Here is a 56,541-nt window from a genome sequence, read left to right as displayed (position 1 = left end):
TAAGCCAGAGCGGCTGCGGTTGGTTCGTTGATGATACGTTTTACGTCCAGACCGGCAATACGACCGGCGTCTTTGGTGGCCTGACGCTGGCTATCGTTGAAGTAAGCCGGAACGGTGATCACCGCTTCGGTTACTGCTTCGCCCAGGTAGTCTTCAGCGGTTTTCTTCATCTTCTTCAGAATTTCCGCAGAAATCTGAGGAGGCGACATTTTCTTGCCGTTAACTTCAACCCATGCGTCGCCATTGTCAGCTTTGGCGATTTTGTACGGGACCATCTGAATGTCTTTCTGAACGACTTCTTCTTCGAACTTACGACCGATCAGACGCTTTACCGCGTACAGGGTGTTGTGCGGGTTGGTGACCGCCTGACGCTTGGCCGACTGGCCTACAAGGATCTCGCCATCGTTGGCATAAGCGATGATCGAAGGTGTGGTACGAGCGCCTTCGGCGTTCTCGATAACCTTGACGGTGCCGTTTTCCAGAATGGAGACGCAGGAGTTGGTGGTCCCCAGGTCAATACCGATAATTCTGCCCATCTTTGAATCTCCCGAAATTTTGAATTTGGTTGCCGCAACTGCGTTTACAAATTGCGGTAGCTCTTAAACGCTTGGCCTATAAATGGGGGCCAGACAGCTGATTTCAAGCCTGCTCATCAATTGATGGTTGAACAGGCGATGGAGCCTTGCTGACCACGACCATGGCCGGGCGCAGCAGGCGACCATTAAGCTGGTAGCCCTTCTGAAACACTTTCAAAACGCTGTTTGGTTCAACATCTGCGCTTTCCTGCATGGCCATTGCCTGATGGTGCTCGGCATTGAATGGCTGACCATGCGGATCAATCGCTTCAAGGTTGTAACGCTTGAGCGTGTCGCCAAACATTTTCAGCGTCAGCTCGATACCTTCACGCATTGGACGAATGCTTTCGTCGTCCGGGCTGGACAGGTCCAGACCACGCTCGAGGCTGTCCACGATCGGCAGCAAGTCACTCGCAAACTTCTCAAGTGCAAACTTGTGAGCCTTTTCTACATCCTGTTCTGCACGGCGGCGGACGTTCTGCAAATCCGCAGCCACACGCAGGGACTGGTCCTGTGCCGCAGCCAGTTGCTCTTCGAGCACTTGCACGCGGGTGACCAACTCTTCACCGGTAACCGCTTCGGCAGCCTGGTCCTGGGTCTGCGCATCCAGATTCTGTTCGTCAGCCATAGATTTCTCCTTTCAATACGTCCGCGACCTCAAATCGCGCTTCTGCCCCCCTATATGGGAGCGGAATTTTCAGCTTCAAGAGCAAATTTCAACAGATCGACAAAAGTCCTCACAAAACCTCCGGCCAAAGCCAAGTCTTTATCGCACTTGAACAAATCGCCAAATGGACTAAAAAAAGCCTGCACCCGAACGAATCGAGCTAAATCAGGGCATTGTCACCAACAAATAAAACACTGTATAAATAACCAGACTTATCGCTTGGGAGCCACTCCATGCTGGTGCACCTTTCCGTACACAACTACGCCATCGTTGAACATCTCGATCTTGAGCTGGACCGCGGCATGAGCGTGATAACCGGTGAAACCGGGGCTGGTAAATCGATCATGCTCGACGCCCTCGGCCTGACCCTGGGCGACAGAGCCGACAGCGGCGTCGTTCGACCCGGCGCGGATAAGGCAGACATCCTGGCGACCTTCGATCTGGTCGACATTCCCGAAGCGCAAACCTGGCTGCAAGAGCGTGACCTGGACAACGACGGCCCATGCATCCTGCGCAGGGTCATCACTGCCGAAGGTCGCTCGCGCTCCTATATCAATGGCACGCCCTGCCCTCAAGGTGACTTGAAAGCACTGGGTGAGCTGTTGATCGACATTCACAGCCAGCACGAACATCAATCGCTACTCAAGACTGACACTCACCGTCGTCTGCTGGATGAGTACGCAGGCGCCACTGATCTTGCCCGCCAGGTACAGCTTGCCGCCCAGCGCTGGCGGCAGACCCGCCAGGAGCTGGACAAACTCTCCAACTCCGGCGACGAGCAACGCGCGCGCCATCAGCTTCTGAGCTATCAGCTTGAAGAACTGGAAAGCCTCAGCCTTGGCGAGAATGAGCTGGAGCAGCTTGAGCAAGAACAGAAAACCCTGACCAACGCCGAAAGCCTGCTGAGCATTTGCCGTCAGGTGGTCGAGCAGTGCAGCGAGAACGATTCCGGCAATGTGTTGAACGCGCTGACCGCCAGCCTGCATCGTCTGGGCAGCGTCAATGACTCGCCGACCGCTCTGAGCGAAGCCACCAATCTGCTGTCCAGCGCACAGATTCAGGTAGAAGAAGCGGTCGGCGAACTCAACCGCTTCCTTGATCACTTCGACGCTGATCCGGCTCGCCTGCAACAGCTTGAAGAACGCCTCGACGCCATTTATACCCTGGCGCGTAAACATCGCATCCAGCCGACGGAGGTCGCAACGCTTCAACAGAAGCTGCTGGACGAGATCGAAACACTGAATGCCAACGACGAAGCGATCGAGCGACTGGAAAATGAACTGTCGTCGTTCGCACGCCATTATAAAGAGAAGGCCCGGGAACTGAGCGACCTGCGCCATCGCGCAGCGCCGGAACTGGCAGCTGCCGTGGAACATGAAATCCAGCGCCTTGGCATGCCCGGCGGGCGGTTCAGCATAGATCTCAAGGCCAACCCCGAGAAAGAATTGCTGCCCAACGGCCTTGAACAGGTTGAACTGCTGGTTAGCGCCAACCCTGGCCAGCCGCTCAAAGCGCTGGCAAAAGTGGCGTCGGGCGGTGAGCTCTCAAGGATCAGCCTTGCGATTCAGGTGATTACTGCACAGACATCTCGAGTACCGACGTTGGTCTTCGACGAAGTGGATGTCGGGATCGGCGGCCCCACGGCTGAAATCGTCGGCCAATTGCTGCGACGTCTGGGTGATCGCGGGCAAGTCATGACGGTGACGCACTTGCCGCAGGTAGCAGCGCAGGGACACCAGCATCTGTTTGTGCACAAAGTCCGCGACAGCGAAGCCACCCGCACTGCTGTATCAAAACTGAGCAAGAATGAGCGTATAGAAGAAGTCGCGAGGATGCTGGGCGGGATCGACCTGACTAAAGAATCGCTGGCCCATGCGAAGAAAATGGTCGTAACAGCCAAGAGCTGATGGCTGTCGCTTTCCGTGTAGGAGCTGCCGAAGGCTGCGAAGCAATGGCCGCCATTCGCAGCCTTCGGCAGCTCCTACACAATTTCGCCCGGCCTCAAGATCCAGAGGCGATCTCAAACGCGCGGGAAAGAACTCGCGCCCTCAAGCCCTATATTTTTCACATCCCAAAACGCACAAAGGCGACCCTAAGGTCGCCTTTGCTGATTGCATCAAAAAAGACTTAAGCCTTTTTCATGCGCACATAGAGCACCAAGTTGTGATCCACCAACTCGAAGCCGTGCCGCTCGACAATCGCTTTCTGAAGCTTTTCGATTTCTTCGTCGAAGAACTCGATCACTTCTCCGGATTCCACGTTGACCATATGGTCGTGGTGGCCGCCGTCAGCCAGTTCGAATACCGCATGTCCACCGTCGAAATTGTGGCGAACCACTAATCCGGCCGCTTCGAATTGGGTCAGTACACGGTAAACCGTGGCCAGTCCGACGTCCTCGCTAGCTTCCATCAGTGCCTTGTAAACATCCTCGGCACTCATGTGGCGCTGCTCGGCGGAATCGAGCATCTGTAGTATTTTGACCCGTGGCAGGGTCACTTTAAGTCCGGCTTTTCGTAGTTCGCTATTTTCAACCATGGTCAGCTTTCTCGCAGACGCTGCTTCGCAGCTTCTCTTAATGCAGGTATGATCGGGGTTTACGTTGTCCCAGCCAAGATAGTGGAAGTCGCCCACCGATGCAAAACACCAAGCTCCTGCTAACCAGTTTCACCCTTGTGGGACTGCTCGCACTCGCCGGTTGTTCATTCCCCGGGGTTTACAAAATCGACATCCAGCAAGGCAATGTCGTCACGCAGGACATGATAGACCAGTTAAGGCCGGGAATGACCCGACGGCAAGTACGGTTTATCATGGGCAACCCCCTGCTGACCGATACTTTCCATGCTGATCGCTGGGATTACCTGTACAGCCTGCAGCCTGGTGGCGGTGAACGTCAGCAAGAGCGCGTATCGCTGATCTTCAATGGCAATGACCAATTGGTCAGCCTGTCCGGCGACTTCATGCCGGGCGTGAGCCGCGATGAAGCCATTCTTGGCAACGACGGCAGCTCAACTGCTACGCCAGAGCAGCCTAAAGAAGAACCTGCCAAGCCAGGCTCGCTGCTGGATCAGATCCAGAAAGACGTCGACAAAGTCGAGACCGTCCCTGTTCCGACCCAGGAACCACTGGAAGTCTCGCCGCAGTAAAAGCATTACTGCAGCAACAAAAAAGCCCGGCATGCCGGGCTTTTTGCTGTCTGCGTATCGCCAAAGAGGCTAAAGCCCGCTGTCTTTTCTGGCCTTCGCGGCTTTGGCAGCGCGCAACCGACGAATCTCCTTGGGGTCAGCCAAAAGCGGGCGATATATCTCAATCCGGTCGCCCTGCTCGACTATGCGCTCCTGACTTACAGCCTTGCCGAAAATCCCTACAGGGCACTGCGTCAGGTCCAGCTCGGGAAACTCGTTGCCAAACCCTGAAATCAGCAGTGCCTGCTGAACAGTCGAGCCTGCTGGAACCTCAACGGCACGCAACAGCTGTCGATCTACTCCAGCGTGCACCACCTCGATCGTTAGCATCGCTTCAGCCATGCAACTCTTTCGCTCGCTGACAGAACGCGTCCACTAGCGTATTAGCCGCCTGATTGAACAACGGCCCAAGCGTGGCGCGAACGATGGGGCCAGCGTAATCAAACGACAGGTCTAGGCTGATCTTGCAGGCTTTCTCGCCCAGCGCCTTGAACGTCCAGACGCCATGCAGCTGCTCAAACGGCCCTTCGACCAGATCCATTACGATGGACTGCCCAGGCACCAGCGTGTTTTTCGTAACAAAATGCTGGCTCAAACCGCCCTTGGCGATTTCCAGGCTGGCGCGCATGTGCTCCTCACTCACCTCCAGCACTTTAGCGTCAGAGCACCAAGGCAAGAATTCGGAGTAGCGCTCTACATCATTGACCAGGTCATAGAGAGCCTTGGCCGGATAGGGCAAAAGAGCGGAACGTTGAATATGCGTAGTCATGTCAGCGTCAATTCCAAAGCTGTGCGGCAAGTACATCAAGGATGCCGAACGGCGCCACATAGCGCATCAAAAAAACGTCAAAGCAAGGAGCGCCAAGGCCCGTCACCCAACCTGCGGATACTGCAAACACACGTCACCTTGGTGAACAGCGTGATGAACAAATCGACCTGGAGAGCCAGCATCGGTTCGAATGAAATATTAGTCACCTGTGCTTCAGGACCAGAAATACTCGCCTGAAGCAGCGCGCATTGTCCGGGATTCAATCAACGCGCTCAAGCATGCAGCTTCCCGTAGCCGACATTGAAGCGAGTCCCTATAATGCGTCGCCTATGGCTAAGCTCAAGAAACACCCTACAGGGACCATCGCGCAAAATAAAAAAGCGCGTCACGATTACTTCATCGAACACAAGTTCGAGGCCGGTCTGGTCCTGGCTGGCTGGGAAGTAAAAAGTCTGCGTGCCAACAAGGTACAGCTGGTCGACAGTTATGTGCTGCTCAAAGATGGTGAGGCCTGGCTGATGGGTAGCCACATCTCGCCGTTGACGACTGCCAGCACGCACGTCATCGCTGACCCGACACGTACCCGCAAACTGCTGCTCAACCAGCGTGAGCTTGAAAAGCTGACGTCATCGGTTCAGCAGAAAGGCTATGCCTGCGTGGCTCTTTCCCTTTACTGGAAGCAGCACTTGATCAAGTGCGAAATTGCTCTGGGTAAAGGCAAGAAGGAATACGACAAGCGCCACACCGAGCGTGAGCGCGATTCCGATCGCGAGCTGCAACGTGCCGTGCGGACTAAGGGCAAGGATGATTAGGCTTAGCGCCTGACTTCTCCTGTCCCAAGGCTAGAACTGTAGGAGCGAATTTATTCGCGAGGACGTCGGTACAGTCGCTGCACATGCATCGACTGAACATCGCTCTCCCGGCTAAAGCCGTCCTACATGTTCAGCATATGCATACCCAATCCGCTCACATCCCGTTACGCCGCTCCGCCCGAGCCGTGCGTTGCGCCTGCTGCCGCACTTCTTCCAGCACTTCCTGCACGTACAGCAAATGGCGACTGGATATATCACGCGCATCGTCCGCGCGCCCTTCGATAATGGCTGTGTATAACTCCCGGTGCTGACTGATCAGCATGTCGCGGGTTTCGCTGCGCTGTTTGTACATCCCGCCAATGTTGATCACCACGTTGCGTTTGAGCAGATCAAACAACCCGCGAATGGTGTGCAGCAAAATGGCGTTATGACTCGCTTCGGCGATAGCCATATGAAAGCTCGCATCTGCTGCGCCCTCCTCCGCCCGGCTAACTTCGCCTACCCGCGTGTAGCAATCCTGCAAAGTGTCGAACGCTAACCGCAGACGCTCGCGATCCACATCCGTGGCGCGCATCGCCGCGTAGTAGGCGCAAGACGCTTCAAGCGTGTGACGAAACTCCAGCAAGTCGCGCTGCGCATCCGGGCTGCTTTCCAGCAGATGCAGCAGCGGATCGCTGAACGTCGAGCCAATGTTCTCCACTACATAATTGCCGCCGCCCTGACGGCTGATCAACAGGCCTTTCGCGGTCAGCTTCTGGATCGCTTCGCGCAAGGAAGGCCGGGAAACACCAAATTGCTCAGCAAGGGCCCGCTCGGCAGGCAAGCGCCCGCCCGACTTGAGCGTGCCCTCAAGAATCATTCGTTCAAGCTGCTCGACAATATCGTCGGACAAACGGCGCTGACGCACCTGATCAAAGCCCATCACTCTCACTCCACTTCCCCGATCGTGTTACCGGGCGCGCGTATTCTGGCTGATTGCCGCTTTTCAAGCACCCGCCAGATAGCGCCCAAAAAGCCATATCAGCGGCTCATTTCACAGGGCCTCCTACGAAAGTCGCAACACGGCAAATTGACACATCAATAGCAAGGCTTCTACGCTAGCGACTAGACATTGTAAATTGGTATTACCAATTACCCAATGCCAGTATCAGTAGCTACTCTCTACTGCGCTGCAAGAACCTTTCAAGATGATGAAAGGCTTGAACTGGTGAGCTGTGCGATTCGTTCGTCAGCGTCGGCAGGACGTCCACTACCCTGGGCGTCAGACCGAAGCCTCGCACGTAAGACACGGAATACCGGGCCTATCCAAAAACAATTAGGGGCCTCCCATATGCAAACCTGGCAACAGCTCTATACACCCTTGGGCAGTCTTGGCCTTTCGGCCGCCGCTGCACTCATACCCATCGTGTTTTTCTTTCTGGCATTGGCCGTCTTCAGGCTCAAAGGGCACATCGCTGGCAGCATTACGCTGGCGTTATCGGTGCTGGTCGCGATCTTCGTGTTCCAGATGCCGGCTGACATGGCACTCGCGGCCGCCGGATACGGGTTTGCCTATGGGCTGTGGCCCATCGCATGGATCATCGTGGCTGCGGTGTTCCTCTACAAACTGACCGTCAAAAGCGGGCAGTTCGAGATCATCCGCAGCTCCGTCATGTCCATCACCGATGACCAGCGCATCCAGGTGCTGTTGATCGCGTTTTGTTTTGGAGCGTTTCTAGAGGGTGCAGCAGGATTCGGCGCACCAGTGGCAATTACCGCTGCGTTGCTAGTCGGCCTTGGCCTTAACCCGCTTTATGCGGCGGGCCTCTGCCTGATTGCCAACACCGCGCCGGTGGCTTTCGGCGCACTGGGCATTCCGGTGATTGTGGCGGGGCAAGTATCGGGCATCGACCCGTTCAAGATTGGCGCGATGGCGGGGCGGCAATTGCCGTTCCTGTCAGTGTTCGTGCCGTTCTGGCTGATGTTCATGATGGATGGCGTCAAGGGCGTTAAAGAAACCTGGCCCGCCGCGCTGGTCGCAGGCGTGAGCTTTGGGGTTACCCAGTACCTGACCTCCAACTACATTGGCCCGGAACTGCCGGACATCACCTCGGCACTGGTGAGCATGGTCGCCCTGACCTTCTTCCTGAAAGTCTGGCAGCCCAAAAAAGCGGGCGAAACCGTCGTCAGCAGTTCGGGCGGCGCAGCCGTGATGGGCAGCCCCGGCGGTTTTGGTCAGCCACGCACCTCAGTCAAATCGCCCTACACCATGGGCCAAATCATCAAGGCCTGGTCGCCGTTCCTGATTCTCACCGTGATGGTCACCATCTGGACACTGAAGCCCTTCAAGGCAATGTTCCTCGCCGGTGGTGCCTTGCAGGCGTGGACGATGAACATCCCGATTCCGTACCTCGACCAACTGGTGATGAAGACCGCACCAATCGTCGCCAAGGCGACAGCTATGCCTGCGGTGTACAAGTTCGATCTGATCGCGGCATCGGGCACGGCGATTCTGTTCTCCGCCATCCTGGCGATGATCGTGTTGCGGATCACCCCAAGCACCGGTCTGACCACTTTCAAGGAAACCCTGAAAGAACTGCGCTGGGCCATCGTGTCCATCGGCATGGTGCTGGCTTTTGCCTTCGTCATGAACTACTCGGGCATGTCCTCGACTCTTGCCCTGGTATTGGCCGGGACCGGCGCGGCCTTCCCGTTCTTCTCGCCATTCCTGGGTTGGCTGGGCGTGTTCCTGACCGGTTCGGACACCTCGTCCAACGCGCTCTTCGGCTCGTTGCAAGCGACCACCGCGCATCAGGTGGGCGTCAGTGATGTGCTGATGGTCGCCGCCAACTCCACGGGCGGCGTTACGGGCAAGATGATTTCCCCGCAGTCCATCGCCGTTGCCTGCGCAGCGACCGGATTGGTCGGCAAGGAGTCCGACCTGTTCCGTTTCACCCTCAAGCACAGCATTTTCTTTGCCACGATTATTGGCTGCATGACCTACGCGCAGGCGTACTGGTTCACCGGCATGCTGGTGCACTGATGAAACAAGCGCCGGGCGCATTGAGCGCGCCCGGCTGCCCACCCACTCAAGTTGTGAGAGCCCATGATTATTTCCGCTTCCACTGACTACCGCGCCGCAGCGCAACGTAAGCTGCCGCCATTCCTATTTCACTACGCCGACGGTGGCGCTTACGCCGAGCACACCTTGCGCCACAACGTCTCGGACCTCGCCGGCATTGCTCTGCGCCAACGCGTGCTGAAGAACATGTCCGAACTGAGCCTGGAAACCTCGCTGTTCGGCGAAACCATGAGCATGCCCATGGCGCTCGCGCCCATCGGCCTGTGTGGCATGTATGCCCGGCGCGGCGAAGTACAAGCAGCGCGCGCGGCGGCCGCCAAAGGCATTCCGTTCACCTTGTCCACGGTGTCCGTCTGCCCGATAGAAGAAGTCGCCCCGGCCATCGACCGCCCCATCTGGTTTCAGCTCTACGTGCTCAAGGACCGCGGTTTCATGCGCAACGCCCTTGAGCGTGCTAAAGCCGCCGGAGTCAAAACGCTGGTGTTCACCGTCGACATGCCGGTGCCCGGTGCACGCTACCGTGACGCACACCACGGCATGAGCGGAGCCAACGGCCCGATGCGCCGGGTCTTGCAAGCCATGACCCATCCGCAATGGGCATGGGACGTCGGCATCAACGGCCGCCCGCACGACTTGGGCAACATCTCGACCTACCGTGGTAACCCCACCGGCCTTGCCGACTACATTGGCTGGCTAGGCAACAACTTCGATCCGTCTATTTCCTGGAAGGACCTGGAATGGATCCGCGACACTTGGGACGGCCCGATGCTCATCAAAGGCATTCTGGACCCGGAAGACGCTCGCGACGCGGTGAAATTCGGTGCCGACGGCATCATTGTGTCCAACCATGGCGGCCGTCAGCTCGACGGTGTGTTGTCCAGCGCTCGCGCCCTGCCCGCCATCGCTGACGCCGTGAAAGGTGATTTGAAGATCCTCGCCGATTCCGGCATTCGCAGCGGACTGGATGTGGTGCGAATGATTGCCCTGGGTGCCGATGCCGTACTGATCGGCCGCGCGTTCATTTACGCCTTGGCCACCCACGGCGAGGCAGGCGTGAAAAACCTGCTCGACCTGTTCGAAAAGGAAATGCGCGTGGCCATGGTGCTGACCGGGGCCAAATCCATCAGCGAGATTTCCCGCGACTCGCTGGTTCGTGAACTGGGCGTCTGAGCTCATGTATCAAAACGCACGCGGCACGCCAGATGCCGCGGCGTCGCTAATCCTGAAAACCTGAGCCCCTGACTGCCTGAGGAAGACCGCATGAGCCTGCCCGCCTCCTTCCTGACCGAAGCCCACCGCCTGATCCCTGCCGATCGCCGCTTCGACGATCCACTTTCAACGCTGGCCTATGGCACCGACGCGAGTTTTTACCGGCTGATCCCCAAGCTGGTGATCCGCGTTGAATCCGAAGATGAAGTGGTCGCCTTGCTCAAACTGGCCCAGCGCGAAAACGTCCCGGTGACCTTTCGCGCCGCAGGCACCAGCCTCTCCGGCCAGGCCATCAGCGATTCAGTGTTGTTGATACTGGGCGACAACTGGAACGGCCGCGAAGTGCGCGAGCACGGCACGCAAATCCGCCTGCAACCGGGCGTGATCGGCGCACAGGCCAACGTCTGGCTAGCGCCATTTGGTCGCAAGATCGGCCCAGATCCGGCGTCCATCAACGCCTGCAAGATCGGCGGCATCGTTGCCAACAACGCCAGTGGCATGTGCTGCGGCACCGCGCAAAATACTTACCACACGCTGGCGGGTATTCGCGTGGTAATGGCCGACGGCACCCGCATCGATACTGAAGACCCAAACAGCGTTGCAGCCTTTCGCGTCAGCCATGCCGACCTGCTGGAACAGCTCGCCAGACTGAGCCGCGAAACCCGCGCCAACACCGAACTGGCCGCGAAGATCCGCCATAAATACCGCCTGAAAAACACCACCGGCCTGTCGCTCAACGCACTCGTGGACTTCGATGAACCGCTGGATATCCTCAGCCACTTATTGGTTGGTTCCGAGGGCACGTTAGGCTTTATCAGTGCAGTGACCTACGACACCGTCGTCGACCATCCCAACAAGGCGTCGGCACTGATTGTCTTCCCGGATGTGGAAACCTGCTGCAACGCCGTCACCGTCCTGAAAAGCCAGCCCGTGGCCGCCGTCGAACTGCTTGACCGACGCAGCATGCGCTCGGTACAGGACAAACCCGGCATGCCCGCTTTCGTCCGTGAACTGTCGGCAAACGCCTGCGCGTTGCTGATAGAAGCACGCGCTGCGTCCAGGCCGTTGCTGCACGAACAACTGGCGCAGATCATGGCCTCGCTGGCGTCTTTTCCCGTGGAGAAACAGGTCGACTTCACCGAAGATCCGCTGGAAAACGCGCGCCTGTGGGCCATCCGCAAAGACACCTTCCCCGCCGTCGGCGCAGTCCGACAGACCGGCACCACGGTGATCATCGAAGACGTGACCTTCCCCGTCGAACAACTGGCCATCGGCGTGCGCCGCCTGATCGCGCTGTTCGACAAACACCATTACGACGAAGCGATTCTGTTCGGCCACGCCCTGGAAGGTAATCTGCACTTCGTGTTCACCCAGGGCTTCAACAACCCAGAGGAAGTCGCCCGCTATCAGGCGTTCATGGAAGACGTCGCGCAACTGGTGGCTGTGGAATTCGGCGGTTCGCTCAAGGCCGAACACGGCACCGGCCGCAACATGGCGCCCTTCGTGGAACTGGAGTGGGGCCACGACGCCTATCAATTGATGTGGCAACTCAAACGGCTGCTCGACCCCAACGGCATTCTCAATCCCGACGTGGTGCTGAGCACCGATCCGCAGATCCACCTCAAGCACCTGAAACCGCTGCCCGCTGCTGATGAGATCGTCGACAAATGCATCGAATGCGGTTTCTGCGAACCGGTCTGCCCTTCGAAAGGCCTGACCCTCAGCCCACGCCAACGCATCGTGATCTGGCGCGATATTCAGGCGCGCAAACGTGCGGGTATCAACACCGACGAACTGGAAAAGGCTTACCACTATCAAGGCATCGAAACCTGCGCCGCCACCGGCCTGTGCGCACAACGCTGCCCGGTCGGCATCAATACCGGCGAGCTGATCAAAAAACTGCGCAGCCAGGAGGCCAGTCACGCGCAGGCTGCAGGCTGGATGGCCAATCATTTCAACACCATGCTGCAAGGCGCGCGTTTCACCCTGCACGCCGCCAATGGCGCACGCATGCTGCTCGGTGCGCCGCGTCTCGCCAAAATTTCCGCCGCGCTGAGCAAAGCCTCCGCAGGGCGCGTGCCGCAATGGTTCCCGGCCATGCCGCAACCCGAACAAGCGATACGTTTCACAACGCCCGTTGAAGATCAGCGCCCGCGAGTGGTTTACCTCGCAGCGTGCGTATCCCGGGTCATGGGCCCGGCTGCGGGTGACAAAGAACAGATGTCGCTATTGGATAAAACCCGTGGCCTTCTCGAAAAAGCAGGCTACCAAGTGGTGTTCCCCGAAGATCAGGACAACCTGTGCTGTGGCCAGCCTTTTGCGTCAAAAGGTTACAACGAGCAGGCCGATAGCAAACGTGAGCAGCTACTGGCGGCGCTCGGCAAAGCCAGCCGCGGCGGGCTCGATCCGATCTATTGTGACACCAGCCCCTGCACCTTGCGTCTTGTGGAAAACCTCAAAGACACCCGCCTGGCCCTCTACGATCCCGTGCGCTTCATCCGCACGCACCTGCTCGACAAACTGACCTTCACGCCTCAGCAAGAACCGATCGCCGTACACGTCACCTGCAGCACGCAGCATCTGGGCGAAAGCCAGGCGCTGATCGAGCTGGCGCGCCTGTGCAGCATCAACGTGGTCATCCCGGAAGGCATCCATTGTTGCGGCTTCGCGGGGGATAAAGGCTTCACCACCCCGGAGCTGAACGCACACTCACTGCGCACGCTTAAAGACGCGGTCCAGCACTGCAACGAAGGCATCTCCACCAGTCGAACCTGCGAGATTGGACTGTCACAACATGGCGGTATCGATTACCACGGACTGGTCTATCTGGTAGATCGCGTCACACAGGCCAAAATTGCCTGATCGCGACCTGGCAGCGGCAATCGCCCCATTTTGGTGCCCTTATCGCGAAATATGGCTTTTTCACATGAGTATGAAAAAAAATAGAACCCCTGCGTTTGTGAACAGTCAGTTCTGTAAGCCCGCCAATTCTGTAGTCGGGCTTACTCACAGACCTCGGCTACAGGCCTCATCGACCGGCCACACCGAGTCCACAGGCTTAAAAGGAGATACACAATGAAGCGCACAGCACTCACTGGATTGTTCCTCACCGCCGCCCTGTTGGGTTCCCCGGCATTTGCCGCCGATGACCTTTGCGGTGCCAACCTGCAGACTCTAAAGGATGCGAACACTTCGTCCGCTACCAACCTGTCGGCTGACACCAAAGCTGAAATCGAAAAAACTCACGAAGCCGCCCTGAAAGCAAAAGACGCTGGCGACGATAAAACCTGCATCGAGCTGACTACTCAGACCCTTACAAAGCTGAAAAATACCGGCTCGGGCAGCGAAGGCGCCAAGTAATCCGCGCTACGGCCAGCCCCGATGCTGGCCGAAACCCGGATGCGTCAGAAGGTCGACGCGAGAGACTCATTGGAGTACACTCCGCGACCTGACTGCGAAAGCAGTCACCTGGGGCCGATTAGGATTCGACGCCGGTGATGAAACTTTAGGTGCATGCCGACTTGGTAACAGAAGTCGTAAATCCACTGTTGCAACTTTCTATAGTTGCCAATGACGATAACTACGGTGCTCAACTAGCTGCGTAAGCAGCCTAGCCCGCACTTCTGGTAGCTTCGGCTCCAGCAATCATTAGGGGATGTCTGTAAACCCGAAGTGATTGTCATATAGAACAGAATCGCCGTGCAGTACGCTGTGGACGAATCGGCTAAAACTTACACAGCTCGCCCAAAGCACCCTGCCCGTCGGGTCGCTGAGGGTTAACTTAATAGACACGGCTAAGCATGTAGGACCGACAGCGGAGTACTGGCGGACGGGGGTTCAAATCCCCCCGGCTCCACCAAATCAAGAAGAAGACGCCTTAGGGCGTCTTTTTTGTCGGTGGGATTCTGTGAATGCTAGTGTTTCAGGGCGAACACATCATTCCTATCGAATATGCATAACCTGCGGCGGGCCGAGCTTCTGTTAGAGCCACCCTTCACACAGCATTGCTGCTTGGTCGAGAATCGTCTGCGCTGCATCCTCTGCCTTATCCGGTGGATATTTGTATTTACGCAAAATCCGTCGCACCAGAATCCGCAGCTTAGCCCTCACGCTTTCACGGCTACTCCAGTCGACACTGACATTGGCCCGCAGACTAGCAGTGAGCTCATGGGCAATTTTCGCCAGGATTTCATCACCCAACTCCCGCACAGAGGCTTCGTTAGTCGCCAAAGCGTCGTAAAACGCTAATTCGTCATCGTTCAGCCCAAGCACGTCACCACGCTTGCTGGCCTGGGCGAACTTTTTGGCCATTTCAATCAGCTCTTCAATGACCTGCGCCGTTTCGATGGAGCGGTTCTGGTAGCGCTTGATGACGTTGCCCAGCAGCTCAGAAAACTTCTTCTCTTGAGTCAGATTAGAGCTGTAACGGCTTTTTATTTCGCCTTCAAGCAGTCGCTCCAGAAGCTCCACTGCCAGGTTTCTTTCTGGAAGGTTGCGCACCTCTGCGAGAAACGCGTCATCGAGCAAGCCGATGTTAGGTTTTTCAAGGCCCACCGCCTCGAAAATATCCACAACATCACCAGAGACCACTGCATTACCGATGATCTGTCGAATAGCTAGCTCGCGCTCTTCGTCGGTTTTTTTCTGCTGACTGACTTCGCGCTTGATCAGAATGACCTTAATAGCCTGAAAGAACGCCACCTCTTCGCGAACAGCTTTGGCCTCATCCAGCGTGCAGCACAAAGTAAATGCCTTACCCATGGCCAACGCGTTATCAGCAAACCGCTTTTTGCCATCTTCCATTCCCAGGATATGGTTAGCTGCGCCGGCCAGTAGTTTGTGTCCTCCCGTGAGGAAGTCACCGTAATCGAAGCCATGTAGCAGGCTGCGTAAAACGTCGAGTTTCTCCTCTAATACCGAATAAGCCTCGTAGGCATCCACCGTCGGCCGGCCTTTACCTTTGCTGCCGGTGTACTCCTTCAGCGCGGCCTTAAGTTCATTGGCAATGCCGATGTAGTCCACCACCAGGCCACCCTGTTTGTCCTTGAAGACACGGTTAACCCGGGCAATGGCTTGCATCAGGTTGTGGCCCTTCATGGGTTTGTCCACGTACAAGGTATGGACGCACGGTGCGTCAAAACCGGTCAGCCACATATCGCGGACAATCACGAGCTTGAGGGGATCCAGTGGATCTTTGAAACGCTTCTCCAAGCGTTTTTTGACCTGTCCAGAATAGATATGCGGTCGCAGCAAAGCCTTATCCGATGCGCTGCCCGTCATCACGATCTTGATCGCACCTTTCTCGGGATCCTCGTCATGCCACTCAGGACGCCGAGCGATGATTTCGTCGTACAGGTGCACACAGATCTCGCGACTCATGGCGACCACCATGGCTTTGCCGGGCATCTGCTCCACACTGACCAACCCCAGGTTACGCGCCTCAAAGTGCGTAATTAGATCCGACGCAATACTCTGAATCCGTGGTTCTGCCCCGACGACCTTTTCCAATGCGGCCCAACGGCTTTTCAGTCGCGACTGCTGGTCGTCTTCTTCGTCTTCTGCCAACTCGTCGACCTGATCGTCGATCGTAGGTAGCTCGCTTTCTTTCAGCGAGAGTTTAGCTAGGCGCGATTCATAATAGATGGCGACGGTCGCACCATCTTCAGTGGCCTGCTGCATGTCATAGACGTGAATGTACTCACCAAAAACCGAACGAGTGTCGCGATCCTCACCGGATACTGGGGTACCAGTAAAAGCTACGAAGGTGGCGTTCGGCAGCGCGTTACGCAGGTGATGAGCAAAGCCAACCTGATAACGTGCTTTGCTCTCAGCAGCCTGAAGCCCCATGGGTACTTTCAGCTCAGCATTAAAACCATATTGAGTGCGATGAGCCTCATCGGCGATAACAACAATGTTGGGCCGCAACGACAGTACCGGGAAGCGGTCCTCATCAACTCCAGGCATAAACTTCTGGATGGTCGCGAACACAATACCGCCACTAGGACGGTTAGCCAGCTTGGCACGCAAGTCCCCACGCGATTCCACCTGTACGGGTTGCTCACGCAGCAAATCCTGGGACAGCGAGAACACCCCGAATAACTGCCCATCCAAATCGTTGCGGTCAGTGATCACCACAATGGTCGGGTTTTCCATCGCAGCTTCCTGCATCACCCGAGCAGCAAAACACGTCATGGTGATGCTTTTACCCGAACCTTGCGTATGCCAGACCACCCCGCCCTTATGACTACCGCCGGGACGCGATGCTTTCACTACCTGCTGGATGGCCGCGCGAACGGCGTGGAACTGGTGATAGCCGGCAATTTTCTTTACCAGACGGCCGTCATCTTCGAACAAAACGAAGTAACGCAAGTAGTCGAGCAACATCTTTGGAGCCAGAGCACCGCGTACTAATGTCTCCAGCTCATTGAAATGCCCCAATGGGTCGAGATCCTGGCCGTCGATAGTCCGCCAGTTCATGAAGCGCTCGAGATCAGCCGACAATGAACCCATTCGGGCTTCACTACCGTCGGAAATAACCAGGACTTCGTTATATTGGAACAGGTCCGGAATCTGCTCTTTATAGGTCTGGATTTGGTCGAAAGCTTTACCCAAGTCGGCCTTCATATCTGCCGGGTTTTTCAATTCGAGCAATGCCAACGGCAACCCGTTAACAAACAAGATGATGTCCGGGCGCCGAGTGTGCTTCGGCCCCAGGATACTGAACTGATTGACCGCCACCCAGTCATTGGCTTTCACATCAGCCCAATCAATCACGCGAACGAAGTCGCCTCGGGTTTCTCCGTCTTTTTGATATTGCACGGGTACGCCGCTGACCAGCAGGCGATGGAACAAGCGGTTAGCCGACAACTGCACCGGCAGTCCCAACTCTAGCATCTGCTTTAACGCATCTTCACGCGCAGCTACTGGGACCTTTGGATTGAGCCTCGCCATGACATTGCGCAGGCGCTCGGCAAGCACCACCTGGCGATAGTTTTCACGCTCAGGTTGCTCGCCATCATGAGCGATATTCGGCCCATACAAATGGGTGTAACCCACTTCTGCCAGCCAACCGAGGGTTTCCTGCTCCAACTGGTCTTCGGTCATCCCAATTCACTTCCTGTGTCCAGATCACCGGCCAACTCGGCCTCAATCTCGGCAATACTCGGCAGATTTCGGCCCAAGGTTTCGGGCAAGTCGCGCAGCAATTGGTATTCCGCAACACCGATGGGCTTATCGATGCCAGACAACGCATACTCGGCGACCAAGCGATTTTGCTGCTTGCACAGCAGCAGCCCAATAGTGGGTTTGTCATCCTCGGCTTTGATCTGCGCATCCACTGCTGCCAGATAAAAATTCAACTGGCCAGCGTGTTCGGGTTTGAACGCAGTAGCTTTGAGCTCTACCACTACATAACACTTCAGACGGGTGTGGTAGAACAGCAAATCAATAAAGAACTCATCACCGCCCACATCCAGACGAAACTGGCGGCCGACAAAAGCAAAGCCTGCGCCTAGTTCCAGCAAGAAACGAGTGATATGCCGGATCAGTCCATCTTCAATATCACGTTCGTGGGCGTCGTCGCCCAAGCCGAGAAAGTCGAACAGGTAGGGATCTTTCAGGGTTTCGTGAGCCAAGGCTGACTCTGCAGCCGGTAAACGTGCAACAAAGTTGGTGACTGCCGCGCCCTGACGTTGCTGCAAGCGGTTCTTGATATTCTGCTCCAGCGTGCTGCGTGACCAACCGAGCAAGACGGTTTGCTGAGCATACCACTCACGCTCGGCAGGGCTGGCCAGCTTGGTCAGCAGGGTTACCACATGGAACCAAGGCAATTGGGCAGCAGGCTGCTGCCCAAATAGACCATTGGGGCAATGCTGAGCAAAAAACGCCATGTACTTAAGGTTACGGCTGGAAAAACCACGGATATCGGGAAAGGCATCGGAAAGGTCGCGCGCCAATCGCTTAATGACTTTCGCGCCCCAAGCGTTAACCTGCTGACGTTGCCTGATTTCCGCTCCGATTCGATGATACAGCTGCACCAACTCTGCGTTGACAGCCAGTGCAGCACGTTGCCGAGATTGAGCAATATCGACTTTAAGTTGAGTCAGCCAGTCGGCGTAGCCTTCGGGCAGTGCGGAAATCGTTTCTTTGCTCATGCACAACTATCCTTAACCAGCAACTCAGCGTCCGGTAGACGTAGTTGGCCGGAGATCAGGCGCGGAAGCAGGGTGTCGCGGAGTTGGGTGAGGGTTTGAGCTGTGGCGTTACTCTCGGAGATGCGTTCATCCAAGACACTAACCACTCGCTCGAATGAGGCAAGGACTTCATCCGCTGGCAATAGAATAGGCACCGCCGAAAGAATTCCAGTATTCAAATTTGGCATCGTCGCACCAACCGCATGCTGTGTTAACCACTGCTTTGTCTGCCGCAAATCTAGCGAACGAGAGAGATAGCCCGACACGTTCCGTAGCGCGCCTGGACGCACAAGGAGACAACCTGTCCCGCAGAGCCAGCCGAGTTCTACGTAACCAATAAGTGCGTGCTTTTCTACATCGCCTCGCCGACTGAATACGATATCGCCACCACGAAGCTTATGCCTTGACAGGCGATCAGCATCTTTAGGAAGAATCCTTGCTGCAGTAGTGGCGTCGACTCGCCGACCAGATATGTCTTTCGGCATAACGACAGGTACACCTTCAGCTACGTAGTCCGAGGCATGAAGCTGGCTGCCGAACGGTCCAGTCTGAATCACTCCGCCATTGAGTTCGCAGATAGCCCCCAGCGTGCTCATTTTCCACCCCCTCGGTACCTCCGCCTGCCCGGACTCTTCAAAGCTGTCTGGAAACAATGCAGCCGTAGCCGCACCCATACCCTCTGGTTCAAGTCCTTCAGCCTTGGCGCGCACCGGGTCAAAATTGACGAACCAGGATTGAAACAGCGCCTGGGCGATGTCTTCTAAGGTGGCATTGGTTTCGCGCAGCAAAGTAATTCTATTGTCGAGGGCCGAAAGAGCCTCAGCTATAGCCCTCTGAGTGTTCAACGGGGGTAGCGGAAACTGGTAGGTACAAATTCGATCAGGTGATGTATGTTTAACCGTGGATCCTGTGGCACCCGATACAACCCATTGACGATAGTCATTAGTCCGCATGAGGTAATGCAGAAAATCTTTGTGTACCTGTGCCACTGACTTTATCAATACACGACCAACTCGTTGATTATGTAGCCAAGTCGTGCCTCGGGTCTCAGGAACTATAGCGGAAAATCCCAGCGTATCGGCCGCCTTGCTCAAATCAGTCATCGTGACGATTAAATCGCCTTGACTAAGGACGTAATCAGAGAAAATAGGGCCACTGTAGTACTTCCCTTTCCCAAGTTGGAAGCCACCACCAACTGCAAAGTTTCCTGGAGTTGTTAGCTGAAAAGGTGATGGCTCATCAGAAAAAAATTCACCTTTGAAGGCAAAGCCATGCTTCACAGTGATTAAATCACTGAGCGGAGTGATAGGCCACTCAGAACTCATATCCCAGCCCCCCCAACTTCTGCCGGATCAACTGGTCAAGTTCCGCGCCCTTGGCTATCTGCTCACCCAACAGAGCAGTGAGGTTGATCATCTTGTCGGTAAAAGCCTCATCATCATTTTCGACGGCCTCAGCACCGACATAGCGACCCGGAGTCAGTACATGGCCATGTTCAGCAATCTCGGCAAGCCTCACGCTGCGGCAGAAGCCAGGAATATCGATATATTCCGAAACATCACCATCAACATCTAGCGGAACCCCACGCCAGTTAGCAACTGTCTGAGCAATACGTTCAATATCACTGTCTAGGAGTTCAATCTGAACCCGACTAATATTGGTACCTAACTTGCGTGCATCAATAAACAGGACTTCACCGGGGCGAGCGACTTTCTGTTTGGTCAAGAACCACAAACAAGCGGGAATTTGGGTGTTAAAAAACAACTGGCTAGGTAGCGCGACCATCACTTCCACTACGTCAGCCTCTACCATGGCACGGCGAATATTGCCTTCTGTGTTTTGGCTAGAGCTCATCGAACCATTAGCCAGGACGATGCCGGCACGACCACTCGACTTGAGGTGGAACAGCATATGCTGCAGCCATGCATAGTTAGCGTTGCCTTGGGGTGGCGTACCGTATACCCAGCGAGGGTCTCCTTCGAGACTACCGTGCCACCAATCGCTGATATTGAACGGCGGGTTCGCCAGAACGAAGTCGGCGCGCAGGTCTGAATGTTGGTTACGGATAAACGTATCGGCAGGTTCGCGGCCGAGGTTGAAGTCGATGCCACGGATGGCCAGGTTCATCGCCGCCAGACGCCAGGTGGTCGGGTTAGACTCTTGGCCGTAGATAGAGACGTCGCCGAGTTTACCGCCGTGAGCTTCGATGAACTTTTCCGACTGGACGAACATGCCGCCCGAACCGCAGCAGGGGTCGTAGACCTTGCCATGGTGCGGATTGAGCACCGCAACCAGGGTTTTAACAATGCTCGCTGGGGTATAGAACTGCCCGCCCTTCTTGCCTTCGGCGCTTGCGAATTGGCCAAGAAAGTATTCATAGACCTGGCCGAGCAGATCGCGAGCCTGATTGGCATCACCACCGAAACCAATGATAGAGATCAAGTCGACCAGCTCACCGAGCTTACCGTCAGGCAGTTGGGCACGAGCGTAGCGCTTATCAAGGATGTTTTTCAGGCTTGAGTTTTCTGCCTCGATGGCAGACAGGGCCTCGTCGATGCGCTTGCCAATATCTACCTGTTTCGCAGCAGCACGTATTGACTCCCAGCGCGCTACTTCCGGCACCCAGAACACATTCACTTCTTTGTAGTAGTCGCGTTCTTCCAGCTCTTTAGCCAGCAGATCAGCGTCTTCGCTGCCGAGATAATAGTCGTCGCCGGGATCCGCAAAACGACGTTCCAGCTCGACGCGGCGCCCAGCAAAGCTGTCAGATATGTACTTCAGGAAGATCAGACCAAGGACGATGTGCTTGTACTCAGCAGCATCCATGTTGGCGCGCATCTTGTCAGCAGTCGCCCATAGCGTTTTTTGCAGGTCCTGCAGGTTGTTACTGGTGGAGACGGCAGCGGTCTTACGACCGGGCTTTTTCTTTACCGACTCAGGCTCAGGGGTGACAGGGCTTTCGCTCGACGAAAAACGAGCACGTGCCTGATTGAGCGCCTCTTCAGCAAGACTGCTGGCGGTCTGCTCGGCACCGTTTTGATCCGTCATGGACTACTTCCTACATTTGACGCAGATGAGTTGCGTGTAAAAATTGAAAACCTAACCACAGAGGTTTGGGCGAAGATTGCCCGCATGATAACGGGTCGCCAACTGTTTCGTCTGAGTTGATACGACCAATAAAACGCTCGCTACCTAGCAAGGCAGGCAGTGCCCCGAATCTGGGGGCACAATGAGCGTTCAGGCTCACGTAAAACCTGTCGGTCGCCTGCTAAAAAAGGCCGGTCAATGCCGTGCGAAATCGCAAGCCTGTGAGGGGCAGTGGTTTTTGGCCAAAAGTGGGCGCTAGAAAATGGGCCTAAACGCTAGTCACAAAAAAAAACCGCTCAAGGCGGCCGAATAGCTCAGTGTTTGCAGTCAACACGCTCTCAAGCGAAAAGCCCGCATTCGGCGGGCTCTCTGCAAGTTTGAATTTCAGTTGGCTTGGACGCCTTTGATGAGTTCCAAACGCATTGGATAGCCCTGAGCGCCTTGAACGACTGTTTCGCTTTCAACGGTTTGAATCACTTTACCCTGCGCGTCCTTGGTGACTGCGATAGTTTTGCTGTAGGAACTCTGAACAACACAACCGCTCATAAACGCGGCCACTGCCGCTAACGCCAAAAATTGCAAACCTTTCATTGGTATCTCCTTCCTAGAGTAAACAAAGCGCGCACTGTAGCAACGTGCCACTACACAGGAAAGGTATTGCTTTGTGATTTCCGATTTGGAGGCTAGTAGAACTCAGCAGGCGACACGACCAAGGCTCGGTGGCTGCAGTGCTGTTCACGCCCTTCCCCTTGAATCGAGTGAGACATGGTGAATATCATTCCGCCTCATATCAATTCGCTCCCAACAGCGGGACCATCAATCCATTCCCGGTGCTCATCTGATTGGGATTGTGCAAAATCCGGGACGGCGAGCAACTGCGCAAGCGTGTATCTCGGTTTGAGTTTAGGGTTAACCACGAGACTGCCCTCATCAATAGCCAGACTATCATTTGCATCGGCCTTTAGATGATCCAGAAATGCAGGAGGCATAGCCAACATGACTGAACCTCTTGCTTTGCGAAGTTTGGTTGCATGCACATCGCCCACCCGCGAGCCTGTAAGGGCTTTTTAAAAATGATGCCTAAGCATCCGAACGCAAGCTTCGAACTTCTCGACGACCGCCGAGTCAGGCGGTATCGCACGCAAGCCAAAAAATGAAAATCTCACCCTAAAATTTCTAGCTGATAGCCCCGCCAAATGTTTCCGGATCAAGCCGCGCCAGTTCTTCCAGCGCGCCATTAGTGTCAAAGCCTCCACGGATGAGCACAGCGAACTGCTCCATCGCCCAAAGTGAAACATTTCTGCTCAGCGCGCCCTGCATGAAGTTGTTGGCTACTACCTGGGACTCGTTGGCACTTGCTTGTGGGTTCAACTGAGCAAATTTGGCCAGTACCTCCTTCCCTTCTGTGAGCTCGTCGATTTCAAACAGCGCCAGAAACGCCATCCCCAGCGAGCCGGAAATGTGATGCTCTGGGCGGGCCCAATATTTGTCTATGCCCCCATGCTTATCAGCCCATTCGATTTGCTTACGAATCTTGTTGGGAATCGTAGCTGCTGCCTTTTGTCGGTTGTAATACTCGCGGTTAGCGAGACTCGCAGCATCTTTGACAACTTTCCACATCACGAACCAGAGCTGAGAAACGCTGTATGTGTGCAGTCCGAACCGGACACTGGCCTTGATTTTTTCAATATCCTCATAATCGAGATCATGGTTATAAACCCTGCACTGATCCATCAGATACCGAATCACATCACCCACCGCGTAGTCGAGCCAGAGATTGGTCATTGCTTCAGGGTCAGTGAACGCTCGCTCGGTAACGGTCTCCAGACACTCGACGCCTCTCCCTAGTAACTCATCAGGAGGCAGGAAGAACTGGACCGAGTACGTTTTAGCCTGCAACTTTCCATCATCGAGATAATAAGTCCCGGCCCTTGCCGCTTGCGGATCGTCCCAAATGACACCCGCCCTGAAAAGACGCATCAGATATGACGTGCCCTCCCAAGGAGCCAGAGCCTCGCAGTCCCCTTCATTAAACGTCCCGCGGGCGAGACGAGGAGCGACTAAAGCGTCAATGGCGAAGAGAATGAGGCGTTGATCATCAGTCAAATCCGCATAGGAAATCGTCAAGTTGCGTATGTAGTCGATCCGGCTATTCAACTGCGTCTGCAGCTCAATTTCCGCTAACCGCCGACGCTCAAGCTCCTCTTTCCGTTGCTCCTCTGAACACACCGCGCAGGGCGTCGTTGAAAGCTGAAACTGCTTTTTGGGGTCGGTCCGACTGGTAACAAGAACCGGGCCATCGCATTTTCTGCAGGCCTGATTTTCATCGAACGCCTGGCACAACGTGCGGACATACTTGGCAATCAGCCCGGACTGCGTAATTTCACGAAATGGCACAAGCTCGCTTACTTTCTCCAAATAAACGCCATCTTCATCCATAGCCCAGTAGCGCGTAGCCAGCGCCATTTCTTCTAAGTCTTGAGTGAGAAATTCCAGCTTAACTGCCATTTACGATATCTCTGAACATGAGGTTGTTTAGCCCTGAAAAAAGCATGCATGCATCGCAATAACAGGATTGCCCACGGGGGAGCGTGGTGGAATTAGCAAAAAGCGCGTTGCCAAACCGCTGGCGTTGGACGTGACGTATTCAGCTACAGCGCTTCTGCTCAGCCAGATATTCTTCACTCGCATCACCCCATCTACGGTAATCATGGGGTCGCGAAAATAGAAGAATCAGGACCCGCACATAAGAGGGAACGGACGATTCAGCATGAACGGATAATCCGAAAATCTGGTAGGAGAAATCGGAACTTTCACAGCTCCGATTAAAGGCCTTGGAAGGTAGTAATGAACGGCGTACGGCTTTGCCAGACTATGGGCGGAGGTAGATTAACTCCCAGTAATACATCCACGCTTCAACCTCACGAATAAATATATATAAATACCGCCTTCGCCTTTTGCTGGAACTCTAATCTGCGCGCCGTCGTTGCCAAATCAACGACTGGATTTGACGATCCGTTCAACATAGGTGAAGCAGCTGCCACTGTTATGGTGGCTGTGCGTGGAAGGCCTCACGGCCTGCCGGGTTGTTCCTATGTTCCGGTTCGTCAATCCACGCACAGCTACCGCCCTGATCGTTTGACGACGGTTGCGGCGGCCGAACACAACATAGGAGCTTCACAATGAGCCACAGCCCCCCACTCCCCCGCTACATCCCTCTCACCCAACCAGGCCAGAACAAATCCGTTTTCCTGCTGGACTCGGAAGCGCCATTGAAAGACCTGCAAGCCTGCGCGGAGCTGCGGGTAAACCTTGTTACGCGCTTTCTCGATACGCTGATCAACATGAAGCCCACCGACGCGGACGAGAACGATCTGGTGACCATCGCCAGCACCGCTCACCTGTTGATGCTGGAAGCGTGCGATGTGCATCGGGTGATTGAGAAACGTCTTTGGGGATCAGGCGAGGCGGCATTCAGCGGTTGTGAGCCTGAACGGCAGTCAGCGTGATCATGCGTTTTCAGTAATGCATCTGATTGAGATGGCGCGAGGCAAGATTGACGAGGCTTCGAAGCTCAGCGCGCCCTGCCAGAGCGCTGCGTAAATTCCGGCTAAACAGTTTCCGCTAGAGAGGGCTGTCCAGGTCTGCGGACGCTATGGGCAGCTCTCAGCTATTTCAGCGTTTTGAGGTCGCCGAAATATCCAGCAGCTTCGCCCAGACATCAAATCACCAAGGCGGATGGCAAACAGTATTCCTCTTCAACCTAGAGTGTTTTTGCACGCCGCAAAATAGTACACGTGTACTATTTTTTTGGGCTGTGGACGGGGCGTATAACGCCTTTACCAAATGACTGATCCAACAACCTGAATGCGATGACACATTCTAAAAATCGCAAAACAAACAGGGATTTTTCATTCAGGTTAAAACTTGAAAAATCAGAATAACGAGGCGCTAACGACAAGCCTGCCGTTTTAATAAATATGGTTAATGGAGTCAGGGCATGAAGCTATTAGGTGTCGTGTTGTTGGGGGTCATGCTCTCCGGGTGTACAAACTCTCCGCTGGGGAATCTGTTATACAACCAGCGTTTTCAGACGACCGAAGACGTACAGGCCTCATGGGTAGGATCCTCGGCAGATGATTTGGTCATGTCGTGGGGGACGCCAAAAAACAGCTATAAGATGGCCGATGGTTCCAGCATGCTGTCTTATGAATACCTCTGGCTTGCAGGCGCCGGTGGATATAACCCAAGGTATGTCTGGTGCGTCCAAAGGTTTCTTGTAGAGGGTGGCGTCATCACTCGATGGGGCTTGTCCGACGGCTGTCCGGTAAGGCCTAAAGATGCCAAGTCGATTCCTGACACCCCAGTGCCCAAGCCGACACTTTAATTGCGCTCGCTCCGCGCCAACTCAATACGCTGCCGAGAAAAACCAATCGCTAATCTGTTTTCAAAGCAGGTCATGCTGTTGATAGCCAACCTCCCTTTTACGCCCTCGTCGGAGTGCCGATCGCCTGTCGTATCTCCCGCACATCTCGCGCAGGCGACGCGTCGAATTGCCGTGAATACTCCCGACTAAACTGCGATGCGCTTTCATAGCCGACACCAATGCCACGTCAGACGCGCGATGCTCACCGGCCAGCAGAAGCTGGCGGGCTTCCTGCAATCTGAGTTGTTTCTGGTATCGCAGGGACTGAGGCCGGTCATGGACAGGAAGCGGCGATGCAGGCTGGCGCAGCTCATGCCGCTGGCATCGCACAACGCGTCGATGCGAAGTCGGGCGTTGTAGTTGGCGGATCCCGCCGGGCATTCCGTTAACCCCAGAAGCCTGCGGGCTTAAAGGCATTGACGGTCCTTGGAAACCAAAAAACCCGCATGAACGGGTTTTATTAGCCGAGCAGAGTCACTTATCCAGTTGCGCTTGAGCCTCCAGCTCTTGATCAATGCATCCGCCCAATATCTGGTAGCTGCCGCCCACCGATTTCGCTACCTGGTCACAGTACTTGAGTATCTTTGGCGAAGCGTTCTTCGCCGGGATCTCCGCCTTGGCATCTGCTTCCAGATCACGACAGCCGAGTTCAATCTGGGCACTGCCGCCGACTGACTCCGCCACCTTTGCACAGTATTTTTTAATGTCGTAATCGGCCGCTTGAGAGAGAAAAGGCAAGCAGCTAAGGCACAAGATCAGGGACGCTTTGCGATACACGATGGGAATCCTTTCGTTAGTGAAACCAGACAGTGCCATCATTCGGCATGGCTTATCAATCAACTGCTCACAACCTCACAGAAAAATGCGGTATGCGAGCAGTCCTTATTGACCGACAGACCCAATCGCGGGCAAGCGCGCTCCTACAGATTCCCGTTTGCTGCACGTGCAGTAACTATCGATGAACTGCGGTGTCGCCGAACAGTGTTCCCTATACGTCAGGCGGGAAACACCGCCCTCCTTACGCAGGCTAACTGCCGTGGGTGGCCAACCCTTGAGGAACCTCTGTTAGGCTTAGCCCGACTTCACAAGGAATGGCGAATGAAATCCCGCTTTAAAACTTTGGCCGTCTTGCTGTCGGTCGTGCTTGCCGGATGCGATGAGCGACCTGAAATGTCTTGCCCCGATAACGGTGAGCAGTTCTGGCTGCAATCACTTGATGCTTACTTTATGCGGCATCCTGAGATGGTGAAGACAACACCGTATGAGCTACAGCCAGGGGCGTCGTACGACTCCAGAACGAACTGGTGGATCGTCCCGTTCGACATCGGGCCAAAGAGGCTTCAGGCGTTAATGAGCTGTGATGGTCACCTGGAGATCAGCGGGCGCTAGGTCACGAGAACAGGTTATTGGTTGCCCTTTGGGATTACCTGCGCCTCACGCACCTGACTCCCAGGCCGCTCATAAAACCGCAGCAAATACCCATCCGGATCACAAACTGCCGATTGCCGCTCTCCTCTGTGCCCACCCGATACGAGCGTTCCTCCAACGGCAGGAACAATCCGATTTCGTGCCCGGTGCTATGACGGTCCACCCTCGTTGCTTGCCCCCTCTTCATGCAACTGAATCCGCCTGACAACCGGTGCACCCGCGGCGACGATCAGGGCGATGAACCAGAACACGGCGCTTACACCGATGAGCGCGCCGAATGATCCCGCGACCATCGGTATCAGGAAGCCCGAGGCATTGATGGCGGTCATTCGGATACCCAAGGCTTCTCCATGTCGGGCTGGGGGTGTCACTTGCATCAGCAGGCTGATGATCATCGGTTGAACGCCGCCCAGTGCTGCGCCGAGCACGACGGAGCAGGCGATCATTTGAGACGGTAGCTCGGCAAATGGGTAGGCGATAAAAACGCTGACGGTGATGACGAACGACGTGGTGATGATTTGCTTTTCGCTAAAGCGGCTCGCGATCAGGGGCAGCACCAAACGTATAAGCCCGGTCGCGAGGGCGAACGCGCCGAGGACGACGCCGATGGTTGAAGCGTCAATCCCCCGCTCAAAGCCAAGCACAGGGACGAGAAACGAGTGAATGTCCCAGATACACGACAGCAGCCAGTTAACGAACAGGATGTAGCGAAAGTTGGTCGAGCGCAGCAGCGCCCATGCTCGTGTAGGGATGGCGCTGGAGTCGCGGGGCTCAACGGGGAGCTCACGTACAAAAAAGAGCAGCACCCACGTCACCAGAGGCAGGCAGCCCAGCACGGCAAAACAGATGCGAAAGGACAACAGATCGCCAGACGCCTGGGTGGCATGATCAATGATCAAGCCCGCCGAGTACGGGCCGATGAAGCTTGAAATCGAGGGTGATATGGCTAACCAGCTGAAGAATTGTCGCCGTTGAATGATCGAGTTCGCTGCACGGCCTATGTGGCGTTGCAGCACGATCTGCGTCACGCCGGAGGCTGCACCGACCACCATGGCAGCCACACACAGCAATGCAATACTCGGGAACAGTGTTAAAGCTGCCAACGCTAGCACCGCTGCAAATATCGCGTAGGTCATTGGCCGCTTGAAGCCTTGCCGGTCTGAGTATTTGCCGACCGGAATGGCCATGAACACTTGGCTCAGCGCAAACAGCGCGACGAGAGCACCCACCGCACCTGCGCTGTAACCCAGCGAAAGGGTAAACAGGGGAGCCGCCAGCCGCAGCGCACTCATGGCCGTCAGTAGAAATACCTGAGCAAATATCAGCTGCAATAATTCTTTTCGCGACATGAACGACTTCTTTTCACTGGCTCACGTTCCAAGCAAACCAATGCTTGAGAGCGAAGAAGAATATGGCTTTTGAGGTGCAACAGACGCCACATGGCAGAAGTCGCATCGCAAGAATAAGAGAGGAGCAATAAACCGTTACAGCGGCTACCGATGTTATCCATCCTGCTGCGATCTTGCCAGCGGCCGAGTCGGCGGCCTGGATTTTTGGTCGATCAAGCGTCGAGAGAGATCTTCGCGCCGCACCATCAACAGGCTCCTTGTGAGTTCGATATCGTGCTCCCTGATGCACCGCCATCGCGGACTCGCGATGCTCGCGCTTCTACAGAATTGTTTCGGTTCAAGCTACGGTGATACGTCCTGCAGTGCGACTTAATAAAATACAGTGATTTTATCAACCATAAAAGATAACAATAATTCATAATTAGCTTATTCCAAAAAAGCCTTTCACTCCCCTTCCCCATCTCGCTACCGTCACCCACAAACCGCCCCCCATTTCTGTGGAGGACATCCCGCAGGCAGCCAACAGCTGGGGTCAAGTCGCTCAACTGTCGGTAATCCCTAGCCCTTGAGGTCACTATGAGTCGTCAAATGCATCTGGCGTTGTTCGTCAGTCATGCCGGATCACACCTGGCCGGGTGGCGTCTGCCTCAGGCGGCAACAGGCAATGCGCTGGACATCCGCTACTACCAGCGTCTGGCTGAACAGGCCGAAGGCGCCAAATTGGACCTGTTGTTTGTGGCCGACAAGCTGGCGCTGGATGACATTCATGGCGGGTCTTTCGAGGCTGCGGTCACGTGGCGGGCTAACGGCTCGCCGGAGCCACTGGCGCTGTTATCGGCGCTCAGTGTGCTGACTCAGCGCATCGGTCTCGGTGCCACGGTTTCGACGACCTATCACCAACCGTTCCACGTCGCCCGACAGTTCGCCACGCTCGACCACTTCAGCGGCGGTCGGGCGGCGTGGAATGCGGTGACGTCGGTTAACGACGGCGAGGCGCGTAATTTTGGTCTGGACCAGCATCTGGGCCATGCCGAGCGCTACACCAAGGCGAGTGAGTTTCTGGATGTGGTGCGCGGCCTTTGGGACACCTGGGAAGACGACGCGATACTGGCCGACAAGGCCAGCGGGCAATATGCCGACGCCACCCGCCTGCATTACGCGGATCATCAGGGCGACTGGTTCAAGGTGCGCGGCCCGTTGAACCTGCCGCGTCCGCCGCAAGGCCATCCGGTGTTGATTCAGGCCGGGGTCTCGTCAGCGTTTCAATCGTTGGCGGCGCGCAATGCCGAGGTGATCTTCCCGGTCCAGTCGACGCAGGAAAAAGCCAAAGCCTTTTACGCGACGTTTAAACAGCAAGTGGTCGAACTGGGCAGACAGCCGGGCGACGTCAAGATTCTTCCGGGCTTGTACCCGGTGATTGCTGACAGCGATGAGCAAGCCAGGGACCTGGCGGCCGAGCTGGATGAGTTGATTCTGCCCATCGCCGGGCTGGCCTTTATGTCTGCAAGCATGAATTACGATCTGGCGCAGCATGATCCAAAGGCGCCCGTGCCGGACATTCGCGAGCACATTCGTGGCAGCAAGGGCCGTTTTGATACGGTGATTGGCAACGCCATCGAAGCGGGTTGGAGCCTGGAACAACTCGGCCGCTGGTACGCCTCCAGTCTGGGCTTCGCCAAGATGGTGGGTTCGCCGAAAACCGTGGCCGATCAAATGGAGCAATGGCTGCTCGAAGACGCTGCCGACGGCTTCGTGGTGATGCCGCCATATATGCCGGGCGGTGCTGAAGACTTCCTCAACAAAGTGGTGCCCGAGTTGCAACGCCGCGGGCTGTTTCGCCGTGAGTACGAAGGCACGACCTTGCGTGATCATCTTGGGTTGCGTACACCGCAGTCGAAACACACGGGCAAACGCTCAGCCTGATCCGGTTTCATGAGTCCCGGCAGCATCAGGCAATGTCTGGACAGTATCGGGCTACGTCGCCCGCTCACCCGCGGGTTAGGTTCTTCTCAACAAGAATGCTGATAACCGCAACGGGGTGAATGATCATGATTGCATGGGTGAAAACGGTTTTTCGAGTTCAGATTGCTGCGCTGCTTACTGTGCTTTTGGCGAGCGCAGCATGGGCGACGGACAAAGCCGCTGCGCATTCAAACGCCGAGTTGGTGCGCCAATCGTTTGTTAACTGGCAGCAGGGTAAGGGCACGACCTTCGACCTCTTGGCGCCAGACGCTGAATGGACGGTCGCGGGCTCCAGCCCGGTCTCTGGCATTTATAAAGGCAAACAGGACTTGCTGGAACGGGCCGTCAAACCCATCAGCGCCCGGTTGGCCACGCCTATCAAACCGACCGTGCTGAGTATTGTTGCTGAAGGCGATGTGGTGGTTGTGCTGTGGAACGGTGAAGCGACGGCACTGGATCAGCAGCCGTACCGCAATAGTTACCTGTGGCACCTGACGTTCAAAGATGGGCAGATCACAGAGGCGAAGGCTTTTCTGGATACGTATGTGTTGAATGATTTGATAGAGCGGGTGAAGCCGAAGGCTTGAAGGCCAACTGATCGAACGCTATCGCGAGCAAGCTCACTCCTACAGATCTTGCTCTTCATGCGTCCCAAACATTACGTCGCTTTTTCTATCCCCTTCCCGCCTGTTTTGGCCCACTATGGTCGGCTTACTAACCACCCTCGACCCGGTCGATGGTTCGGAGAGCGTAATGCCACAAGAAAGGCTGGACCTGTTAAGGCTGCCAAAGCCTATCCGTGGGCCAATTGACAAGCTGCTTCGCTCTCTGGAGGCCGCCAGTACTCGTGAGGATATTGAAAGCGAGGGCGAGCTGCAGATTGCTTTTATCCTTGGGCTGGAAACGGCCAAGCGGCTGAGGCCGAGTGATGTTGAAGCGTTGTACATGATCTTTGATGATGCGGTGCAGGCACGGCTGGAAAACTTGCCTGCCGAGGGCTAGCCAAACTTGCAGGCTTTTAAAACCTCTCAAACTACCGTCGAAGCTTTTTTCTGAACATTAAAAAACCCGCCTTGGCGGGTTTTTTACTTTCAACCTTTATATTTTCTCTTCAGCTGTTCCAGACGTTGACGGTCACTCTCAGTGAACAGTCTGGAGTCTAGAATCACTTTGTTATCAGGACCATCCAGTCGAACAACTTCAACAGTTAATACAGCGTTCTCTGCTGGCTCGACTTTACCCCAATCACCATACCTGTTGGGAGCCAGAACCCAAGACTGACTCTCTCCAGCCTCTAAGCCACCACTGACCTCGTAATTAAAAGTCGACACCAGCCAAGGCACGGATCTCTCAGGAGAGGCAAGCGTCCCTTTGAAGTAGGCCCTTGAGATGGAAACGCCTGTGCCATTGGCAACCGACAGTTCAATTTTCGGCTGTGTTAAATATTTCGTTTTTTCTTTATAAAAACGTACGTTGGACACGCTGAATTTCGACAACTCAGCCCTGGCATGCTCAGAAAAAAGACGTTTTTTATCTAGCTCATCAATTTCCAAAAGCGCGTTGTCGCGCTCTTTCCTTTCAGCTGCCACCCTCAAGGCCGAGGCTTCTGCTGACACCTGATCAGCAGTTTTTCCATTCAGCCCTGCGTACATTGCTGCCGCTGCGCCATCTTTTGTCTGGTCGCCTCGCATTACAGCGGCCAAGTCGAGATTGCTAAAGAGAAGTAGCTTAACGTCTGAAGAAAACTGCTCTTGTTTTTCGGGGGGTAAGCTATCCACAATTTTTTGAATTGACGTCTTCATCGTCGCTTCTGAACTACCGTCCAGCTTAGGCTCACCACACCCAGACAATAAAAGCAACGATAACGCCACCCAATATAGCTTCCACATATGTAATCCCTCACTTGATAAGGTGGCGGAGCATACATGAGCGGCCAAGTGCCATCAATCCGGAATAATAGGAGCGGGAAACAGCTTAGAAGAGTGAGATATGCGAAAACACTATTTCGAAGTTGAAAGCCTTCGAGCCCTCTAGCGCAATCGTTTCTGCCCCATCTTCGAACAATAGGCCTTGCTGGAGCTTGAAGCCCGCACGCGAAACAAAGCAGGGCCATCCGGTACTGGAGATGTCCGTCGGATCGGATTCATACCGGAAAGGATCATTACATCCGCTATAGTTTCGTCACGAGAAATATCGCCTTTCCAGATAAATCCGGTTCCACAGGGTGAGTAGTTGCTGACAAAATTACTTCACCAACTCAATCTTCTTCACAAACACCAACTTCTCATCTTCCGCTGGCCCGGCGATGCGGTCTTTGTTGGGTTCGCTCGCCACGGTGACTTTGACGTTTCTGCCCACGATATTGGGCAGCAAGGTCGCCTCCCCTTCGTCTTCCGCGATAAACCACGAACCGCATTTGCCATCGCAATAAGCTGTGAATCGGCGGCCGTCGTTGAGCAGCACGGTGACGGTGTGGTCCTCGATCCCGCTGCCGGAAATCAAAGCGCCCTGGAAGGTTTCAGGTTTTGTGAGGGTGAATGTGCAGAAGTCCGGCGCGCTGGCGTCGTCGCTCAACATGCCGCAGCCGCGCTCGACTTCGCTGTTGATCATTTCGCAGCTATTAGCGGCGTTGCAAGGCGGCCGGGTGGCGGGCGATACGCTGATGCATTGCTTCACGAGTAAGGCCGAGCGTTTGTCGCCGATGGCTTCAGCGCAGGATTTATCAGCGGCGTTCGCCTGAAAGGCTCCGAGCACACTGAACAGACACAAGAACATCAGGCTTTTTGTTTTCATGATTTTTCCTGGCGACGAGTCGGGTGTAGATTTTACGAAGTATTGCAGAGGCAGCAGCTTTCACACAGCCTGACTGCGGGCGCTTAGCCTTTCTTCTTGCTCAGGCTTTTCAAGCGTTGACTGGCACGCTGCACGGCGGCCATTTTTTCGGGTCGGTTCATGCGACGCCACTTGCGGATGTCCTCTTTGTTGCGGCCGCAACTGACGCATAAGTCGCCGCTCAATTGGCAAACAGAGGTGCAGGGATTTTCGATGTCCTTGGCCATGTCTCAGCCCCGGGCCAGGCGTTGTTGCCAGTTACCGCCGTTGGCGCGCTGACATTGCTCTTCGCTGTCGAATTGCACCCGTTTGCTCACATCGGCAACCACGATATCTGCGTCTTCCAATGCGTGGGCAGTCAGCTCAACCATGCGTTCACGCTGGCCGCTGGCGAGGGCCTGATCCTTTTGCGCTTGCGTATCGAAGATCCACACCACGCGCAGGCTGGCAGGGAATTGCGTGTAATCCACTTCATGGGTCAGCCACGCAAACCCGACGATTTCTGCTTTTACGGTTTCGCACGCCTCGGTCAGGGTAGACGCCAGACGACGTTCGATGCGGGCCTGATCGCGTTTGCTTAACGGCGGCATGGCGGTCTCCTTGGGTGATTGGCGATAAGACGGCAATCATACGTTACCTAGACGCGTCATCCATAAACCCTAGCCCTTGTAGGATCGGTCTCAATTTCCGCTAACGCCGTCCGCCGGGTTGTTTGCGGGAAAACGCTTCTCTAACCTCCCGCCCGTCGCTGCACATCAGTGACCGGGTTTAGTCGCCTGATTCACAGAAAATCTCAAGCATCCCGCTACAGGCATCTACTAGCCTTTGTAATGGCGGCTGTATGCGGGGCACTTTCGAGTGCGCCGATTTTCTGTGATCGGTCGACTAACCCTCATACAGCTGCCACCCCTTCATGAACCGTGAAGGTCGCAGCTACCGGATACGCATAAGGAGAGCAACACGGTGAATAACAACAAACCCGAATTTTGCACCCTCAACCGCTTCTTCTCCGTCCGCACGGACATCAGCCCGGAAGACGTCCTAGTCCAAACCTCCGAACTGCTGCGCTGCGCCACCAGTACCGCCTACGAAGCCGCCGACAACCTGCGCGGTTCGCAACGCGATCACGCCATGTCGGTGATGCATCTGGTGGAAATGGCACAGGCCATGGTGGATGGGTTGCTGGATCGCAAGCAGGCTGAATGCTTGAACTGAATCAACAAACGCCCACGAATGATGTGGGGGCGGCGGCATTTTCAAACGGCAGGGGTTCGCTGCCATTCACGGCCGGTGTGTATTACAACCGCGCGCAATACAAGCTCGATGAAAGCGCGATGAATTTGGCTTGAAGGCAGGTCTGGCGTTTTGATCTAAACACCAGAGCCCTGAAGGCACTCTATTCGCGGTCAAGCTCTTGGCTGGCGCTATTTCTGTAGGGTTGTCGGAGGTCACGACGGCGTCGATAGCGGTCCTTCTGGCATACCGCGATCGCAGCCTTCGTCAGTTCCTACAGACCTTACGTTCCAGATACGTGTTGTTTCTATAGGAGTGAGCTTGCTCGCGACTTGACTTTTTCGTCGACAAATCATCGCCCGAGCTGACGCTATCGCGAGCAAGCTCACGCCTGCAAACTCCCGACGACCAGCATTTACCTGCACCTTCTCCCCTGTTTTTTAGCTATCGTGTGCCCATCGTGACGAACGGGTGCAACCCTCCATGACCACACAAAACAAACGCGACTGGCTGGTACGTGCGCCGCAGTCGCGCAAGATGGAACGGATCGAGGCTTACTTCGGCGGGCACGGTTACACGCCGCACCGTCACGACACCTACGCCATCGGGCGCACGCTGGCAGGGGTGCAGAGTTTTCATTACCGCAACGACTACTGTCACAGCCTGGCGGGCGGCACCATGGTCTTGCATCCGGATGAAGTGCATGACGGACAAGCCGGTACAGATGCAGGCTTTCATTACCGAATGTTCTACATCGAGCCATCGCTGATTCAAGAGGTGCTGGGCGGTAAATCTTTGCCTTTCATTGTGGGCGGTTTGTCCAGCGATCCGCGTTTGTTTGCGGCAACCAGTGCTTTGCTGCAAAGCATGGATAACGCGCTCGACCCGTTTGAGGAAGAGGACGCCATTTATGACCTGGCCCAAGCGCTGGATGTCGCCGCGGGTAATAAGCGCGGACGGCGGGCGCTGGATTATGCGGCGGCAGAACGGGCGCGAATTTACATCCATGACACGCTGAATGAGGTCATCACCCTGGACGATCTGGTGCTGGCCAGCGGGCGTGATCGCTGGAGTTTGTCCCGGGATTTTCGTGCGCTGTATGGCACCAGCCCTTACCGTTACATCACTCAACGTCGGCTGGCCGAAGTGCGTCGTTTGTTGGTGGCGGGCCAGCCGCTCAGTGATGCGGCACTTGCTTGCGGTTTCTTCGATCAGAGCCACATGACGCGCCAACACAGTCAGGCATTCGGCATCTCGCCCGCACGCTGGCTGAAGATGCAAGGCCGAATCTGACACCGCGCCCCGAAGCTGCACGATCATGCAATACCGGTTAATTATTGCTCGCTAAGGTTGACCCATCTTGATCAACCGTGAGCACTGACCATGACCAGTACCTGTTCTGCCCCGCCCTACTCCTCGGTTAATTTCGCCGCCAAATACGCGCTGTTCAATGAGCAGTGGACACCGAAAGTCGTGGCCGAAATGAACGACTATCAGTTCAAAGTGGTGAAGATCCAGGGCGACTTCATCTGGCACTCCCATATCGATACTGACGAGACTTTCATCATTCTCGAAGGCGAACTGCGCATCGATTTTCGCGATGGTTTCGTTACCGTCGCAGCCGGTGAAATGTATGTCGTCGGCAAGGGCGTCGAACACAAACCCTACGCAGAACATGAGGTGAAGCTGCTGCTGATCGAGCCGCGCGGGGTGTTGAATACCGGGCACGAGGAGAGTGAGCGGACGGCGGTTAATGATGTGTGGATTTGATTTAGATCGCTGACAAAGCGCGTAATCGTCCATCATCCGGATGCGGCCCAGCCCCCGCCTCTCTCCAACAGGTAAGGTGATCATCTGTAGGAGTGAGCTTGCTCGCGATAGCGTCCTGCCTGGGAGTAGTTTTCTGAATGGAAAAACGCATCGCGAGCAAGCTCACTCCTACAGACGCGGGCGTCAATCATCAGCACGTCCCGAATTATTGGAATGACGCCGCGAGTTTATTTCGCTTGTGGGCGGTTGGCCTTACTCGCTTATATAGGGGCCATCTCTCTCGACAGAAAAAACGGATCATGAGTCGCGAAAACATCAGTCAATCCATCTCTCATGTTCATCCGCTGACGTTGTCCCACGGCAGAAACGCCGAAGTGTGGGACACCGACAACAAGCGCTATATCGATTTTGTCGGTGGTATTGGTGTGCTCAATCTGGGGCATACCAACCCCCAGGTGGTGGCAGCGATTCAGGACCAGGCCGCCAAACTCACGCATTACTGCTTTAACGCGGTGCCTCACGAACCTTACGTCAAGTTCATGGACAAGCTAGAGCAGTTTGTCCCGGTGTCCTATCCACTCAGCGGCATGCTCACTAATAGCGGTGCAGAAGCTGCGGAAAACGCGCTGAAGATCGTGCGCGGTGCCACGGGTAAAACAGCGGTGATCGCCTTTGATGGCGGATTTCATGGCCGCACGCTAGCCACCTTGAACCTCAATGGCAAAGTCGCGCCGTACAAGCAGAAAGTCGGGGTGTTGCCGGGGCCGGTGTTTCATATTCCGTACCCGAGCAAAGACAATGGCGTGACCACCGAGCAAGCGCTCAAGGCCATGGACCGGCTGTTCAGCGTCGAAATCGATGTGAACGACGTTGCCTGTTTTATCTTTGAAGCGGTTCAGGGTGAAGGCGGTTTTCTGGCCATGGAGCCTGACTTCGCGCAGGCGCTGCGCAGGTTCTGCGATGACAAAGGCATTGTGTTGATTGCCGATGAAATCCAGTCAGGCTTTGGCCGCACCGGGCAGCGCTTCGCGTTCAGCCGACTGGGCATCGAGCCGGATCTGATCCTCCTGGGCAAGAGTATCGCGGGCGGTATCCCGATGGGTGCCGTGGTGGGTCGCAGAGCATTGATGGACACGCTGCCCAAAGGCGGCCTTGGCGGCACGTATTCCGGCAACCCGATTGCCTGCGCGGCGGGCATCGCCAGCCTCGACCAGTTGAATGATGCGAACCTGTCGGCTTGGGGTGAGATGCAGGAAAGCATGATCGTCAGCCGTTACGAAGCGTGGCAGGCCAACAAACTGTCGCCTTATCTGGGCCGGCTGACAGGTGTCGGCGCCATGCGCGGTATCGAGCTGGTCACCGCTGACGGCGCGCCCGGTACACAGCAATTAGCGCAGTTGCTGGAGGCCGCTCGCAATGCAGGACTGTTGCTGATGCCGAGTGGCAAGTCGCGGCACATCATCCGCCTGCTGGCGCCGCTGACGATTGAGCCAGAAGTGTTGCGCGAGGGGCTGGATATTTTTGAGCGGTGTCTGGCGCAGTTGGAGTAATCATCAATTTCTACAGACTGCATGAGCAGCTGTGGGAGCGAGGCTTGCCCGCGATTCAGGCAACCCGGTGCGTCAGGTAAACCGAGGAGCCTGAATCGCGAGCAAGCTCAGCTCCCACATCGAAGGCATTACAGCTCCGGCAGCCGTGGATTACGTCGTCGATGAAGGCGAACGACGCCTAATGCGAATAACAGGAGAATCACCGCAATGACAGCTTCAAGCTTCGCAAACCGTGACGAGATCCGCGCGCGTTTTTCTCGAGCCATGTCGGACATGTACAAGACCGAGGTGCCGCTGTACGGCACGCTGATGGAGCTGGTCGCGGAAACCAACGACGGCGTGCTGGCGAACAATTCGCAGGTCGCGCAAAGCTTGAAACAGACCGGTGAGATCCAGCGCCTGGACATGGAGCGCCATGGCGCAATCCGGGTCGGTACTGCCGCTGAGCTGGCAACCTTGAGTCGGTTATTTGCCGTCATGGGCATGGAGCCGGTGGGTTATTACGACCTGACGCCTGCGGGTGTACCGGTGCATTCCACGGCTTTTCGCGCCGTGCATGAACACGCCCTGCAAGTCAGCCCGTTTCGGGTGTTCACATCATTGCTGCGTCTGGAGCTCATCGACAATCCCGAGCTGCGCGACTTCGCCAGCCAGGTGCTGAGCCAGCGCCAGATCTTCACCCCGCGTGCCCTTGAGCTGATTGAAAAATCCGAACTGGACGGCGGCCTGACCGAAGCCGACGCGCAGGACTTCGTCGCGCAAGCGCTGGAAACCTTTCGCTGGCACAGCACCGCCACGGTGAGCCTGGACCAATACAAACAACTCAACGCTCAGCATCGCCTGATCGCTGACGTGGTGGCGTTTCATGGCCCGCACATCAATCACCTGACCCCGCGCACGCTGGACATCGACACCGTGCAGGAAGGCATGCCGAAAAAAGGCATCACGCCCAAAGCTGTGGTCGAGGGGCCGCCGCGCCGCAACTGCCCTATTCTGTTGCGCCAGACCAGTTTCAAAGCGCTGGAAGAACCCATCACTTTCATCGGCCAGTCAGCCAACGAAGCAGGCAGCCACTCGGCGCGCTTCGGTGAAATCGAACAGCGTGGCGCGGCACTGACGCCCAAAGGCCGCGAGCTGTACGACCAGTTGCTGAACGAGGCACGCGACGCGTTGGGTGAATTCCCCAACGAGGGCAATGCCGTGCGTTACGCCGAATTGCTCGGGCAAACCTTCAAAGCATTCCCGGACAGCTACGAGCAGATGCGCAATCAGGATCTGGCTTACTTCCGTTACTTTGCCACTGAGCAAGGTATTGCGGCAGGCGCGGGCATTCAGCAGAGCGCGGACCTTGAGCAGTTGATCAAGGCGGGCTATGTGCACTTCGAACCGCTGGTCTATGAAGACTTTTTGCCCGTGAGTGCGGCGGGGATTTTTCAGTCCAACCTGGGCGATGACGCGCAGTCCCATTACGGCACCAACTCCAATCAACAGGATTTCGAGCGCGCATTGGGCCGCAGCACCATCAACGAACTCAAGCTCTACGCCGACACCCAACGCCGCTCGCTGCTGGAATGTTCGCAAGCGCTGGGTATCGCGCCGCTGGCTTGATCCGGGATTCGCGCAGCAGATATTGATTCTGTAGGAGATTCCCCGTCGTCCAGACTCCGCGCTGTCGCGCAGCAAACATGAACCCTGTAGGAGTGAGCTTGCTCGCGATTCAATTTTTGTTTCGATAAATTGTTGCCTGACGTTACGCAATCGCGAGCAAGCTCACTCCTACAGGATCAATGTATTCCAGTTCGATGGCGATATGTCAGTTGCCTGTCTCTCTGGTTCAGGGCGACCTATCCTTGCTCAAGCGTTCCCCGTCTGCTGTGTCAGCAAAGGTGACGAAACATGAGCAAGTTATGGAAGCGGTATCTGGATCTGCTGGACCACGATCTGAATACCAAGGTGTTCGACAACGTCAAAAACCTGCTGGTCTGTGCGCTGCTGTTTGCCGCTGGCAGCAACGCCCTGAACGGCAATCACCAGATTTTCATGGGGTTGTGGGGTTCGCAGATGACGGGGCTGGGGCTCATTGTGGTCTCCGCCGTGCTCATGCTGATGAACATCAGCGACGGCCTGCACCGGCTGGCCAAGCTGCGCTATCACGTCCTGTTGCAGGTGTTCTTTTGCCTGCTGTATTTGATCGTGGCGGTACGGGTGGTGGAAATCGTCTGGAGCTTTCGGGCTGACTGATCAAGCCTGTCGACGTTGCCACTCATCAGCGACATCGCCCATGGTCTTGGGGGTTTCGTTGCGTATCCAGGCCATGAAATCACGGTCGAATTTGAAGTCTGCCCCGCACTGTTCAAGCATGAAGCGTCGAACGTTTTGCGTGTTCTTGTAGGTCTCGTCTACAGGGGTGGCGCGGGTGATAGAGTTGCTGTGCCAGTCGGTGGGCATGGGAAAAATCCTTGTATTGAAATGCTGACTCGCAGGAGCTGCCGAAGGCTGCGAATTACGGGGTGTCAGGCGCGCTGCCTTCGGCAGCGCCTACAAAATGTGCTCATGCCAGGCTTTAAAGAATCACCCGCAAACACTGCCCCGCATGATACAGGTTAAAGCCGGTTTCATACGCCAACGCCCGCACGCCTGCGCTTTTCAGCTCAAGTGCGGGCGCGAACGGAATGGGCAGCACGCTCGGGTCGTCCTTGACCAGAAAGTCCGCGAAGGCTTTGCCCATGACTGTGCCCGTAGTGTTGCCTCGACCGTTATAGCCATTGGCAGCGACCAGCCCCGGTGCAGGTTCGAACAGTTTGACCATGTGATCCGGAGTGAAGTCGATGCAGCCCGTCCAGTGCATCTCCCAGCGGACTTTGCCCAGTTGCGGGAAGTAATGGCTCTGAATGCGATCGGCCCAACTGCTGATGAACCAGTCGGGCTTGTTGTTCATTTTGCCCATGCTGCCCAGGATCAGCCGTCCTTCGTTGTCACGACGAATGCTGCTCAGCACCATGCGCGTATCCCATGAGCCCTGGCCGTGCTTGAGCACTTCGTCCGCAGCGCTGGAGGTCAGAGGCTCGGAAGCAACGTTGTAGTAGTAGCCCTTGAAGAAGTTCTGCTTGATGCCCGCCCACTCGCCCTCGGTGTAAGCGCCGGTGGAGACCACAACCTTGTCAGCCGATACCGAACCGCCTGCCGTATTGACCCGCCAGCCAGAGCCTTCGCGGGTAACGGCTTGCACGGGCGAATTCTGGAAGATCTGCCCGCCGAGCTTGAGCACTGTCTCTGCAAGGCCAACGGTATAGGCCATCGGATTAATCGTGCCCGCACGCCGGTCGAGCAACGCGGTGGGGATTTTATCGGTGCCACAGTATTCACGGCACTTGGCACCGGTCAGCAGTTCGACGTCGGCACCGCGGCGCTTCCATTGATCGTGGCGCGCCTCAATGTCTTTGGCACCATTGGCGTTGTGGGCCATGTGCAAAGTGCCGTCGTGACGTGCCTGGCAATCGATACCGTATTTTTTGATCAGGTCGAAGACCAGTGCGGGCGCAAGGCCCATGACCGTGTTGAATTTTTCGCCCACGCCGGGGCCCAGAATCGCGGCGGCGTCATCGGGAGCGATCCAGCTCCCCGCATTGACCAGACCGACGTTGCGTCCGGAGCCACCGGTACCGATGCGCGAAGCTTCCAGCAGTGCGACAGATTTGCCGCTTTCCAGCAGATGCAATGCCGCTGACAGGCCGGTGATACCGCCGCCGATCACGCAAACATCGACCTTGAGCGATTCGCTAAGGGCAACAGGTTGAATCTGACGAGTCGTGACTTGTTCCCACAGACACCTTTCACGCAACTGATCCATCTCGATCTGATCCCCACGCCAGAACTGCACACGAAAATAACCTGCTTCATTCTTGATCCGATGCAAGGGCAATACCAAACGACCTTTACTCCGGATATCAGTCGGTTTCGGCATGATCTCGAAGGTTTTGCAACCGTGGGAGCCGAGCTTGCTCGCGATGAGGCTGGATGCGGTTCACTTCAGATCGCATATAGCCGCATCGCGAGCAAGCTCGGCTCAAACAATGGAAATGAGCCGCCTTGACTGTCCCTTTTTAGTTGACAGTAAAACCGTTTACAGCCCGTTTATCACATTCCGCTGCATCTCTACTATTCGCTCCATGGTGCTGACACAGACCCACAACACACAAATCTGACTGATTCGACTTTGGAGCAATAACCATGAACACCAACACTCAAGCAGCTTTCACTTCCCTGGCCGGCCGCGCACTGCTCGCCTCTCTGTTTCTGTTCAGCGGCTTCGGCAAGCTGGCTGCACCGGCAGCAACCAAGGGCTACATCGCTGCCAGCGGCATGCCTTTCCCGGAACTGGCTTTCATCGCTGCGCTGATCGTTGAAATCGGCTTCGCCACTGCTCTGGTACTGGGCTACAAGGCGCGCCTGATTGCACTGTTGATGGCTGGCTTCACCGTGGTGACCGCGGTTGTCTTCCACAACAACTTCGCCGACCAGGGCCAACTGATCAACTTCCTGAAAAACATCGCCATCGCAGGCGGTCTGCTGCAAATCGCTGCCAACGGTGCAGGCGCTTTCAGCCTGGATGCCCGCAGCCGCAAAACACTCGCTGTCGCTTGATCATTCCCTCACTCACTACTGACCATTAAGAACTCAAGGATTAGCCTCATGAACATGCTCAAAAAAGCGACCGCACTGACCGTACTTGCCCTGTCGATCAACACCGCTTTCGCTGCAGAGACGCCGTACATCGAACACAACACTCAAGCCTTCCTTAACGCTCTGGCAGCGGGCGGCGGCAAGCCCCTTGAGCAGTTGAACCCCAAAGATGCCCGCGCGGTACTCACTGGCGCGCAGCAATCGGTAAAGGTTGATCTGTCCGGCGTGCAAGTCAGCGATCGCAGCATCAAAGTGGCAGGTGAGTCGATTGATCTGAAGATCGTTCGTCCGGCCAACGTCAAAGGTGATCTGCCGGTGTTCATGTTCTTCCACGGTGGTGGCTGGGTGCTGGGCGACTTCGCGACTCACGAACGTCTGATCCACGATCTGGTGGTCAACTCCGGTGCAGTAGCGGTGTACGTCAACTACACGCCGTCTCCTGAGGCGCATTACCCGACTGCAATCAACCAGGCTTACGCCGCAACCAAATGGGTGGCAGAGCACGGCAAGGAAATAGGCGTTGATGGCTCGCGTCTGGCAGTAGCCGGTAACAGCGTCGGCGGTAACATGGCAGCCGTGGTCAGCTTGATGGCCAAGGAACAGAACACCCCGAAACTGCGCTTCCAGCTGTTGCTGTGGCCAGTGACCGATTCGAACTTCGAAACCGGTTCGTACAACGAATTCGCCGAAGGTCACTTCCTCACTAAAGTGATGATGAAGTGGTTCTGGGACAACTACACCACCAGCGCTACCGAGCGGGCCCAGATTCACGCATCGCCGCTCAAAGCCACGGTTGAACAATTGCGCGGCCTGCCGCCAGCACTGGTACAAACCGCAGGCGCCGATATACTGCGTGACGAAGGCGAAGCGTATGCCCGCAAACTGGATGCGGCCGGTGTTGCGGTGACCACCGTCCGTTACAACGGGATGATCCACGACTACGGTCTGCTCAACCCACTGAACCAGATTCCACAAGTACAAGCGGCAATGCGTCAGGCAGGTACAGAGTTGAAAGCCCACCTGAACTAAGTAACCGTCAACGCGATACTAAAACGCCGCTACTGCACACGCAGAGCGGCGTTTTTGCCGTTGTGAATAGAGGCCGTCTCGGCCAATGGACACGGGAAAGTTACGTTCATCGGATTGGTCATTTTTGTGTAGCCCGCCGGACATTTTCGGCGCAGGATTTTCCCGACGTTTTCAGCCGCCGTTAACCCGGCGTTTCGTTCACCTCATTGATGGAGATGCTTACCGATGCTAATCCAAATAGAAGAAGGGACTCACGGCGCCAATTGGGTCGTGAAGCTGGACAACTACCCGGTTAAATGTCGCAGCCTGGACGAGGCTCGCGAATTCGCTGACAAAATGACATCACGAATTAATGCCCCTCATACGTTGCCAGGAAGGTTTAGTTCTACAACAGTTAGTCAGCCAGCAGCGCATGCTCGTTAAAGATGATGCGTTGAACAGAAACTAAAAAGCCCGGCTAACTTGCCGGGCTTTCCGTTTCTACGACATCCTTTTCACATGATTTTCACGGGATCGCTTTTAACCTAGCGTCACTCCTGTTGAATCTCCTGACCCGCCTCGTAGCGGGTCTTTTTTTGCCTGCGATTTGGCACGGAACATCTGCTGCAGCGGCCATCCCGGTATACATGGCGAACACTGGACTTGCAGGAGCTGCCGAAGGTTACGATGGCGGTGTGTCTGGATGAATGCCTTCGGCAGCGCCTACAAGAAATGTATTTGCCTATTGCGCAGCGCTCGCAGCCTCATTGCTGGCAACGGTCTTGCTGTTGACCAACGCCGCATCGCCCACCAACGCCAGCCGGTCTGATCGACTGCCATCCATCACTTCACTGCTCCAGTGTCCTGTCATCGATGCCATCCAGGCAAACAAAAACAGCGCCACACCTTGCAGGGCCCATCTTGCGATCATCGGCATAGCACTTCTCCCTTTTCCAGAATTCGATGCGCTGATGTAAACAGCTAAGCATTGCAAAAGGGTTTCACCGGGGTCGAAGATGAAACTATTTGTAAGAAGAAATTTCAGGAATTATGTGTGGTCTGTTATTACCGGATTCTACGAAAAGGCTATACCGCATGAAGTTTTCCCGGTTTGCACAAGGCCTGTCGAAATGGGCTGGCAGTGCACGAACGTTCATCGCCGCTATCGGCTTGATCTGCCTGTGGGCCATCACCGGCCCGTGGTTTCATTACAACGACACCTGGCAGCTGATCATCAATACCTCCACCACCATCATCACCTTTCTGATGGTGTTTCTGATTCAAAACACCCAGAACCGCGACAACGATGTGCTGCACATCAAGATCGATGAACTGCTGCGCGTCACCAAGGATGCGCAGAATGCGTTGCTGAGTCTGGACAAGCTGGACCATAAGGAGCTGCGCGCCCTGCGTAAGGAATACAGCGCGATTGGTGCCAGCGAAACACTGGGGGCGCCAACCAGAAGCGACCCTTGATCCAGCGCCCCGGTGGTCAGTGGCAGGGAACTCTCGACCGGCTCACCCTTCATAAATCATGAAGTCGACGTATAAAAACCTCGTAGTGAGCCATTGGCCCAAACAGGGAGTCGTCCATGAGCGGATCCGGAACGAGCACTCAAAAGGCTGCCGTAGTTCTTCTGCCCACCCACAAAAAACTCGCCACACATGAAGTGGTTGTTCATCAAAAACTGGCGGAGAAAATCGCCACCTTGCTGGGTTGCGAATTTCTCGGTTTGTACGACAGCACGCTTCACAAGGGCATGAACCTTTACTTCATCCCGTCTGACACGTTGATTGGCAAACAAGAAAACAGCGCCTTGAACATCCAGTCCGCCGACGACCTGTTTGGCGGGTTGATTGCGCAGCCATTCATGGCCACCAAGGCCATTTCCCATCCGCTGCTGGATGACGCCACGGCGCAGCCTCCAGGCTGGTCACGGCAGATTCATGAAGAAGCCGCGGACTCTGTGCTCGCGGGCTTTACGGTATTCAATGAAGCCGACGCATTGCACGCAGGTGAGTTGGTTCTGACCAATGGTGCGGCGCGCATCAAACCCGTGCTGGCAACAGCGGGACGCGGGCAAATCGTCGTTACCGATAAAGCCCAACTGCAAGCAGCGCTCGTCGAGCAAGACATGCAAGAGGTCGCGACGTGGGGACTGGTGATCGAAGAAGACCTCACTGACGTTGTCACACTGAGTGTCGGGTTGGTTCAGGTGGCCGGGATCACCGCCAGTTACCACGGCACCCAATGCCTGACCGAGGACAACACCGGTGAGACGGTCTATGGCGGCTCAACGCTGTGGATCGTGCGTGGCGGTTATGACGCGCTGTTAGCGCTTGAGCTGGAGGAGCCGGTCAGGCGCGCCGTCACCCAGGCCATGCATTACGAAAACGCCGCCCTCAAGCACTTTCCGGACTTCATCGCTTCACGGCGCAACTACGACATTGCACAGGGCACCAACGCCAAAGGCGAGCGCTGTTCGGGAGTACTTGAACAGTCGTGGCGTATCGGCGGCGCCAGCCCGGCCGAGGTCGAAGCATTGCTGGCCTTTGCTGCCGATCCGGCCCTGCAGCGTATCCGCGTGTCGACTCACGAAATCTACGGCGAAACCACACTCCCGACCGACGCTAGCGTCCTTTATGAAGGCGACGACCCGGAGGTGGGTTTCATCAGCAAATTTACAAAGGTCAATCCTTATGAGTGTGAGCAGTGAAAGCATTGAGATTGCAGTCGATGGCCAATCCATTTCAGGAACCATCCTGACCCCGGGCGCGAAAATCCCCGGCATTCTGTTCGTCCATGGCTGGGGCGGTAGCCAGCAACGGGACCTGGCACGCGCCAAGAACATTACCGGTTTGGGTTGTGTGTGTCTGACGTTCGACTTGCGCGGGCATGAACGTACTCATGAAATGCGTAGCAAGGTCTCCCGGGAGCAAAGCCTGGCGGATTTGCTCGCTGCCTACGATCGACTGGTCAGCCATCCGGCTGTAGACCGCGACGCCATCGCCGTGATTGGCAGCAGTTATGGCGGTTATCTGGCCACCATTCTCAGTTCTATGCGCCCGGTCAAATGGCTGGCATTGCGGGTACCGGCACTGTACTGGGATGCCGATTGGGACATGCCCAAGCAAGAGCTGGATCGCGACAAGCTCGCCCACTATCGCCGCTCAGCCGTAACCGCTGCAGACAATCGTGCGCTGGCAGCATGCAAGGAATTCCACGGAGACGTGCTGCTGATCGAATCAGAGCAGGATGATTACGTGCCCCATGCCACGTTGATGAGTTATCGCGGGGCGTTCGAACTGGCTCACTCGCTGACGTATCGTCTGGTGGACGGCGCCGACCACGCATTGAGCAGCGACCTGAGTCAGAGTATTTACAGCTCAATGCTGAGCAACTGGATCAGCGAAATGGTCATCGGCGCTCGCCTGGTCGATTTTCCACACCATTCGGCGAAGTACTCCTGACAGATCCGCGAACCTATGTAGGCGCTGCCAAAGGCTGCGATAGCGATTATTCACACACACCGCTTTCGCAACCTTCGACAGTTCTTACAGTTGGTTTTTAGATAGATGTAGCGCTACCCATCCCCGGCACCAGAATTACCTTGCGGCAATCTTCCTGTTTCTTGTCGAAGAGTTTGTAACCCTCGGCAGCATCTTCCAGCGACATGCGATGGGTAATGATCGCCTCTGGCGCCAGCGCCCCGCTTTCGATGTGTTCGAGCAACTCAGGCAGATAACGCTGCACGTGAGTCTGGCCCATCTTGAAGGTCAGGCCTTTGTCGAACGCATCGCCGAACAGGAAGCCATGGATGAAACCGGCGTAGACACCCGGCACACTTACCACACCGCCGCGTCGTACAGCGGCGATGCATTGGCGTAGAGCCTTGCCGCTGCTGCCTTCAAGCTTCAGGGTCGCGAGAATGGTTTCAGTCGTGCTGCCCTTGGCTTCGAACCCGACCGCATCGATCACGCCGTCCACGCCGCGCATGCCACGGGTCTGCTTGATGATGGTGTCAGCTGGATCATCGTCTTCATCGAAGTTGATCGGGATCACGCCGTAGGTGCTTTGCGCGTAGGCCAGACGATACGCGTGGTGGTCGACCATGAAGATTTTCTCGACGCCCAGCATTCTTGCGCAGGCAGCGCTGAGCAACCCCACTGGCCCAGCACCGTAGATCGCCAGACTCGAACCCTGACCTACGCCACTGTTGAGCACCGCTTGCCACGCGGTCGGCAGGATGTCGGAAAGGAACAGCACTTTGTCGTCGGACAGTGTGCCCGGCACTTTGAACGGGCCAGTGTTACCTTTGGGCACGCGCACGTACTCAGCCTGACCACCCGGGATGCCGCCGTACAAATGGCTGAAACCAAACAGCGCAGCTCCAGGCGGAATGGACTTCTTGTTCAGAATCGCGCCACGTCCGGTGTTTGTGGTTTCGCATGCAGCGAACTGGTCCAGCTGGCAGAAGAAGCAACTGCCGCAGGCGATAACGAAAGGGATAACAACCCGGTCGCCAGGCTTGACCGTAGTGACCTGTGAACCCACCTCTTCGACAATGCCCATGAACTCATGGCCAAAGATATCGCCCGATTCCGTGGCTGGAATCTTGCCGCGATACAGATGCAGGTCAGAGCCGCAAATCGCTGTGGCGGTCACCTTTAGAAGGATGTCATCGACTTCTTGGATAACCGGATCAGGAACGGTATCGACCCGAACGTCATTAGCCCCGTGATAAGTCAGTGCGCGCATTTTTTCTCTCCTTGCAGGCGATAAAGCCAGGCGGGCAAAAGCGCCCGGAACTAACAAGGGAGAGCATGAAGAAAGCGTAAGTTCAGAGGACCTGAAAGCAAAGAAGACCAGTGGTTATTCCCACCGCCGCCGGGCCGATAGCGTGAACTATGAGGAAGAGTTTTACCTAAGCGCGGTTTCGCGAGGCATGCACAGCTCCTTGTGGGAGCCGGGCTTGCCCGCGATAAGGGCGACGCGATTCATGCGAGACCGAGTTACCCTCATCGCGGGCAAGCCCGGCTCCCACAGGAAAGACAGCGCTGATATCAGGTAATCGGCGCCGGGTTGAACAGGGTAATGTCGTTGTGCAAACGATAGTGCTCGGTCCAGGTTTTTTTCTTGCCGCTGGCCACGTCCAGATAGAAGTGGAACAGCTCCCAGCCCAGCTCTTCGATCGTTGCACGCCCCGTGGCAATACGACCGGCATCAATGTCGATGAGATCAGGCCAACGCGTCGCCAGCTCGGTACGGGTCGATACCTTGACCACCGGGGACATCGCCAGGCCATACGGCGTGCCGCGTCCGGTGGTGAACACATGCAGGTTCATCCCGGCGGCCAGTTGCAAGGTGCCACAGACAAAATCGCTTGCCGGTGTTGCACAGAAAATCAGACCTTTGCGCTTGAAGCGCTCGCCAGGGCCAAGCACGCCGTTGATGGCGCTGTTGCCGGACTTGACGATCGATCCCAGGGATTTCTCGACAATGTTCGACAGCCCGCCCTTCTTGTTACCCGGTGTGGTGTTGGCGCTACGATCAGCCTCGCCTTTTGCCAGATAACGGTCGTACCAGTCCATTTCCCGAACCAGTTCCTCGGCCACTTCCTGAGTCTCGGCGCGAGAAGTGAGCAAGTAGATAGCGTCGCGCACTTCAGTCACTTCCGAGAACATCACGGTGGCGCCTGCGCGCAGCAGCAAGTCCGAAGCGTAACCCAATGCCGGGTTGGCGGTGATGCCCGAAAACGCATCGCTGCCGCCGCACTGCATGCCCAGAATCAACTCCGAGGCCGGCACGGTTTCACGACGGCGCAGATCAAGCTTCTTCAAGCGCACTTCAGCCAACTCCATGATCTGCTCGATCATTTCGTTGAAGCCGTGACTGGAGTCCTGCAAGCGATACATCCACTGATCGCTGAGATCAACCGAAAGGTCGTCTTCGTGCATGACCTGCCCGGCCTGCAGCTTTTCGCAGCCCAGACCGATTACCAATGCTTCACCACCCAGATTCGGGTTGCGCGCCAGGTTACGCACTGTGCGGATCGGGATATAAGCGTCGGTCGCGGTAATAGCCACCCCACAACCGTAAGTATGAGTAAGTGCCACCACGTCATCGACGTGGGGGTACTTGGGCAACAGCTCTTCACGGATGCGCTTGACCGCATGGTCAAGCACCCCGGTCACACATTGCACTGTGGTGGTGATGCCCAGAATGTTACGCGTGCCGACGGTACCGTCGGCGTTGCGATAACCTTCAAAGGTAAAACCTTCCAGCGGTTCGCCTCTTTGTGGCACCGCGTCTGACATCGGCAGGCTATCCAGCGCCGGTGCCGATGGCATACGCAGTTGATCTTCCCTGACCCAACTACCCCGTGGAATCGGCTGCAGGGCATAACCGATGGTGTGCCCGTAACGGATGATCGGCTCGCCTTCAGCGATATCGACGGTGTTGACCTTGTGGCTCTGTGGAACGTTATCGACGGTCACCAGACCATTATCGAATTCGGTACCGGCAGGCACACCTTGGTCGTTGACTACTACCACCACATTATCCAGCTCATGGAGCCGGATGTAGCGTGGGGAGTCGGCATGTTGAATCAGGTTCATCACGGTTTCCTCAGGATTTAGCTTGAGAAAGGTCGCTGGCTTCGCCAGTCAGTGGCCCCTTGGTTGGAGGCTCTTTCAGTTCAACGCGTTTGATCTCGCCAACGATGAAGATATAGCTGAACACCGCAACCACTGCGTTGGCACCTACAAACACCAGCGCCCATTTGAACGAGCCAGTGGAGCTGATGATGTAACCAATCACGATAGGCGTGGTGATCGAAGCAATGTTACCGAAGGTGTTGAACAGGCCACCGCTCAAACCGGCGATCTGCTTCGGCGAAGCGTCGGACATAACAGCCCAGCCCAGTGCGCCGACACCTTTACCGAAGAATGCCAGGGCCATGAAGCCAACGACCATCCATTCGATATCAACGTAGTTACAGGCGACGATGGTGGTCGAAAGCAGCAAACCACCAATGATCGGCGCTTTACGGGCGAAGGTCAGCGAGTGGCCTTTGCGCAGCAGGTAGTCGGAAATCACACCACCCAGTACACCCCCGATAAAACCGCAGATCGCCGGCAGGGAGGCAATGATGCCCGCCTTGAGGATGGTCATGCCACGTTCTTGAACCAGGTACACCGGGAACCAGGTCAGGAAGAAGTAGGTGATGCCGTTGATGCAGTACTGGCTCAGATAGATACCAAGCATCATACGGTTGGTCAGCAGTTGGCGGATGTAGTCCCATTTCGGACCGCCGCTTTTGCCTTTACCTTTGCCCTGGTCTTGATCCATGTCGACCATGCCGCCGTTGTTGGCGATGTGATCAAACTCTTCCTTGTTGATGCGCGGGTGCTGGCGTGGGCTGTAGATAACTTTCATCCAGATCGCCGAGAACACGATACCGATGGCACCCATCACGACGAACACGTGCTGCCAGCCGAACTTGTAGACGATCCAGCCCATGAGCGGAGCGAACAGTACAGTGGCGAAGTATTGCGCGGAGTTGAAGATCGCAGAGGCAGTACCGCGCTCAGCAGTCGGGAACCAGGCTGCCACGATACGCGCGTTGCCAGGGAAGGAAGGCGCTTCGGCCAGACCGACCATGAAACGCAGCATGAACAGAACAACGACGGCAGAGCCGACGCCGAATTCACCTACATAGCCTTGCAGCAAGGTGAACAGCGACCAGGTGAAGATGCTTAATGCGTAGATTTTCTTGGAACCGAAACGGTCGAGCAGCCAGCCACCCGGAATCTGACCGGCCACGTAGGCCCAGCCGAAAGCAGAGAAGATGTACCCGAGAGTGACAGCGTCGATACCAAGGTCTTTTTGCAGGCTGGAGCCCGCGATAGCGATGGTGGCGCGGTCGGCGTAGTTGATCGTGGTCACCAGAAAAAGCATGAGCAGGATCAAATAGCGGACGTGAGTCGGCTTGGACTGTTGCATGTGTGTGAACTCCCACTAATTATTTTTTTTACGCGGGTAAATCTATTTTTTTGGTGTTGCTTGCGCCTGCCGGCCCCTTGGTAATAGTCGTGGTTAACGACGCTTCCCACCCACAGTTAATGCGCTTCCCTACGAGCTGTACGGCATCACTCAGCCCTTGTGTCGCTGGCAAACATCCTATGGCACAAAGCCGCTGATCACTCAGCGGCTTTGGGTCAGGCTTTTGTTACTGCTTACCTTGCTTGTCCATCAGCGCGGCGAGCATTTCGTACTCTTCGGCAGTCAGGTCGGTCAGTGGTGTACGCACTGGACCTGCGTCGTAACCGGCGATTTTCGCGCCCGCCTTGACGATGCTGACGGCATAACCGGATTTACGGTTACGGATGTCCAGGTATGGCAGGAAGAAGTCGTCGATGTATTTGCCAACGGCAACGTGATCGTCCTTGGCGATAGCGTGGTAGAAGTCCATCGCCAGCTTCGGTACGAAGTTGAATACTGCCGAGGAGTAAACCGGAACGCCCAGCGCTTTGTAGGCAGCAGCGTAGACTTCAGCGGTTGGCAAACCACCCAGGTACGAGAAGCGGTCGCCCAGACGGCGGCGGATCGAAACCATCAGTTCAATGTCGCCCAGACCGTCTTTGTAGCCGATCAGGTTAGGGCAGCGCTCAGCCAGTTGCTCCAGCAGCGGAGCGGTCAGGCGGCAAACGTTACGGTTGTAAACAACCACGCCGATTTTCACAGACTTACAGACGGCTTCAACGTGGGCAGCAACGCCGTCCTGGCTGGCTTCAGTCAGGTAGTGCGGCAGCAGCAACAGGCCTTTGGCGCCCAGACGCTCTGCTTCTTGAGCATATTCGATGGCTTGACGGGTCGAACCGCCAACGCCAGCCAGGATCGGCACGCTGGTAGCGCAAGTATCGACCGCGGTTTTGATGACTTCGGAGTATTCGCTGGCTGCCAGGGAGAAGAACTCACCTGTACCGCCGGCAGCGAACAGAGCGCTTGCGCCGTACGGGGCCAGCCACTCGAGACGTTTAACGTAGCCAGCGCGATTGAAGTCGCCCTGTGCATTGAAATCGGTTACCGGAAAGGACAGCAGACCGTGGGAGAGGATGGACTTCAGTTCTTGTGGATTCATTATTCGAACACCCTGGGAGCATTTATTGTGAATGGATCACCGGTCGTCTGCCGATGTCGTAAGTCATCGTACAACTGATAATAAAATCACTCAACAGGGATTTTTGGTTTTTTCCGTGAGCGGTAGCCGATAGTAGCGCAGGCCCCGCAGGAACGGGCCCTGGCGGGAATTTGGATAGACTAAGGTCGTATGATCACTGGAACGAGCGCCCTCAGATGTAGCTGTCGGCGCGGTGTCTCTCTGGACGCGGTCCTATGGGACTACGCAGGTTCTGTGGGAGCTGGGCTTGCCCGCGATAAGGCTAGCGCTGTAAGCAGGTATACCGCGTTATCGTTTATCGCGAGCAAGCTCGGCTCCCACAGGGCCGGACCACCCTGAGATTCCTTCGCCCGGCCAGCATGCCTGCCAGGATGAATGCCATTCTGTGTGCGAGGCCTATCCCATCCGATCAAGCCCGCTGCGACTCGGCCTCTTCGTGCGCATGACGCAACCGCTCGCGGCTGTTGGTCAGGTGCAGACGCATGGCGGCGCGGGCGGCATCGGAGTCCTGGCGGGCGATGGCGTCGTAGATTTCTTCGTGCTCACGGCTCAAACGGGTCATGTAGTGCTGCTGATCGTCATGGGCCAGGCGCGCCGAGTTCAACCGGGTACGCGGAATGATGCTCGTGCCCAGGTGCGTCATGATGTCGGTGAAATAGCGGTTGCCCGTGGACAACGCAATCTGCAGGTGGAACTGGAAATCCGAACCGACCGCATCAGTCGCATGAGAGGCACTTTCATTCAATGCGTCCAGCGCCTGACGCATGGCCAGCAATTGCTCATCGGTACGGCGTTGCGCCGCCAGCCCGGCCGACTCGACTTCCAGGCTGATACGCAACTCAAGGATCGCCAGCACATCGCGCAAGGTGACGATGGTGGCCGGGTCGATACGGAAACCGCTAGGGCTGGGTGTATCCAGCACGAAGGTGCCAATACCGTGACGGGTTTCTACCAGACCGGAGGCCTGAAGCCGTGAGATGGCTTCGCGCACAACCGTGCGGCTGACGCCCTGCTCTTCCATGATGGCTGATTCGGTAGGCAACTTGTCGCCACGCTTGAGCAGCCCGCTGCGAATACGCTCGGACAGTTCAGTAACCAGCTCTTGCGCAAGGCTGCGGTGCTTGCGGCGGGCGCGAGGCAGTGCGCTTTGATTTTCCATATCCAACGTCAATCTCGAGCAATGAAAGAAGTGATGATAGCTCACCGGGTTATACGATCACATTCGTAAAATCGACTGAATTGTACGAGCCGATCATACGACAGCCTGAGAATGCGGCTGTTCGCGCAAATCTCCGGCCTCAATCCGCAGTAGCCGTCTGTGAAACCGCTTTAGACTGCTGCGGTGGCCAATGCTGACTAAAGTTACATCCGGTAACTCATCAATCAGCGCCTGATACAGCAAAGCCTCGTCCTCTTCATCCATAGCAGACGTCGCTTCATCCATATACAGCCAGCGTGGCTGGAACAGCAGCGCTCGGGCAAATGCCACACGTTGCTGCTCACCCGGAGATAGCATCCGCTGCCAGTGGTTGCTCTCATCAAGGCGCGGTATCAGATGTCCCAGACGACAGGTTTCCAACACTTCGGCGAAGCGCTCGGCCGGGTAGGCTTCTACGGCCTGTGGATAACTCATGGCCTCACGTAACGTGCCGATGGGCAGATAAGGCCGCTGCGGCAGGAACAAATAGCGCTCGTCCGGCAGTTGAATACGGCCTTTGCCGTCCTGCCACAAACCACCCAAAGCCCGCAGCAAGGTACTTTTGCCACTGCCGGAACGGCCTCCGACCATGACCCGCTCGCCCGCTGCAATCTTCAGGCTGGTGTTGTTCAACAACTGGCGGCTGGTGCCGAGTTGCAACGCCAGCCCGGCCAGGCTTAGCGCGTTGCCGGCATGGCTGATTTCGATAGCTGAAACATGGGCTTCGTTCTGATCCAGCGCCTGACGAAAGCTCAGCAGACGATCACAGGTCGCTCGCCACGACGCCAACGTGGCGTACGCGTCGATGAACCAACTGAAGTTTTCCTGCACGCTGCCAAAGGCGGAGTTGATCTGCATGAGCTCGCCTAGCTCGATCTTGCCCGCGAAGTAGCGCGGCGCAGCCACCACAAAGGCGAAGATGATCGCAATCTGCGAGTAACCGGCGGTAAAAAACGTCAGGCGCTTTTGCACCCGCATCATTGACCAGAAGTTGCTCCAGACCATGCCGAACCGCGCACTCAGACGCTCATTCTCATTAGGCTCGCCGTCAGACAGCGCAATGCTTTCGGCGTTTTCCCGCACGCGAACCAACGAGAAACGCAGGTCAGCCTCATAACGTTCCTGCTGGTTGCTCAATGGGATCAATCGACGCCCGATCAAATGAGTCAACCAACTGCCCGCCACCGCATAGAGCAATGCAGCCCAGAACATATAGCCGGGGATCTCGATGCCGAAGAGTTCGATGCTGCCGGAAACGCCCCACAGAATGATCGAAAAGGACACCAGACTGACGATGGTCTTCATCAACCCTAGGCCCAACGACAGCGTGTCGCTGGTGAATTTGTTGAGGTCTTCGGACAAGCGCTGGTCAGGGTTGTCGGTATAACCGCCCTGCTCCAGCTGGTAATAGTTTTTGTGGCTGAGCCACTTGGCAAAATGCTGCTCGGTAAGCCAGCGCCGCCAGCGAATCGTGAGCATCTGGGTCAGATACAGCCGGTAGACAGCACCCAGGATCCCGACCGTGGCGATGCCGCAGAAATACAGAATCGACTGCGTGAAAGCCTCAAGATCCTTCTTTTCCAGCGCGTTGTAGAAGTCTCGATACCAACTGTTAAGCACCACTGAAATAGCGACGCTAAACAATGACAGCAGTATCACGGCGATCAGAAGCACCCATGCCAGGCGCTTTTCCTCGCTGCGCCAGTAGGGAGTGATGAGTGTCCAGATACGGGAAAAGAACTTTTCCCGCACGCTGTCATTAACTGTGGAGTACTCGGCGTTGCGATTCATGGTGACGACTCGACTTCTAGTGAAGTTCAGCGTCCGGGCATTAAACCCGGACGCACGACACGATCATCCATGACAGGAAAAACGGCTTAGCGGCGTACTGGACGCTTCTGCAACTTGCGCTGCAAGGTACGGCGGTGCATGCCCAACGCCCTGGCGGTCGCGGAAATATTGCCTTCGTGCTCAGTCAGCACCCGCTGAATGTGTTCCCACTGCAAACGGTCAACCGACATCGGGTTGTCCGGCACCAGGGTGTCCAGGTCCGAATGCTGGGACAACAGCGCAGCCAGCACATCGTCAGCATCGGCGGGTTTGCACAGGTAATTGCACGCGCCACGCTTGATAGCTTCAACGGCCGTGGCAATGCTGGAATAACCGGTAAGGATCACGACGCGCATGTCCGGGTCCAGCTCCAGCAGCTTGGGCAGCAGCACCAGACCGGAATCGCCGTCCATTTTCAGGTCCAGCGCCGCGAACTCAGGGATGTCCGATTGAGCCAGGATCAATCCTTCTTCGGCAGAACCAGCGGTGCTGACACGAAAGCCGCGACGGGACATCGCCCGGGCCATCACGCGAGT

At 56.0% G+C, this 56,541-nt stretch carries 55 protein-coding genes, 1 other RNA gene and 1 pseudogene (2 of these 57 only partly in view); 27 read left to right on the top strand and 30 right to left on the bottom strand.

Annotated elements, in window-relative coordinates; genetic code table 11:
- Together dnaK and grpE are read right to left on the bottom strand one after the other, a co-directional pair.
- Window positions 1-536, bottom strand: the 5' end (the start) of a protein-coding gene (gene dnaK, locus ABRP31_RS03155; RefSeq protein ID WP_087266505.1) for a molecular chaperone DnaK. 1,384 nt of this gene lie to the left of the window's left edge; only the first 536 of its 1,920 coding nucleotides appear in the window; it begins with the start codon at window positions 534-536; its stop codon lies off the left edge, out of view.
- A gap of 103 nt (window positions 537-639) precedes the next feature.
- On the bottom strand, window positions 640-1,203 hold the full coding sequence (gene grpE / locus ABRP31_RS03150) for a nucleotide exchange factor GrpE (protein ID WP_087266507.1): 564 nt from the start codon (window positions 1,201-1,203) through the stop codon (window positions 640-642).
- A gap of 272 nt (window positions 1,204-1,475) precedes the next feature.
- On the opposite strand from grpE, the gene recN reads away from it, so the two are divergent.
- Entirely contained in the window at window positions 1,476-3,149 is a 1,674-nt protein-coding gene (gene recN, locus ABRP31_RS03145; protein ID WP_349971369.1) for a DNA repair protein RecN, read from the top strand.
- 220 nt (window positions 3,150-3,369) lie between these two features.
- On the opposite strand, the gene fur is transcribed toward recN, so the two are convergent.
- Window positions 3,370-3,777, bottom strand: a complete 408-nt coding sequence (gene fur, locus ABRP31_RS03140; RefSeq protein ID WP_087266767.1) for a ferric iron uptake transcriptional regulator — start codon at window positions 3,775-3,777, stop codon at window positions 3,370-3,372.
- A 98-nt stretch (window positions 3,778-3,875) separates the two neighbouring features.
- Between fur and ABRP31_RS03135 the strand changes: the two genes are divergently transcribed.
- Window positions 3,876-4,385: an outer membrane protein assembly factor BamE gene (locus ABRP31_RS03135; RefSeq protein ID WP_349971370.1), complete on the top strand. Its 510-nt coding sequence runs from the start codon at window positions 3,876-3,878 to the stop codon at window positions 4,383-4,385.
- Window positions 4,386-4,454: 69 nt separating this feature from the next.
- On the opposite strand, the gene ABRP31_RS03130 is transcribed toward ABRP31_RS03135, so the two are convergent.
- Window positions 4,455-4,766 carry an RnfH family protein gene (locus ABRP31_RS03130; RefSeq protein ID WP_349971371.1) on the bottom strand — a complete coding sequence of 104 codons (312 nt, stop codon included), beginning with the start codon at window positions 4,764-4,766 and terminating at the stop codon, window positions 4,455-4,457.
- On the bottom strand, window positions 4,759-5,193 hold the full coding sequence (locus ABRP31_RS03125) for a type II toxin-antitoxin system RatA family toxin (RefSeq protein WP_087266770.1): 435 nt from the start codon (window positions 5,191-5,193) through the stop codon (window positions 4,759-4,761). The genes ABRP31_RS03130 and ABRP31_RS03125 overlap by 8 nt, the downstream gene beginning before the upstream one ends.
- Before the next feature lie 329 nt (window positions 5,194-5,522).
- Here ABRP31_RS03125 and smpB point away from each other — a divergent pair, with 329 nt between their 5' ends.
- Window positions 5,523-6,005 carry an SsrA-binding protein SmpB gene (gene smpB / locus ABRP31_RS03120; RefSeq protein WP_027901440.1) on the top strand — a complete coding sequence of 161 codons (483 nt, stop codon included), beginning with the start codon at window positions 5,523-5,525 and terminating at the stop codon, window positions 6,003-6,005.
- 154 nt (window positions 6,006-6,159) lie between these two features.
- Here smpB and ABRP31_RS03115 read toward each other — a convergent pair whose 3' ends face one another.
- The gene (locus tag ABRP31_RS03115; protein WP_349971372.1) at window positions 6,160-6,927 is read right to left on the bottom strand and encodes a GntR family transcriptional regulator; all 768 of its coding nucleotides are present in this window, start codon (window positions 6,925-6,927) and stop codon (window positions 6,160-6,162) included.
- Window positions 6,928-7,335: 408 nt separating this feature from the next.
- Here ABRP31_RS03115 and ABRP31_RS03110 point away from each other — a divergent pair, with 408 nt between their 5' ends.
- From ABRP31_RS03110 to ssrA, 5 genes are all read left to right on the top strand, one after another.
- A complete protein-coding gene (locus tag ABRP31_RS03110; RefSeq protein WP_349971373.1) occupies window positions 7,336-9,027 on the top strand; it encodes a lactate permease LctP family transporter in 1,692 nt (563 codons plus the stop codon).
- Between the two features lie 63 nt (window positions 9,028-9,090).
- Complete coding sequence (gene lldD / locus ABRP31_RS03105) at window positions 9,091-10,236, top strand: FMN-dependent L-lactate dehydrogenase LldD (RefSeq protein WP_349971374.1); 1,146 nt, start codon at window positions 9,091-9,093, stop codon at window positions 10,234-10,236.
- Window positions 10,237-10,326: 90 nt separating this feature from the next.
- Window positions 10,327-13,137: an FAD-binding and (Fe-S)-binding domain-containing protein gene (locus ABRP31_RS03100; RefSeq protein ID WP_349971376.1), complete on the top strand. Its 2,811-nt coding sequence runs from the start codon at window positions 10,327-10,329 to the stop codon at window positions 13,135-13,137.
- A 213-nt stretch (window positions 13,138-13,350) separates the two neighbouring features.
- Window positions 13,351-13,635: a hypothetical protein gene (locus ABRP31_RS03095; RefSeq protein WP_349971377.1), complete on the top strand. Its 285-nt coding sequence runs from the start codon at window positions 13,351-13,353 to the stop codon at window positions 13,633-13,635.
- A 110-nt stretch (window positions 13,636-13,745) separates the two neighbouring features.
- Window positions 13,746-14,134: a transfer-messenger RNA gene (gene ssrA, locus ABRP31_RS03090) on the top strand.
- A gap of 122 nt (window positions 14,135-14,256) precedes the next feature.
- On the opposite strand, the gene ABRP31_RS03085 is transcribed toward ssrA, so the two are convergent.
- The 7 genes from ABRP31_RS03085 to ABRP31_RS03055 form a co-directional block, all read right to left on the bottom strand.
- Window positions 14,257-17,379 (bottom strand): type I restriction endonuclease subunit R, encoded by a 3,123-nt coding sequence (locus ABRP31_RS03085; protein ID WP_349971378.1) that lies wholly within the window; start codon window positions 17,377-17,379, stop codon window positions 14,257-14,259.
- Window positions 17,376-18,428, bottom strand: coding sequence for a PDDEXK nuclease domain-containing protein (locus tag ABRP31_RS03080; RefSeq protein ID WP_349971379.1), 1,053 nt, complete (start codon window positions 18,426-18,428; stop codon window positions 17,376-17,378). The genes ABRP31_RS03085 and ABRP31_RS03080 overlap by 4 nt, the downstream gene beginning before the upstream one ends.
- The gene (locus tag ABRP31_RS03075; protein ID WP_349971380.1) at window positions 18,425-19,792 is read right to left on the bottom strand and encodes a restriction endonuclease subunit S; all 1,368 of its coding nucleotides are present in this window, start codon (window positions 19,790-19,792) and stop codon (window positions 18,425-18,427) included. Before ABRP31_RS03075 ends, ABRP31_RS03080 begins: the two co-directional genes overlap by 4 nt.
- Entirely contained in the window at window positions 19,782-21,515 is a 1,734-nt protein-coding gene (locus ABRP31_RS03070) for a class I SAM-dependent DNA methyltransferase (RefSeq protein ID WP_349971381.1), read from the bottom strand. Before ABRP31_RS03070 ends, ABRP31_RS03075 begins: the two co-directional genes overlap by 11 nt.
- 423 nt (window positions 21,516-21,938) lie before the next feature.
- Window positions 21,939-22,145 carry a hypothetical protein gene (locus tag ABRP31_RS03065; RefSeq protein WP_349971382.1) on the bottom strand — a complete coding sequence of 69 codons (207 nt, stop codon included), beginning with the start codon at window positions 22,143-22,145 and terminating at the stop codon, window positions 21,939-21,941.
- Between the two features lie 194 nt (window positions 22,146-22,339).
- Window positions 22,340-22,552, bottom strand: coding sequence for an antitoxin (locus ABRP31_RS03060; protein ID WP_349971383.1), 213 nt, complete (start codon window positions 22,550-22,552; stop codon window positions 22,340-22,342).
- Window positions 22,553-22,730: 178 nt separating this feature from the next.
- A complete protein-coding gene (locus ABRP31_RS03055; RefSeq protein ID WP_349971384.1) occupies window positions 22,731-24,062 on the bottom strand; it encodes a hypothetical protein in 1,332 nt (443 codons plus the stop codon).
- Between the two features lie 674 nt (window positions 24,063-24,736).
- Here ABRP31_RS03055 and ABRP31_RS03050 point away from each other — a divergent pair.
- Together ABRP31_RS03050 and ABRP31_RS03045 are read left to right on the top strand one after the other, a co-directional pair.
- Window positions 24,737-25,063, top strand: coding sequence for a hypothetical protein (locus tag ABRP31_RS03050; RefSeq protein WP_349971385.1), 327 nt, complete (start codon window positions 24,737-24,739; stop codon window positions 25,061-25,063).
- Between the two features lie 491 nt (window positions 25,064-25,554).
- Window positions 25,555-25,941, top strand: coding sequence for a hypothetical protein (locus tag ABRP31_RS03045; RefSeq protein ID WP_349971386.1), 387 nt, complete (start codon window positions 25,555-25,557; stop codon window positions 25,939-25,941).
- Window positions 25,942-26,038: 97 nt separating this feature from the next.
- Here ABRP31_RS03045 and ABRP31_RS03040 read toward each other — a convergent pair.
- Window positions 26,039-26,342, bottom strand: a pseudogene (locus ABRP31_RS03040) (helix-turn-helix transcriptional regulator); the annotation flags it as partial.
- A gap of 112 nt (window positions 26,343-26,454) precedes the next feature.
- Complete coding sequence (locus ABRP31_RS03035) at window positions 26,455-26,757, bottom strand: hypothetical protein (RefSeq protein WP_349971387.1); 303 nt, start codon at window positions 26,755-26,757, stop codon at window positions 26,455-26,457.
- A gap of 321 nt (window positions 26,758-27,078) precedes the next feature.
- Between ABRP31_RS03035 and ABRP31_RS03030 the strand changes: the two genes are divergently transcribed.
- Complete coding sequence (locus ABRP31_RS03030; RefSeq protein ID WP_349971388.1) at window positions 27,079-27,369, top strand: hypothetical protein; 291 nt, start codon at window positions 27,079-27,081, stop codon at window positions 27,367-27,369.
- A gap of 188 nt (window positions 27,370-27,557) precedes the next feature.
- On the opposite strand, the gene ABRP31_RS03025 is transcribed toward ABRP31_RS03030, so the two are convergent.
- Window positions 27,558-28,757, bottom strand: a complete 1,200-nt coding sequence (locus ABRP31_RS03025) for an MFS transporter (protein WP_349971389.1) — start codon at window positions 28,755-28,757, stop codon at window positions 27,558-27,560.
- A gap of 576 nt (window positions 28,758-29,333) precedes the next feature.
- Here ABRP31_RS03025 and ABRP31_RS03020 point away from each other — a divergent pair.
- The 3 genes from ABRP31_RS03020 (at window position 29,334) to ABRP31_RS03010 (ending at window position 31,721) form a co-directional block, all read left to right on the top strand.
- A complete protein-coding gene (locus ABRP31_RS03020) occupies window positions 29,334-30,680 on the top strand; it encodes an LLM class flavin-dependent oxidoreductase (protein ID WP_349971390.1) in 1,347 nt (448 codons plus the stop codon).
- Window positions 30,681-30,805: 125 nt separating this feature from the next.
- Window positions 30,806-31,306 carry a nuclear transport factor 2 family protein gene (locus ABRP31_RS03015; RefSeq protein ID WP_349971391.1) on the top strand — a complete coding sequence of 167 codons (501 nt, stop codon included), beginning with the start codon at window positions 30,806-30,808 and terminating at the stop codon, window positions 31,304-31,306.
- 166 nt (window positions 31,307-31,472) lie between these two features.
- Window positions 31,473-31,721, top strand: a complete 249-nt coding sequence (locus ABRP31_RS03010; protein WP_349971392.1) for a hypothetical protein — start codon at window positions 31,473-31,475, stop codon at window positions 31,719-31,721.
- A gap of 89 nt (window positions 31,722-31,810) precedes the next feature.
- Here the strand turns inward: ABRP31_RS03010 and ABRP31_RS03005 are convergent, their stop codons facing one another.
- From ABRP31_RS03005 to ABRP31_RS02990, 4 genes are all read right to left on the bottom strand, one after another.
- A complete protein-coding gene (locus ABRP31_RS03005; protein WP_349971393.1) occupies window positions 31,811-32,608 on the bottom strand; it encodes a DUF6694 family lipoprotein in 798 nt (265 codons plus the stop codon).
- A gap of 355 nt (window positions 32,609-32,963) precedes the next feature.
- On the bottom strand, window positions 32,964-33,512 hold the full coding sequence (locus ABRP31_RS03000) for a hypothetical protein (protein ID WP_087266542.1): 549 nt from the start codon (window positions 33,510-33,512) through the stop codon (window positions 32,964-32,966).
- A gap of 83 nt (window positions 33,513-33,595) precedes the next feature.
- Window positions 33,596-33,778: a DUF1289 domain-containing protein gene (locus ABRP31_RS02995; protein WP_349971394.1), complete on the bottom strand. Its 183-nt coding sequence runs from the start codon at window positions 33,776-33,778 to the stop codon at window positions 33,596-33,598.
- Window positions 33,779-33,781: 3 nt separating this feature from the next.
- The gene (locus ABRP31_RS02990) at window positions 33,782-34,141 is read right to left on the bottom strand and encodes a hypothetical protein (RefSeq protein WP_349971395.1); all 360 of its coding nucleotides are present in this window, start codon (window positions 34,139-34,141) and stop codon (window positions 33,782-33,784) included.
- 373 nt (window positions 34,142-34,514) lie between these two features.
- Here ABRP31_RS02990 and ABRP31_RS02985 point away from each other — a divergent pair, with 373 nt between their 5' ends.
- The 7 genes from ABRP31_RS02985 (at window position 34,515) to ABRP31_RS02955 (ending at window position 40,345) form a co-directional block, all read left to right on the top strand.
- Window positions 34,515-34,766, top strand: a complete 252-nt coding sequence (locus ABRP31_RS02985) for a DUF6124 family protein (RefSeq protein WP_349971396.1) — start codon at window positions 34,515-34,517, stop codon at window positions 34,764-34,766.
- Window positions 34,754-34,900 (top strand): hypothetical protein, encoded by a 147-nt coding sequence (locus tag ABRP31_RS02980; RefSeq protein ID WP_349971397.1) that lies wholly within the window; start codon window positions 34,754-34,756, stop codon window positions 34,898-34,900. The genes ABRP31_RS02985 and ABRP31_RS02980 overlap by 13 nt, the downstream gene beginning before the upstream one ends.
- A 367-nt stretch (window positions 34,901-35,267) precedes the next feature.
- Complete coding sequence (locus ABRP31_RS02975) at window positions 35,268-36,077, top strand: AraC family transcriptional regulator (RefSeq protein ID WP_349971398.1); 810 nt, start codon at window positions 35,268-35,270, stop codon at window positions 36,075-36,077.
- 90 nt (window positions 36,078-36,167) lie between these two features.
- A complete protein-coding gene (locus ABRP31_RS02970; RefSeq protein WP_349971399.1) occupies window positions 36,168-36,554 on the top strand; it encodes a cupin domain-containing protein in 387 nt (128 codons plus the stop codon).
- Window positions 36,555-36,853: 299 nt separating this feature from the next.
- A complete protein-coding gene (locus ABRP31_RS02965) occupies window positions 36,854-38,104 on the top strand; it encodes an aspartate aminotransferase family protein (protein ID WP_349971400.1) in 1,251 nt (416 codons plus the stop codon).
- Window positions 38,105-38,311: 207 nt separating this feature from the next.
- Window positions 38,312-39,712: a VOC family protein gene (locus tag ABRP31_RS02960; RefSeq protein WP_349971401.1), complete on the top strand. Its 1,401-nt coding sequence runs from the start codon at window positions 38,312-38,314 to the stop codon at window positions 39,710-39,712.
- Window positions 39,713-40,000: 288 nt separating this feature from the next.
- Entirely contained in the window at window positions 40,001-40,345 is a 345-nt protein-coding gene (locus ABRP31_RS02955) for a hypothetical protein (RefSeq protein WP_349971402.1), read from the top strand.
- Here the strand turns inward: ABRP31_RS02955 and ABRP31_RS02950 are convergent, their stop codons facing one another.
- Together ABRP31_RS02950 and ABRP31_RS02945 are read right to left on the bottom strand one after the other, a co-directional pair.
- Window positions 40,346-40,552 (bottom strand): DUF6434 domain-containing protein, encoded by a 207-nt coding sequence (locus ABRP31_RS02950; protein WP_349971403.1) that lies wholly within the window; start codon window positions 40,550-40,552, stop codon window positions 40,346-40,348. It abuts the gene before it with no gap.
- A gap of 115 nt (window positions 40,553-40,667) precedes the next feature.
- Entirely contained in the window at window positions 40,668-41,954 is a 1,287-nt protein-coding gene (locus ABRP31_RS02945; RefSeq protein WP_349971440.1) for an FAD-binding oxidoreductase, read from the bottom strand.
- A 380-nt stretch (window positions 41,955-42,334) separates the two neighbouring features.
- On the opposite strand from ABRP31_RS02945, the gene ABRP31_RS02940 reads away from it, so the two are divergent.
- From ABRP31_RS02940 to ABRP31_RS02930, 3 genes are all read left to right on the top strand, one after another.
- The gene (locus tag ABRP31_RS02940; protein ID WP_349971404.1) at window positions 42,335-42,748 is read left to right on the top strand and encodes a DoxX family protein; all 414 of its coding nucleotides are present in this window, start codon (window positions 42,335-42,337) and stop codon (window positions 42,746-42,748) included.
- Window positions 42,749-42,796: 48 nt separating this feature from the next.
- Window positions 42,797-43,816 (top strand): alpha/beta hydrolase, encoded by a 1,020-nt coding sequence (locus ABRP31_RS02935; RefSeq protein WP_349971405.1) that lies wholly within the window; start codon window positions 42,797-42,799, stop codon window positions 43,814-43,816.
- Window positions 43,817-44,041: 225 nt separating this feature from the next.
- A complete protein-coding gene (locus ABRP31_RS02930; protein WP_087266565.1) occupies window positions 44,042-44,239 on the top strand; it encodes a hypothetical protein in 198 nt (65 codons plus the stop codon).
- Between the two features lie 298 nt (window positions 44,240-44,537).
- On the opposite strand, the gene ABRP31_RS02925 is transcribed toward ABRP31_RS02930, so the two are convergent.
- Entirely contained in the window at window positions 44,538-44,732 is a 195-nt protein-coding gene (locus ABRP31_RS02925) for a hypothetical protein (RefSeq protein ID WP_349971406.1), read from the bottom strand.
- Window positions 44,733-44,890: 158 nt separating this feature from the next.
- Between ABRP31_RS02925 and ABRP31_RS02920 the strand changes: the two genes are divergently transcribed.
- From ABRP31_RS02920 to ABRP31_RS02910, 3 genes are all read left to right on the top strand, one after another.
- Entirely contained in the window at window positions 44,891-45,271 is a 381-nt protein-coding gene (locus tag ABRP31_RS02920; protein ID WP_087266569.1) for a low affinity iron permease family protein, read from the top strand.
- 116 nt (window positions 45,272-45,387) lie between these two features.
- The gene (locus ABRP31_RS02915; protein ID WP_349971407.1) at window positions 45,388-46,512 is read left to right on the top strand and encodes a DUF3182 family protein; all 1,125 of its coding nucleotides are present in this window, start codon (window positions 45,388-45,390) and stop codon (window positions 46,510-46,512) included.
- Window positions 46,496-47,266, top strand: coding sequence for a S9 family peptidase (locus ABRP31_RS02910; RefSeq protein WP_087266572.1), 771 nt, complete (start codon window positions 46,496-46,498; stop codon window positions 47,264-47,266). The genes ABRP31_RS02915 and ABRP31_RS02910 overlap by 17 nt, the downstream gene beginning before the upstream one ends.
- 97 nt (window positions 47,267-47,363) lie before the next feature.
- Here the strand turns inward: ABRP31_RS02910 and ABRP31_RS02905 are convergent, their stop codons facing one another.
- The 7 genes from ABRP31_RS02905 to ABRP31_RS02875 form a co-directional block, all read right to left on the bottom strand.
- Window positions 47,364-48,554, bottom strand: coding sequence for a zinc-dependent alcohol dehydrogenase (locus ABRP31_RS02905; protein WP_349971408.1), 1,191 nt, complete (start codon window positions 48,552-48,554; stop codon window positions 47,364-47,366).
- Between the two features lie 305 nt (window positions 48,555-48,859).
- Window positions 48,860-50,413 carry a galactarate dehydratase gene (garD, locus tag ABRP31_RS02900; RefSeq protein WP_349971409.1) on the bottom strand — a complete coding sequence of 518 codons (1,554 nt, stop codon included), beginning with the start codon at window positions 50,411-50,413 and terminating at the stop codon, window positions 48,860-48,862.
- A 10-nt stretch (window positions 50,414-50,423) separates the two neighbouring features.
- Window positions 50,424-51,800, bottom strand: coding sequence for an MFS transporter (locus ABRP31_RS02895; RefSeq protein ID WP_087266578.1), 1,377 nt, complete (start codon window positions 51,798-51,800; stop codon window positions 50,424-50,426).
- Between the two features lie 226 nt (window positions 51,801-52,026).
- Complete coding sequence (gene kdgD / locus ABRP31_RS02890) at window positions 52,027-52,938, bottom strand: 5-dehydro-4-deoxyglucarate dehydratase (protein ID WP_087266581.1); 912 nt, start codon at window positions 52,936-52,938, stop codon at window positions 52,027-52,029.
- A gap of 448 nt (window positions 52,939-53,386) precedes the next feature.
- A complete protein-coding gene (locus tag ABRP31_RS02885) occupies window positions 53,387-54,136 on the bottom strand; it encodes a FadR/GntR family transcriptional regulator (RefSeq protein ID WP_087266583.1) in 750 nt (249 codons plus the stop codon).
- Window positions 54,137-54,229: 93 nt separating this feature from the next.
- Window positions 54,230-55,966 (bottom strand): ABC transporter ATP-binding protein/permease, encoded by a 1,737-nt coding sequence (locus ABRP31_RS02880; RefSeq protein WP_349971411.1) that lies wholly within the window; start codon window positions 55,964-55,966, stop codon window positions 54,230-54,232.
- A gap of 86 nt (window positions 55,967-56,052) precedes the next feature.
- Window positions 56,053-56,541: the 3' portion of a response regulator transcription factor gene (locus ABRP31_RS02875; protein ID WP_032624876.1), read on the bottom strand. It continues 72 nt past the right edge of the window; 489 of the gene's 561 nt are visible here — the last part of the coding sequence; the start codon falls outside the window, past its right edge; the stop codon is at window positions 56,053-56,055.

The organism is Pseudomonas caspiana, from assembly GCF_040224095.2.
Taxonomy (GTDB): domain Bacteria; phylum Pseudomonadota; class Gammaproteobacteria; order Pseudomonadales; family Pseudomonadaceae; genus Aquipseudomonas; species Aquipseudomonas caspiana.
This window is presented reverse-complemented; position numbering and strand designations above follow the sequence as displayed.

Excerpts from the sequence above, each read along its gene's own strand:
- grpE (WP_087266507.1), bottom strand. The coding sequence starts at position 1,203 with ATGGCTGACGAACAGAATCTGGATGCGCAGACCCAGGACCAGGCTGCC.
- recN (WP_349971369.1), top strand. The coding sequence starts at position 1,476 with ATGCTGGTGCACCTTTCCGTACACAACTACGCCATCGTTGAACATCTC.
- fur (WP_087266767.1), bottom strand. The coding sequence starts at position 3,777 with ATGGTTGAAAATAGCGAACTACGAAAAGCCGGACTTAAAGTGACCCTG.
- ABRP31_RS03135 (WP_349971370.1), top strand. The coding sequence starts at position 3,876 with ATGCAAAACACCAAGCTCCTGCTAACCAGTTTCACCCTTGTGGGACTG.
- ABRP31_RS03130 (WP_349971371.1), bottom strand. The coding sequence starts at position 4,766 with ATGGCTGAAGCGATGCTAACGATCGAGGTGGTGCACGCTGGAGTAGAT.
- ABRP31_RS03125 (WP_087266770.1), bottom strand. The coding sequence starts at position 5,193 with ATGACTACGCATATTCAACGTTCCGCTCTTTTGCCCTATCCGGCCAAG.
- smpB (WP_027901440.1), top strand. The coding sequence starts at position 5,523 with ATGGCTAAGCTCAAGAAACACCCTACAGGGACCATCGCGCAAAATAAA.
- ABRP31_RS03115 (WP_349971372.1), bottom strand. The coding sequence starts at position 6,927 with ATGGGCTTTGATCAGGTGCGTCAGCGCCGTTTGTCCGACGATATTGTC.
- ABRP31_RS03110 (WP_349971373.1), top strand. The coding sequence starts at position 7,336 with ATGCAAACCTGGCAACAGCTCTATACACCCTTGGGCAGTCTTGGCCTT.
- lldD (WP_349971374.1), top strand. The coding sequence starts at position 9,091 with ATGATTATTTCCGCTTCCACTGACTACCGCGCCGCAGCGCAACGTAAG.
- ABRP31_RS03100 (WP_349971376.1), top strand. The coding sequence starts at position 10,327 with ATGAGCCTGCCCGCCTCCTTCCTGACCGAAGCCCACCGCCTGATCCCT.
- ABRP31_RS03095 (WP_349971377.1), top strand. The coding sequence starts at position 13,351 with ATGAAGCGCACAGCACTCACTGGATTGTTCCTCACCGCCGCCCTGTTG.
- ABRP31_RS03085 (WP_349971378.1), bottom strand. The coding sequence starts at position 17,379 with ATGACCGAAGACCAGTTGGAGCAGGAAACCCTCGGTTGGCTGGCAGAA.
- ABRP31_RS03080 (WP_349971379.1), bottom strand. The coding sequence starts at position 18,428 with ATGAGCAAAGAAACGATTTCCGCACTGCCCGAAGGCTACGCCGACTGG.
- ABRP31_RS03075 (WP_349971380.1), bottom strand. The coding sequence starts at position 19,792 with ATGAGTTCTGAGTGGCCTATCACTCCGCTCAGTGATTTAATCACTGTG.
- ABRP31_RS03070 (WP_349971381.1), bottom strand. The coding sequence starts at position 21,515 with ATGACGGATCAAAACGGTGCCGAGCAGACCGCCAGCAGTCTTGCTGAA.
- ABRP31_RS03065 (WP_349971382.1), bottom strand. The coding sequence starts at position 22,145 with ATGAAAGGTTTGCAATTTTTGGCGTTAGCGGCAGTGGCCGCGTTTATG.
- ABRP31_RS03060 (WP_349971383.1), bottom strand. The coding sequence starts at position 22,552 with ATGTTGGCTATGCCTCCTGCATTTCTGGATCATCTAAAGGCCGATGCA.
- ABRP31_RS03055 (WP_349971384.1), bottom strand. The coding sequence starts at position 24,062 with ATGGCAGTTAAGCTGGAATTTCTCACTCAAGACTTAGAAGAAATGGCG.
- ABRP31_RS03050 (WP_349971385.1), top strand. The coding sequence starts at position 24,737 with ATGAGCCACAGCCCCCCACTCCCCCGCTACATCCCTCTCACCCAACCA.
- ABRP31_RS03045 (WP_349971386.1), top strand. The coding sequence starts at position 25,555 with ATGAAGCTATTAGGTGTCGTGTTGTTGGGGGTCATGCTCTCCGGGTGT.
- ABRP31_RS03030 (WP_349971388.1), top strand. The coding sequence starts at position 27,079 with ATGAAATCCCGCTTTAAAACTTTGGCCGTCTTGCTGTCGGTCGTGCTT.
- ABRP31_RS03025 (WP_349971389.1), bottom strand. The coding sequence starts at position 28,757 with ATGTCGCGAAAAGAATTATTGCAGCTGATATTTGCTCAGGTATTTCTA.
- ABRP31_RS03020 (WP_349971390.1), top strand. The coding sequence starts at position 29,334 with ATGAGTCGTCAAATGCATCTGGCGTTGTTCGTCAGTCATGCCGGATCA.
- ABRP31_RS03015 (WP_349971391.1), top strand. The coding sequence starts at position 30,806 with ATGATTGCATGGGTGAAAACGGTTTTTCGAGTTCAGATTGCTGCGCTG.
- ABRP31_RS03010 (WP_349971392.1), top strand. The coding sequence starts at position 31,473 with ATGCCACAAGAAAGGCTGGACCTGTTAAGGCTGCCAAAGCCTATCCGT.
- ABRP31_RS03005 (WP_349971393.1), bottom strand. The coding sequence starts at position 32,608 with ATGTGGAAGCTATATTGGGTGGCGTTATCGTTGCTTTTATTGTCTGGG.
- ABRP31_RS03000 (WP_087266542.1), bottom strand. The coding sequence starts at position 33,512 with ATGAAAACAAAAAGCCTGATGTTCTTGTGTCTGTTCAGTGTGCTCGGA.
- ABRP31_RS02995 (WP_349971394.1), bottom strand. The coding sequence starts at position 33,778 with ATGGCCAAGGACATCGAAAATCCCTGCACCTCTGTTTGCCAATTGAGC.
- ABRP31_RS02990 (WP_349971395.1), bottom strand. The coding sequence starts at position 34,141 with ATGCCGCCGTTAAGCAAACGCGATCAGGCCCGCATCGAACGTCGTCTG.
- ABRP31_RS02980 (WP_349971397.1), top strand. The coding sequence starts at position 34,754 with ATGCTTGAACTGAATCAACAAACGCCCACGAATGATGTGGGGGCGGCG.
- ABRP31_RS02975 (WP_349971398.1), top strand. The coding sequence starts at position 35,268 with ATGACCACACAAAACAAACGCGACTGGCTGGTACGTGCGCCGCAGTCG.
- ABRP31_RS02970 (WP_349971399.1), top strand. The coding sequence starts at position 36,168 with ATGACCAGTACCTGTTCTGCCCCGCCCTACTCCTCGGTTAATTTCGCC.
- ABRP31_RS02965 (WP_349971400.1), top strand. The coding sequence starts at position 36,854 with ATGAGTCGCGAAAACATCAGTCAATCCATCTCTCATGTTCATCCGCTG.
- ABRP31_RS02960 (WP_349971401.1), top strand. The coding sequence starts at position 38,312 with ATGACAGCTTCAAGCTTCGCAAACCGTGACGAGATCCGCGCGCGTTTT.
- ABRP31_RS02955 (WP_349971402.1), top strand. The coding sequence starts at position 40,001 with ATGAGCAAGTTATGGAAGCGGTATCTGGATCTGCTGGACCACGATCTG.
- ABRP31_RS02950 (WP_349971403.1), bottom strand. The coding sequence starts at position 40,552 with ATGCCCACCGACTGGCACAGCAACTCTATCACCCGCGCCACCCCTGTA.
- ABRP31_RS02945 (WP_349971440.1), bottom strand. The coding sequence starts at position 41,954 with ATGGATCAGTTGCGTGAAAGGTGTCTGTGGGAACAAGTCACGACTCGT.
- ABRP31_RS02940 (WP_349971404.1), top strand. The coding sequence starts at position 42,335 with ATGAACACCAACACTCAAGCAGCTTTCACTTCCCTGGCCGGCCGCGCA.
- ABRP31_RS02935 (WP_349971405.1), top strand. The coding sequence starts at position 42,797 with ATGAACATGCTCAAAAAAGCGACCGCACTGACCGTACTTGCCCTGTCG.
- ABRP31_RS02930 (WP_087266565.1), top strand. The coding sequence starts at position 44,042 with ATGCTAATCCAAATAGAAGAAGGGACTCACGGCGCCAATTGGGTCGTG.
- ABRP31_RS02925 (WP_349971406.1), bottom strand. The coding sequence starts at position 44,732 with ATGCCGATGATCGCAAGATGGGCCCTGCAAGGTGTGGCGCTGTTTTTG.
- ABRP31_RS02920 (WP_087266569.1), top strand. The coding sequence starts at position 44,891 with ATGAAGTTTTCCCGGTTTGCACAAGGCCTGTCGAAATGGGCTGGCAGT.
- ABRP31_RS02915 (WP_349971407.1), top strand. The coding sequence starts at position 45,388 with ATGAGCGGATCCGGAACGAGCACTCAAAAGGCTGCCGTAGTTCTTCTG.
- ABRP31_RS02910 (WP_087266572.1), top strand. The coding sequence starts at position 46,496 with ATGAGTGTGAGCAGTGAAAGCATTGAGATTGCAGTCGATGGCCAATCC.
- ABRP31_RS02905 (WP_349971408.1), bottom strand. The coding sequence starts at position 48,554 with ATGCGCGCACTGACTTATCACGGGGCTAATGACGTTCGGGTCGATACC.
- garD (WP_349971409.1), bottom strand. The coding sequence starts at position 50,413 with ATGAACCTGATTCAACATGCCGACTCCCCACGCTACATCCGGCTCCAT.
- ABRP31_RS02895 (WP_087266578.1), bottom strand. The coding sequence starts at position 51,800 with ATGCAACAGTCCAAGCCGACTCACGTCCGCTATTTGATCCTGCTCATG.
- kdgD (WP_087266581.1), bottom strand. The coding sequence starts at position 52,938 with ATGAATCCACAAGAACTGAAGTCCATCCTCTCCCACGGTCTGCTGTCC.
- ABRP31_RS02885 (WP_087266583.1), bottom strand. The coding sequence starts at position 54,136 with ATGGAAAATCAAAGCGCACTGCCTCGCGCCCGCCGCAAGCACCGCAGC.
- ABRP31_RS02880 (WP_349971411.1), bottom strand. The coding sequence starts at position 55,966 with ATGAATCGCAACGCCGAGTACTCCACAGTTAATGACAGCGTGCGGGAA.